Source organism: Mesorhizobium sp. M0048 (assembly GCF_040323405.1).
In the GTDB taxonomy this organism is placed as follows: Bacteria; Pseudomonadota; Alphaproteobacteria; order Rhizobiales; family Rhizobiaceae; genus Mesorhizobium.
In genome coordinates, this window is sequence record NZ_JAMYUV010000042.1 from 1 (window position 1) to 52,205 (window position 52,205).

General features: G+C 62.1%; 48 protein-coding genes, 1 tRNA gene and 1 riboswitch. Of the genes, 31 read left to right on the top strand and 18 right to left on the bottom strand.

All coding sequences use genetic code 11. The features are described 5' to 3' along the window. Nucleotides 1-47 precede the first annotated feature (47 nt). From gfa to NKJ84_RS25505, 5 genes are all read left to right on the top strand, one after another. The gene (gene gfa / locus NKJ84_RS25485) at nt 48-617 is read left to right on the top strand and encodes an S-(hydroxymethyl)glutathione synthase (RefSeq protein ID WP_352508734.1); all 570 of its coding nucleotides are present in this window, start codon (nt 48-50) and stop codon (nt 615-617) included. Between the two features lie 66 nt (nt 618-683). Then, entirely contained in the window at nt 684-1,151 is a 468-nt protein-coding gene (locus NKJ84_RS25490; RefSeq protein WP_352479738.1) for a YaiI/YqxD family protein, read from the top strand. 5 nt (nt 1,152-1,156) lie between these two features. Next, complete coding sequence (locus tag NKJ84_RS25495) at nt 1,157-1,834, top strand: DUF1345 domain-containing protein (RefSeq protein ID WP_352508735.1); 678 nt, start codon at nt 1,157-1,159, stop codon at nt 1,832-1,834. Nucleotides 1,835-1,938: 104 nt separating this feature from the next. Beyond that, nucleotides 1,939-2,820, top strand: coding sequence for a cytochrome b/b6 domain-containing protein (locus tag NKJ84_RS25500; protein ID WP_352508736.1), 882 nt, complete (start codon nt 1,939-1,941; stop codon nt 2,818-2,820). A gap of 1 nt (nt 2,821) precedes the next feature. Next, nucleotides 2,822-3,631: a molybdopterin-binding protein gene (locus tag NKJ84_RS25505; RefSeq protein WP_352508737.1), complete on the top strand. Its 810-nt coding sequence runs from the start codon at nt 2,822-2,824 to the stop codon at nt 3,629-3,631. A gap of 27 nt (nt 3,632-3,658) precedes the next feature. Here NKJ84_RS25505 and NKJ84_RS25510 read toward each other — a convergent pair whose 3' ends face one another. Continuing rightward, the gene (locus NKJ84_RS25510) at nt 3,659-4,249 is read right to left on the bottom strand and encodes a DUF3011 domain-containing protein (protein WP_352508738.1); all 591 of its coding nucleotides are present in this window, start codon (nt 4,247-4,249) and stop codon (nt 3,659-3,661) included. Between the two features lie 98 nt (nt 4,250-4,347). On the opposite strand from NKJ84_RS25510, the gene NKJ84_RS25515 reads away from it, so the two are divergent. The 4 genes from NKJ84_RS25515 to gcvP all read left to right on the top strand — a co-directional run bounded on the left by NKJ84_RS25515 (nt 4,348) and on the right by gcvP (nt 9,847). Further along, nucleotides 4,348-5,175, top strand: a complete 828-nt coding sequence (locus tag NKJ84_RS25515; protein ID WP_352508739.1) for a transporter substrate-binding domain-containing protein — start codon at nt 4,348-4,350, stop codon at nt 5,173-5,175. 117 nt (nt 5,176-5,292) lie between these two features. Further along, nucleotides 5,293-5,379, top strand: a riboswitch (glycine riboswitch). 148 nt (nt 5,380-5,527) lie between these two features. Continuing rightward, on the top strand, nt 5,528-6,646 hold the full coding sequence (gene gcvT, locus NKJ84_RS25520) for a glycine cleavage system aminomethyltransferase GcvT (RefSeq protein WP_352508740.1): 1,119 nt from the start codon (nt 5,528-5,530) through the stop codon (nt 6,644-6,646). Nucleotides 6,647-6,651: 5 nt separating this feature from the next. Then, complete coding sequence (gcvH, locus tag NKJ84_RS25525) at nt 6,652-7,020, top strand: glycine cleavage system protein GcvH (RefSeq protein ID WP_352508741.1); 369 nt, start codon at nt 6,652-6,654, stop codon at nt 7,018-7,020. A 16-nt stretch (nt 7,021-7,036) separates the two neighbouring features. Further along, entirely contained in the window at nt 7,037-9,847 is a 2,811-nt protein-coding gene (gcvP, locus tag NKJ84_RS25530; protein ID WP_352508742.1) for an aminomethyl-transferring glycine dehydrogenase, read from the top strand. A gap of 72 nt (nt 9,848-9,919) precedes the next feature. Here gcvP and NKJ84_RS25535 read toward each other — a convergent pair whose 3' ends face one another. Beyond that, entirely contained in the window at nt 9,920-11,089 is a 1,170-nt protein-coding gene (locus tag NKJ84_RS25535) for a GGDEF domain-containing protein (RefSeq protein WP_352508743.1), read from the bottom strand. Nucleotides 11,090-11,363: 274 nt separating this feature from the next. Here NKJ84_RS25535 and parE point away from each other — a divergent pair, with 274 nt between their 5' ends. Then, nucleotides 11,364-13,415, top strand: coding sequence for a DNA topoisomerase IV subunit B (gene parE, locus NKJ84_RS25540; protein WP_352508744.1), 2,052 nt, complete (start codon nt 11,364-11,366; stop codon nt 13,413-13,415). Nucleotides 13,416-13,566: 151 nt separating this feature from the next. On the opposite strand, the gene NKJ84_RS25545 is transcribed toward parE, so the two are convergent. Continuing rightward, nucleotides 13,567-14,688, bottom strand: a complete 1,122-nt coding sequence (locus NKJ84_RS25545) for a DUF2336 domain-containing protein (RefSeq protein WP_352508745.1) — start codon at nt 14,686-14,688, stop codon at nt 13,567-13,569. 152 nt (nt 14,689-14,840) lie between these two features. Here NKJ84_RS25545 and NKJ84_RS25550 point away from each other — a divergent pair, with 152 nt between their 5' ends. Together NKJ84_RS25550 and NKJ84_RS25555 are read left to right on the top strand one after the other, a co-directional pair. After that, a complete protein-coding gene (locus NKJ84_RS25550; RefSeq protein ID WP_352508746.1) occupies nt 14,841-15,290 on the top strand; it encodes a MaoC family dehydratase in 450 nt (149 codons plus the stop codon). Between the two features lie 3 nt (nt 15,291-15,293). Further along, on the top strand, nt 15,294-16,175 hold the full coding sequence (locus NKJ84_RS25555; RefSeq protein ID WP_352508747.1) for an HpcH/HpaI aldolase/citrate lyase family protein: 882 nt from the start codon (nt 15,294-15,296) through the stop codon (nt 16,173-16,175). Nucleotides 16,176-16,193: 18 nt separating this feature from the next. Here NKJ84_RS25555 and NKJ84_RS25560 read toward each other — a convergent pair whose 3' ends face one another. Continuing rightward, a complete protein-coding gene (locus tag NKJ84_RS25560; RefSeq protein WP_352508748.1) occupies nt 16,194-16,778 on the bottom strand; it encodes a nitroreductase family protein in 585 nt (194 codons plus the stop codon). Nucleotides 16,779-16,934: 156 nt separating this feature from the next. On the opposite strand from NKJ84_RS25560, the gene NKJ84_RS25565 reads away from it, so the two are divergent. Beyond that, nucleotides 16,935-17,900, top strand: a complete 966-nt coding sequence (locus NKJ84_RS25565) for an RgsD C-terminal domain-containing protein (RefSeq protein ID WP_352508766.1) — start codon at nt 16,935-16,937, stop codon at nt 17,898-17,900. 122 nt (nt 17,901-18,022) lie between these two features. On the opposite strand, the gene thrS is transcribed toward NKJ84_RS25565, so the two are convergent. The 3 genes from thrS to yidD form a co-directional block, all read right to left on the bottom strand. Further along, the gene (thrS, locus tag NKJ84_RS25570; RefSeq protein ID WP_352508749.1) at nt 18,023-19,996 is read right to left on the bottom strand and encodes a threonine--tRNA ligase; all 1,974 of its coding nucleotides are present in this window, start codon (nt 19,994-19,996) and stop codon (nt 18,023-18,025) included. A gap of 168 nt (nt 19,997-20,164) precedes the next feature. Continuing rightward, nucleotides 20,165-20,977 (bottom strand): class D beta-lactamase, encoded by an 813-nt coding sequence (blaOXA, locus tag NKJ84_RS25575; protein ID WP_352508750.1) that lies wholly within the window; start codon nt 20,975-20,977, stop codon nt 20,165-20,167. 145 nt (nt 20,978-21,122) lie between these two features. Then, on the bottom strand, nt 21,123-21,497 hold the full coding sequence (yidD, locus tag NKJ84_RS25580) for a membrane protein insertion efficiency factor YidD (protein ID WP_352508767.1): 375 nt from the start codon (nt 21,495-21,497) through the stop codon (nt 21,123-21,125). Between the two features lie 338 nt (nt 21,498-21,835). On the opposite strand from yidD, the gene NKJ84_RS25585 reads away from it, so the two are divergent. Next, nucleotides 21,836-22,750 carry a LysR substrate-binding domain-containing protein gene (locus NKJ84_RS25585; protein WP_352508751.1) on the top strand — a complete coding sequence of 305 codons (915 nt, stop codon included), beginning with the start codon at nt 21,836-21,838 and terminating at the stop codon, nt 22,748-22,750. Here the strand turns inward: NKJ84_RS25585 and NKJ84_RS25590 are convergent. Next, entirely contained in the window at nt 22,747-23,193 is a 447-nt protein-coding gene (locus tag NKJ84_RS25590; RefSeq protein ID WP_352508752.1) for an iron-sulfur cluster assembly scaffold protein, read from the bottom strand. The genes NKJ84_RS25585 and NKJ84_RS25590 overlap by 4 nt on opposite strands. A gap of 240 nt (nt 23,194-23,433) precedes the next feature. On the opposite strand from NKJ84_RS25590, the gene folE reads away from it, so the two are divergent. From folE to NKJ84_RS25605, 3 genes are all read left to right on the top strand, one after another. After that, nucleotides 23,434-24,096, top strand: coding sequence for a GTP cyclohydrolase I FolE (folE, locus tag NKJ84_RS25595; RefSeq protein WP_352508753.1), 663 nt, complete (start codon nt 23,434-23,436; stop codon nt 24,094-24,096). Nucleotides 24,097-24,106: 10 nt separating this feature from the next. Further along, nucleotides 24,107-24,577, top strand: coding sequence for a phosphoribosyl-AMP cyclohydrolase (gene hisI, locus NKJ84_RS25600; protein WP_352508754.1), 471 nt, complete (start codon nt 24,107-24,109; stop codon nt 24,575-24,577). An 84-nt stretch (nt 24,578-24,661) separates the two neighbouring features. Then, on the top strand, nt 24,662-25,633 hold the full coding sequence (locus NKJ84_RS25605) for a patatin family protein (protein ID WP_023678882.1): 972 nt from the start codon (nt 24,662-24,664) through the stop codon (nt 25,631-25,633). A gap of 21 nt (nt 25,634-25,654) precedes the next feature. On the opposite strand, the gene recJ is transcribed toward NKJ84_RS25605, so the two are convergent. From recJ to NKJ84_RS25630, 5 genes are all read right to left on the bottom strand, one after another. After that, the gene (recJ, locus tag NKJ84_RS25610) at nt 25,655-27,439 is read right to left on the bottom strand and encodes a single-stranded-DNA-specific exonuclease RecJ (protein ID WP_352508755.1); all 1,785 of its coding nucleotides are present in this window, start codon (nt 27,437-27,439) and stop codon (nt 25,655-25,657) included. A 60-nt stretch (nt 27,440-27,499) separates the two neighbouring features. Then, a complete protein-coding gene (glpX, locus tag NKJ84_RS25615) occupies nt 27,500-28,483 on the bottom strand; it encodes a class II fructose-bisphosphatase (RefSeq protein WP_352508756.1) in 984 nt (327 codons plus the stop codon). 200 nt (nt 28,484-28,683) lie between these two features. Beyond that, nucleotides 28,684-29,997, bottom strand: a complete 1,314-nt coding sequence (locus tag NKJ84_RS25620) for a homoserine dehydrogenase (protein WP_352508757.1) — start codon at nt 29,995-29,997, stop codon at nt 28,684-28,686. A gap of 42 nt (nt 29,998-30,039) precedes the next feature. Continuing rightward, nucleotides 30,040-31,257 carry an LL-diaminopimelate aminotransferase gene (locus NKJ84_RS25625; RefSeq protein ID WP_254818358.1) on the bottom strand — a complete coding sequence of 406 codons (1,218 nt, stop codon included), beginning with the start codon at nt 31,255-31,257 and terminating at the stop codon, nt 30,040-30,042. Nucleotides 31,258-31,297: 40 nt separating this feature from the next. Then, the gene (locus tag NKJ84_RS25630) at nt 31,298-31,684 is read right to left on the bottom strand and encodes a hypothetical protein (RefSeq protein WP_254818357.1); all 387 of its coding nucleotides are present in this window, start codon (nt 31,682-31,684) and stop codon (nt 31,298-31,300) included. Nucleotides 31,685-31,781: 97 nt separating this feature from the next. Here NKJ84_RS25630 and phaC point away from each other — a divergent pair, with 97 nt between their 5' ends. The 3 genes from phaC (at nt 31,782) to NKJ84_RS25645 (ending at nt 35,296) form a co-directional block, all read left to right on the top strand. Further along, on the top strand, nt 31,782-33,608 hold the full coding sequence (gene phaC, locus NKJ84_RS25635; RefSeq protein WP_352508758.1) for a class I poly(R)-hydroxyalkanoic acid synthase: 1,827 nt from the start codon (nt 31,782-31,784) through the stop codon (nt 33,606-33,608). A gap of 327 nt (nt 33,609-33,935) precedes the next feature. Continuing rightward, the gene (locus NKJ84_RS25640; protein WP_352508768.1) at nt 33,936-35,048 is read left to right on the top strand and encodes a YcbK family protein; all 1,113 of its coding nucleotides are present in this window, start codon (nt 33,936-33,938) and stop codon (nt 35,046-35,048) included. 173 nt (nt 35,049-35,221) lie between these two features. Next, nucleotides 35,222-35,296, top strand: a tRNA-Glu gene (locus NKJ84_RS25645). A 124-nt stretch (nt 35,297-35,420) separates the two neighbouring features. Here the strand turns inward: NKJ84_RS25645 and NKJ84_RS25650 are convergent. Further along, entirely contained in the window at nt 35,421-35,720 is a 300-nt protein-coding gene (locus NKJ84_RS25650) for a DUF982 domain-containing protein (RefSeq protein WP_254818355.1), read from the bottom strand. A 302-nt stretch (nt 35,721-36,022) separates the two neighbouring features. Between NKJ84_RS25650 and map the strand changes: the two genes are divergently transcribed. Further along, a complete protein-coding gene (gene map / locus NKJ84_RS25655) occupies nt 36,023-36,850 on the top strand; it encodes a type I methionyl aminopeptidase (RefSeq protein ID WP_254818354.1) in 828 nt (275 codons plus the stop codon). Nucleotides 36,851-36,901: 51 nt separating this feature from the next. Next, complete coding sequence (radC, locus tag NKJ84_RS25660) at nt 36,902-37,648, top strand: RadC family protein (protein ID WP_254818353.1); 747 nt, start codon at nt 36,902-36,904, stop codon at nt 37,646-37,648. An 88-nt stretch (nt 37,649-37,736) separates the two neighbouring features. Here the strand turns inward: radC and NKJ84_RS25665 are convergent, their stop codons facing one another. The 3 genes from NKJ84_RS25665 to NKJ84_RS25675 form a co-directional block, all read right to left on the bottom strand. Continuing rightward, nucleotides 37,737-40,316, bottom strand: a complete 2,580-nt coding sequence (locus tag NKJ84_RS25665; RefSeq protein WP_352508769.1) for a bifunctional diguanylate cyclase/phosphodiesterase — start codon at nt 40,314-40,316, stop codon at nt 37,737-37,739. 359 nt (nt 40,317-40,675) lie between these two features. Next, nucleotides 40,676-41,449: a class I SAM-dependent methyltransferase gene (locus tag NKJ84_RS25670; protein ID WP_352508759.1), complete on the bottom strand. Its 774-nt coding sequence runs from the start codon at nt 41,447-41,449 to the stop codon at nt 40,676-40,678. Between the two features lie 328 nt (nt 41,450-41,777). After that, on the bottom strand, nt 41,778-42,872 hold the full coding sequence (locus tag NKJ84_RS25675; RefSeq protein WP_352508760.1) for a glycosyltransferase family 4 protein: 1,095 nt from the start codon (nt 42,870-42,872) through the stop codon (nt 41,778-41,780). A 494-nt stretch (nt 42,873-43,366) separates the two neighbouring features. Between NKJ84_RS25675 and NKJ84_RS25680 the strand changes: the two genes are divergently transcribed. From NKJ84_RS25680 to NKJ84_RS25720, 9 genes are all read left to right on the top strand, one after another. Continuing rightward, nucleotides 43,367-43,723 (top strand): SPW repeat protein, encoded by a 357-nt coding sequence (locus tag NKJ84_RS25680; RefSeq protein WP_254818350.1) that lies wholly within the window; start codon nt 43,367-43,369, stop codon nt 43,721-43,723. A gap of 128 nt (nt 43,724-43,851) precedes the next feature. After that, nucleotides 43,852-44,301 carry a DUF2231 domain-containing protein gene (locus NKJ84_RS25685; RefSeq protein WP_352508761.1) on the top strand — a complete coding sequence of 150 codons (450 nt, stop codon included), beginning with the start codon at nt 43,852-43,854 and terminating at the stop codon, nt 44,299-44,301. Next, nucleotides 44,301-45,647: a PQQ-dependent sugar dehydrogenase gene (locus NKJ84_RS25690; protein WP_352508762.1), complete on the top strand. Its 1,347-nt coding sequence runs from the start codon at nt 44,301-44,303 to the stop codon at nt 45,645-45,647. The genes NKJ84_RS25685 and NKJ84_RS25690 overlap by 1 nt, the downstream gene beginning before the upstream one ends. A 268-nt stretch (nt 45,648-45,915) precedes the next feature. Continuing rightward, nucleotides 45,916-46,731 (top strand): cytochrome c oxidase subunit II, encoded by an 816-nt coding sequence (gene coxB / locus NKJ84_RS25695; RefSeq protein WP_254818347.1) that lies wholly within the window; start codon nt 45,916-45,918, stop codon nt 46,729-46,731. 91 nt (nt 46,732-46,822) lie between these two features. Further along, the gene (gene ctaD / locus NKJ84_RS25700) at nt 46,823-48,592 is read left to right on the top strand and encodes a cytochrome c oxidase subunit I (protein WP_352508763.1); all 1,770 of its coding nucleotides are present in this window, start codon (nt 46,823-46,825) and stop codon (nt 48,590-48,592) included. Continuing rightward, complete coding sequence (locus NKJ84_RS25705) at nt 48,589-49,293, top strand: cytochrome c oxidase subunit 3 (RefSeq protein WP_352508764.1); 705 nt, start codon at nt 48,589-48,591, stop codon at nt 49,291-49,293. The genes ctaD and NKJ84_RS25705 overlap by 4 nt, the downstream gene beginning before the upstream one ends. 13 nt (nt 49,294-49,306) lie before the next feature. Further along, the gene (locus NKJ84_RS25710; RefSeq protein ID WP_254818344.1) at nt 49,307-50,029 is read left to right on the top strand and encodes a heme-copper oxidase subunit III family protein; all 723 of its coding nucleotides are present in this window, start codon (nt 49,307-49,309) and stop codon (nt 50,027-50,029) included. Nucleotides 50,030-50,039: 10 nt separating this feature from the next. Next, a complete protein-coding gene (locus NKJ84_RS25715) occupies nt 50,040-50,444 on the top strand; it encodes a cytochrome C oxidase subunit IV family protein (RefSeq protein ID WP_352508765.1) in 405 nt (134 codons plus the stop codon). Nucleotides 50,445-50,582: 138 nt separating this feature from the next. Continuing rightward, nucleotides 50,583-51,056: an aminoacyl-tRNA deacylase gene (locus tag NKJ84_RS25720; protein WP_254818342.1), complete on the top strand. Its 474-nt coding sequence runs from the start codon at nt 50,583-50,585 to the stop codon at nt 51,054-51,056. 65 nt (nt 51,057-51,121) lie between these two features. On the opposite strand, the gene NKJ84_RS25725 is transcribed toward NKJ84_RS25720, so the two are convergent. After that, complete coding sequence (locus NKJ84_RS25725) at nt 51,122-51,934, bottom strand: DUF2189 domain-containing protein (RefSeq protein ID WP_254818341.1); 813 nt, start codon at nt 51,932-51,934, stop codon at nt 51,122-51,124. Between the last annotated feature and the right edge of the window lie 271 nt (nt 51,935-52,205).

Genomic DNA, 52,205 nt, shown 5'->3' on the forward strand with positions numbered 1-52,205 from the left:
CAGCCAGCGGCCGAAAATGCACATGTTCAACACGGGAGGAGACAAAAATGCCGGAAAAACTGCACCCTAAAATCGACAATGGATTGCCCCGGGAAAAGCCCGACTTTGCCGGCGGCACGCTGGTCTGCGCCTGCACCAGCAACCCGGTCAAGGTGAAGGTCAAGGGCCAGATCGCCCATAACCATGCCTGCGGCTGCACCAAATGCTGGAAGCCGGAAGGCGCGCTGTTCTCGGTCGTGGCGGTTGCCGGTACAAACGACGTGACGGTGACCGAAAACGGCGACAAGCTGAAGGTGGTCGATCCGGGCGCGCTGATCCTGCGCCATGCCTGCACCGGCTGCGGCGTCCACATGCACGGCCCGGTCGAGCGCGACCACGCTTTCAAGGGGCTGTCCTTCATCCATCCGGAGCGCTTCCAGGAGGACGGCTGGTCGCCGCCGGGCTTCACCGCCTTTGTCTCGTCGATCATTGAATCCGGTGTCGATCCGAGCCGCATGGACGGCATAAGGTCACAGCTGAAGTCGATCGGGCTCGAACCTTATGATTGCCTCAATCCTGGCCTGATGGACTATATCGCCACCTGGACGGCCAAGAGATCCGGCGCGTTGCCGGCCTAGTAGCCGCTCGACTACCATCGATCGAGCCGGGCGACATCGCCCGGCTCTTTCACATTTGGAACAACGATGCCCGCACCTGCTATTCTCGTCGACGCCGACGCTTGCCCGGTGAAGGCCGAGGTCGAAAAAGTCGCCGAGCGGCACGGCATCGTCGTCACCTTCGTCTCCAATGGCGGCTTGCGTCCGTCGCGCGATCCGATGATCCGCAATGTCGTCGTCCCCAAGGGCGCCGATGCCGCCGACGACTGGATCGTCGAAAATGCCCGGTCCAACGACATTGTGGTGACCGCCGATATCCCGCTTGCCGCGCGCGCGGTGGCGCTTGGCGCCCACGTACTTGGTCCGACCGGACGCCCGTTTACGCCCGAAACGATCGGCATGGCGGTGGCGATGCGCGACCTCAAGCAGCACCTGCGCGAAACCGGCGAGAGCAAGGGCTACAATTCGAGCTTCGCGCCGCAGGATCGCTCGCGGTTCCTAGGCGAGCTTGACCGCATCCTACGGCGAGCGCTGAAATCCGCGCCAGCGGACTGAAAACCATGGCGACCGGTACCACGACCAAGATGCCCATGCGACGCCACACGCTGTTCGCGGTGTCGGCCTGCATCGGCGTGGCAGCCTTTGGCGCAGCGCTGATCTGGCGTGCGCCGCTCGCCTATTCGATCGGCGCCAACGTGTTCTTTGCCGCCTATCTCGTTCTTGTCATCGCCCACATGCCACGGCTTACCGGCAGCTATCTGCGCAAGAATGCAGGCGACACGGACCTGCCGGTACTGGCGATCTTCGCGGTCACTCTGGTTGTGGTCGCTATTGCCATCATTTCGTTGTTTCAATTGATCAACAGGGAGAAGAGCGCGGACGCCGTCGAGCTTACGGTGGCGCTGCTGTCCATCCCGCTTGGCTGGTTGACCATCCATGCCATGGCCGCACTTCACTACGCGCATCTCTACTGGATGGACGGCGACGCGATGGATGGCGACACCAAAAAGAGGATTCCGGTCGGCGGCCTCGACTTCCCCGGAGGCAAACGGCCGGAAGGCTCGGATTTCCTCTATTTCGCCACGGTGATCGGAATGACGGCGCAAACCGCCGACACCAACATCACGACCTCGCAAATGCGCCGTGTCGTGCTTGTGCATTCGATCCTGTCGTTCTTCTTCAACACGGTCATCGTGGCAGCCGCGGTCAACCTCGCCGTCAGCCTTGGCAGTCCGTAATAAATCCGTGATCGGGTGAAACATCGCGTAGGCTGGCGACGTATTGGGAGGAGAAGAGATCTGACAGGCCATGTGGAACCGCTTGGCAGGGAGGCACGGAAGATATGGAATCAGTTGCCAGAGGCGAAGCCAGCACCGGAGCAGATAGCGCTGCTTCGACGGATGCGACACTGATCTATCGCCAGTCACGCTGGACGCGGCTGACGCATTGGCTATGGGCGATCGCGCTGTTCTTCATGCTGCTTTCCGGCCTGCAGATCTTCAACGCCCGCCCGCAGCTCTACATCGGCAAGGAGTCGGGCTTTGGCTACAACAACACCATCTTCGCCATCGGCGCCGAGAATACCGCGGCTGGCCCGCGCGGCTATACCGAAATCTTCGGCAAGCGCTTCGATACCACCGGCGTGCTCGGCTGGTCGGGTCCGGCCGGCCAGGAGACTTCCCGGGCTTTCCCGTCCTGGGCGACGATCCCTTCCTATTACGATCTCGGCACCGCGCGCGTCGTTCATTTCTTCTTTGCCTGGGTGCTGACCACCACCACGCTGGTCTGGCTGGTCGCCAGCCTCATCAACGGCCATTTGCGCCGCGATCTTGCCCCGCGCCTCGATGACATCAGGCGGCTGCCGCAAGACCTTGTCGACCACGCCAGGTTCAGGTTTCACCACAGGCGCGAATACAACACCTTGCAGAAGATGGCTTATGGCGGCGTGCTGTTCGTGCTGCTGCCGCTGATGATCATCACCGGCCTTGCCATGTCGCCGAGCATGGATTCGGTGCTGCCGTTCCTGAACGATTTGCTCGGAGGCCGACAGACGGCGCGCACCATTCATTTCACGGTGATGCTGCTGCTCGTCGCCTTCTTCATTATCCACATCCTGATGATCCTGGCCGCCGGTCCGATTAACGAGCTGCGCTCAATCATCACCGGCTGGTATCGAACCGACCCGCCGGCGCATGCCGACAATGCGCCAGAGAGGAGTGCCTGACATGGCGAAATTCGAGATCAGCCCCAAGCTACAGATAAGCCGAAGAAAGTTCCTGACCTCGGCCAGCCTCGGCCTTTCCGGCATCATGCTGTCGGGCTGCGACGCCTTCGACAGCCAGCTTGGCGTCGGCGACAGCCTGCGCAGCTTCCTCGAAAGCGCCAATGGCCTGACCTGGTGGGCGCAGCGACTGCTTGCCGGCGCTGATGCGCTGGCGCCGGAATTCACCGAGGCCGACATTCGCCAGCCGCAGCGGCCGAACGGCGTCACCGCACCCGACGACGATTTCTACAAGGGCCTGCTCGCCAGCGATTTCGCCGACTGGCGGCTGGAGGTTTCCGGCCTTGTCGAAAAGCCGCTGTCGCTGACCCGCGAGCAGCTGATGAACATGCCGAGCCGCACCCAGATCACCCGCCACGACTGCGTCGAAGGCTGGAGCTGCATTGCCAAATGGACCGGCACGCCGCTGTCGCTGGTGCTCGACCAGGCCGTGGTCAAGCCGCAGGCGCGCTATGTCATGTTCCACTGCCTCGATACGATCGACCGCAGCCTTGCCGGCGATATCAAATATTACGGCTCGATCGACCTGATCGATGCCCGTCATCCGCAGACGATCCTTGCCTATGGCCTCAACGGCAAGCCGCTGCCGGTCGAGAACGGCGCGCCGCTGCGCGTCCGCGTCGAGCGCCAGCTCGGCTACAAGATGCCGAAATACCTCTACAAGATCGAGCTGGTCGACGGCTTCGCCAATATCGGCGGCGGCAGAGGCGGCTATTGGGAGGACAATGGCTACGACTGGTACGGCGGCATCTGACTGAAACTGATCTCAGTTTCACCTAAACTAACTGTCATCGTCGCTGTCGTCGCCGTCGCTGCGCAGGGCCGGATTCAGGTCGGGATTATCGTCCGGGGTGACGAGCTTCCCAAGCCCGTGCGGTCCTTGGTAGTTGCCGTGGGTATCGAAGTTGGGATTGCCCTGATTGTCGAATTGCGGCGTCGGATCAATCGATTGGTCGTAACGGCGCGGGCGCGGCTTCGGATAGTAATTATCGGAATGATGGCGATGCGAATTGCTGTTGTCGAGAATGGCGCCTACCACGCCGCCGACGATAATGGCTGCGGCGAGGTCGCCAGCAGAGGGGTTACGGTTGGGGCCGGCGACTGCGAATTCGGCCGAGCAACCATTGTCGACCCAGATGCCGCCGCCGTCATAGCCCCAGCTTCTACCGTATACGCAACGCGCCTTCGATAGACGGGAGGTCAACTGCACGCCACGTCGCGTATCGACCCCGCAATAGGAATAACGGTAATCGGCGCTGGAGCAGACCACGCGTTTTGCCCCCGCAGCCTGCGCTGCCGCCGGCAGCAACGAAAGCTTCGCCGGGTTGCCCAGGATGCAACCCAGGAACATCATCGAACCGGTAACCGCCATCCGTGCCGACATTGCAACTCTCCATCAGGGTCCGCTATCGACAGAATGGCACCTCTGTGTAAGTCTGACAACCGGACGGGCTCAGTGAGGTTATATTAATGCGCGCTAAGATTATCGCCACTATTATACTTGCCCTTTCTGCATGGTTGGCTTTGTCGCTGCTGCCAGCCCGGGCGGACGACAGCCTCAAGCGCATCATCGATCAGAAGACACTGACGGTCGGCGTCGCGCTCAACCCGCCATGGATCCTCAAGAAGGCCGACGGGAAGTTCGCCGGCTATGATGTCGACCTGACCAGTGCGCTGGCGTCCGATCTCGGCGTCGACCTGAAGCTGGTCGAGGTGCCATGGAACGACCTCAAGACGCGATTGCTCAAGGGTGATTTCGACATGATCGCGGCGGGCTACGCCAGCACGCCGGAACGCGCACGCGAGGTGGTGTTCTCCGACCAGACCGGTACCGCCGATATCCGAATGGTGGCGACGATCGCCAGTCTTGGGAAAAGGCCGGGCAAGGCACTGGCGGCGCCGGGCTACAAGATCGCCGTGCTCTCCAACTCGACGGACGAAGCCGCCGCGAGGGAAGCATTCCCGAAAGCGGCCATCGTGTCATTCGACAATGCGGCCGATGTTTTCGCCGCCGTCATCAGCGGGCAAGCACAGGCGATGGTGGCGACATCGCCGACGACGCAAATGGCCGCCAGGCTTTATGACGCCAAGCTCAAGCTGGTGGGCGGCCCGCTGTTGCGGACGCCGGAAGCGTTTGCCATGCGGCCGGACGATGTCCGCCTCATCCAATACGTCAACAACTGGATCGGCGCGCGCACCGCCGACGGCACCATAGGCGGCGTTCGCCGCTACTGGTTCGGCAGCTTCAAATGGATGTCGCGCTTCGAGACAGCCAAGCCCGAGCCCGCAAAACAATAGGGTCGCGACCTTTTCGCGACGAGGCAGCGAAGACTTGCCAGTAAAAATGTCGCTGGCAGGTGACAAGGTGTCGTCCACGGGCTATGGATGACGAGTCGAGGGCTCCTGACCGAGTCCTACCTGTTTGCGGGAGAGAGCAGCGAGAGCTGCCGCCGAAGGGGAAATCGCCCGAAATCTCTCAGGCAAAAGAACCGTAGACGGGAAAGACACTCTGGAAAGTCGGGGCTTGCCCCCGCGCCGAAGGTGTAAGCGCTGCCGACAGAGTTACGGGGCGCGAGTCTCTCAGGCTTCAGACAGAGGGGCACGGACTGGTCGCCATTCGCGGCCGCTTGCGTGCGACTCTGGAGATGACATGACGGGCGACGACACCAAACACCTTCCCCTCGAAGATCTGCATGTGGCAGCCGGTGCGCGCTTTGGCGCCTTCGCCGGCTGGTCGATGCCGCTGACCTATCCGGCCGGTGTGATGAAAGAGCATCTGCACAGCCGCGAGCATGCCGGCCTGTTCGACATCTCGCACATGAAGCTGTTCGAAATCAGCGGTTCGGGGGCAGCAGCGCTTCTGAACCGCGCCTGCCCGTTCGATGCCGGCGCGCTTGAGGTTTCCCTGTCCAAATATACGTTCTTCCTCAACGAGGCCGCCGGCATTCTGGACGATCTGATCGTCACCAGGCTTGGCGCCGAGCGCTTCATGATGGTCGCCAATGCCGGCAATGCCGCCGCCGACGAAAAGCATCTGCGCGCATTGGCCAAAAATTTCGAAGCAGAGGGCGATTTCGACGTGAAGGTGGACGCACTCGACCGCGTCTTCCTTGCCATCCAGGGCCCCGAAGCATGGGCTGCCCTTTCCCGCGCCGGCATCGAGACGGGTTCGCTGGTGTTCATGCACGGTATCGAGCCGCGCGAAAAATGGTTCATGAGCCGGTCCGGCTATACCGGCGAAGACGGCTTCGAGATCGGCCTGCCGGAAGCGGATGCAAGAAACCTCGTCGCCAGGCTGCTCGAGGACGAGCGGGTGATGTGGGTCGGCCTTGCCGCCCGCGACAGCCTGCGGCTTGAAGCCGGACTGTGCCTGCACGGGCTGGACATCACGCCGGAGATCGATCCGGCCAGCGCCGGGCTGATGTGGGCCATCCCCAAGGAGGTTCGCGCCTCGGGCGCCTTCATCGGCGCCGATGCGCTGCGTGCCATCCTGGAGCGTGGTCCAGCGCAAAAACGCGTCGGCCTGAAGCCGGAAGGCCGCCAGCCGGTGCGCGCCGGTGCTGCCCTTTTCGATGCCGACGGCAACCCTGCCGGCCATGTCACCTCTGGCGGCTTCGGCCCCTCGGCCGGTCATCCGGTCGCCATGGGCTACGTCCAGACGCCGCTTGCCAAATCCGGCGCAAAACTGTTCGCCGATGTCCGCGGGACGAAAATCCCGGTCGACATCCACCCCTTGCCCTTCACGCCCCATCGCTACCGCAAAGGATGATTTCAATGGCAAAGACCTATTTCACCGAAGATCACGAATGGCTTCGCGTCGAGGGCGGCGTCGCCACGGTCGGCATCACCGACTACGCACAGCAGCAGCTCGGCGACCTCGTCTTTGTCGAGCTGCCGGAATTGGGCAGAAAGCTAGCCAAGGGCGACACCGCCGTGGTGGTCGAATCGGTCAAGGCCGCATCGGATGTCTACGCGCCGGTCGACGGCGAGATCACCGAGGCCAATACCGCGCTGTCGGCCGATCCTTCGCTCGTCAATTCGGCGGCAACCGGCGACGGCTGGCTGTGGAAGATGAAGCTGGCCAATGAGAGCCAGCTCGATGGGCTCCTCGATGAAGCCGCTTACAAAGCCCATATTGGTTGATAGCAGGACCAGGAAGATGACCGCAGCACCCTACCCCTTCTCGGCTCGCCATATCGGCCCGGGCCTCCATGACGTCAGAGCCATGCTGGCGACGATCGGCGTCCCGTCGGTCGAGACCCTGATCAGTCAGGCAGTGCCGAAGTCGATCCGGCTCGACCGGCCGCTGGCCCTGCCCGCCCCCGCAAGCGAAGCGGAAGCGCTGGCCGAGCTCGCGGCGACGATGGCAAAGAACACGGTGCTGAAGAGCTTTATCGGTGCCGGCTATCATGGCGTCCATGTGCCGCCGGTGATCCAGCGCAACCTGTTCGAGAACCCGGCCTGGTATACCGCCTACACGCCTTACCAGGCCGAGATCAGCCAGGGCCGGCTGGAAATGCTGTTCAACTTCCAGACGCTGGTGACAGAATTGACCGGCCTGCCGGTGGCATCGGCCTCGCTGCTCGACGAGGCGACGGCGGTGGCCGAAGCGGTCGGCATTGCGCTGCGCCATCATCGCGACAAGCGCACCAAGGTGGCACTGGCCGGCACGCCGCACCCGCAGACGCTGGACGTCGTGCGCACCCGCGCCGAGCCCCTCGGCATCGAGGTGGACGGCGAGGTGATCGACGACAACACCGCCGCCCTGCTGGTCTCCTGGCCCGATACATTCGGCGTCTACGGCAATCACAAGGCAGCGATCGACAAGGCCCGTGCCGCCGGCGCGCTGGTCGTCTTCATCGCCGACCCGCTTGGCTTGACGCTGACCGATGCGCCGGCCAGGCTTGGCGCCGACATCGCCGTCGGCCCGATGCAGCGTTTTGGCGTGCCGATGGGCTTTGGCGGGCCGCACGCCGCCTATTGCGCCGTCTCCGACAGGCTGACGCGGCTGATGCCCGGCCGGCTTGTTGGCCAGTCGACGGATAGCAAGGGCCGTCCCGGTTATCGCCTGGCTTTGCAGACACGCGAACAGCATATCCGCCGCGACAAGGCGACCTCCAACATCTGCACCGCACAGGCGTTGCTCGCCAATATGGCGACGGCCTACGCGATCTGGCATGGCCCTGCCGGGCTGCAGGCGATTGCCGGCCGCGTCCACACGCTGGCCAACTGCCTGGCCGTCGGCCTCAAGGCAGCGGGCGTTTCGGTGATCGGCGAAAGCCGCTTCGACACGGTGACTGCGGAAGTGAAGGGCAGAGCCGGCGCGATTGCCGCCGCCGCAGAAAAGACGGGCCGCCTGCTGCGCGTCATCGACGCCGACCATGTCGGCATCAGCTTCGACGAGACCTCCACCGAAGCCGATCTGGAGGCGATCGCAGCACTTTTCGGCGCTAAGGCCGGCGTTGCCGCCGGCAGTTCCACGCCCGGAAAACCGCGCGGCAAGGAGTTCCTCACCCAGCCCGTCTTCCGCGAAAACCACTCGGAAACCGACATGATGCGCTTCCTGCGCCGGCTGGCCGACAAGGACCTGGCGCTTGACCGCGCCATGATCCCGCTCGGCTCCTGCACCATGAAGCTCAACGCCGCCGCCGAAATGATGCCGGTGAGCTGGCCTGATGTCGCCAACCTGCATCCCTTCGCCCCGGCAAACCATTCGATAGGCTATCGCGCCATGATCGACGAGCTGGAAGGCTGGCTGGCGGAGATCACCGGCTTCGACGCGGTGACCCTGCAGCCCAATGCTGGCAGCCAGGGCGAATATGCCGGGCTGCTCGCCGTTCGCCGCTATCATCTGTCACGCGGCGAAGGCCATCGCACCGTCTGCCTGATCCCCTCCTCGGCGCATGGCACCAATCCGGCAAGTGCGGCCATGGCCGGCATGAGCGTCGTCGTCGTGCGCTGCACCGAGGACGGCAATATCGACATGGACGACCTGCAGGCCAAGGCGGCCGAGCATGCGCATAATCTCGCGGCGCTGATGTTCACCTATCCCTCGACGCATGGCGTCTTCGAGGAAGGCGCGCGCGACCTTTGCGCCCTCGTCCACAGCCATGGCGGCCAGGTCTATTTCGACGGCGCCAACCTCAACGCGCTGGTCGGCCTCGCCCGTCCCGGCGATATCGGCGCCGACGTCTGCCACATGAACCTGCACAAGACCTTCTGCATCCCGCATGGCGGCGGCGGCCCCGGCGTCGGCCCGATCGGCGTCAAGGCGCATCTGAAGCCGCATCTGCCCGGCCACGTCACCGAAGGCTCGGTCCATGCCGTGGCGGCGGCACCGTTCGGCAGCGCCTCGATCCTGCCGATCACCTGGATGTATATTCGCATGATGGGCGCTTCCGGCCTGAAGCAGGCGACCGAGACGGCGATCATCTCCGCCAACTATGTGTCGACGCGGCTTGGCGAGCATTTCCCCCTGCTTTACAAGGGGCGCAACGGACGCGTCGCGCATGAATGCATCCTCGACACCCGCGTGCTCAAGGACAGCGCCGGCATCAGCGTCGACGATATCGCCAAGCGGCTGATCGACTATGGCTTCCACGCGCCGACCATGTCGTTCCCGGTCGCTGGCACGCTGATGGTGGAGCCGACCGAATCCGAGCCCAAGCGCGAGTTGGATCGTTTCTGCGAAGCGATGATCGCCATAGCCGGCGAGGCAGCCAAGGTGGCGAAGGGCGAATGGCCGTTGGCCGACAATCCTCTGGTCAACGCTCCGCACACCGCCGCCGAGGCATTGGCCGGCCAGTGGACACATCCCTATTCGCGTCTGGAGGCGGCCTACCCCGCCGGCGATGCCGATACGGCAGCAAAATACTGGCCGCCGGTGTCACGCATCGACAATGTCGCCGGCGACCGCAACCTTGTCTGCTCCTGCCCGCCGCTGTCGGAATATCTGGGTGCGGCGGAATAGATCATGATTCCGAAAAGTGGAATCCGGTTTTCCGACAAGATCATGGGTCTAACAAGAAGATAGAAACCCCAATCAGGCAGAACGCAAGGCCGGCCCGTCGGCCTTGCTCGCCCGGTCCCGAACGACGACGCGATTTCGCCCGGCGCGCTTTGCCGCATAGAGTGCTGCGTCGGCTTCGGCCAGCACATCGTCGAGACCGGTGCCGTTTGTTCCGCCAAAGCCGATGCCGCCGCTGACTGTGCTTCGCAACGGACCAAGTTGTGTGGCCACGACTTCTGTGCCGAAGGCGACGCTGATCTTGCTCGCAATGTCATAGGCCTTCTCTTCCGTCATCCGCGACATGACGAGCACGAACTCCTCGCCGCCCAACCGGAACGCGTCGACGCCGGTCCTGGCGTATTTCCTGATGACAGCGGCAAAGCGGCGCAGAACCTGGTCGCCGACCGGATGACCGAAAACGTCGTTCGTTCTCTTGAAATGGTCGAGGTCGAACATGGCGACGGACATGAACGGGCCGAAGACCCGCTCGCCGTAGAGTGCCGTCAACGCCCGCCGGTTCATCAGCCCGGTCAATGGATCGGTCATCGTCTCGGCCTTCAATTCGATCTGCGCCTGCAAATGGTGCAGGGAGAGCGTCAATGCGCCGAGCCCGGTCATGCAGGCGACGGCTACGACGGAATTCACCCGCTCGGCCCAATTGTCGGGCGCAACACCCAGCACCCATTGCCCCTTGACCAGCAGGACCGCGCCGCAAAGTCCGAACGACAGCGCACAGACGCCGCTCAGGAACGAGACGACCAGCAATATCCGGCGATCGTGACCACCCTCAATCCAGAACATCACCCCGATGAGCGAGAGCAGCGCCGTTACCGTCGCGTAGGTGACGATGAAGCCGACACCATCAAACCCGAGATACGTCGCGCCCGCGCAAACAGCCGTCGCAACCAAGGTCGGCAAGATGGCGCGCCTGTAATCGCCTATGCCGAGATATTGCATGGCCGACAGGCAGATAATCAGGAAACCGAGGCTGAGAAGCGCAAGCACGATCTGGCAGAGCCAGGCGCTTGGATCCCTGGTGTAATGCCAGAACAGCACCACATGTGCGACGAGCACGAGAATGCCGCACGCCACCGTCAGCACAAAGCGTGCCTGTGGCGCGGTGAACCAGATCGCAAACATTGTGATGCTAAGGCACGTGCCCGACAGCGCCGCCGCGAGCAGGAGCGAACTGTAATCCAACATGCGTAAGCGACAGCCTCGTGAGCGTTCCGCTGCATTCTAGGTCAGCGACAGTCCGCAAATACCGTTTTTTCAGCCAGTCTTCCGGCGTAACCTTCGGACAAGGTTTACAAAGCGTCGATGCTCCAAGCTTCGACCCCATTTCCGCCGCTTGGCTGTCGAATGGTTTTGCAGTAAGAGGCTCTATCCTCGAACGTAACAGGAACCTCCGTCGCCTGCCCGCGAAAAGCGTGGCAGTATCGGGTGGTGATTCGCAGCATCGGAATCCAGGACCGGCATGGACGACAACAACGATCTTTTCGCCAAATTGGACAAGCAGCCTCAGCCTGCTCGCGCCGCCGCGCGCCCGGCCGATCCGCTGGTGCAGGCGGCGAAGCGGCCGGCGCCCCGCGACGCCAGCGAGAGTTACAGTGCCGCCGACATCGAGGTGCTGGAGGGGCTGGAGCCGGTGCGCCGCCGCCCGGGCATGTACATTGGCGGCACCGACGACAAGGCGATGCACCATCTGTTTGCCGAGGTCATCGACAATTCGATGGACGAGGCGGTCGCCGGCCATGCGACCTTCATCGATGTCGAGCTTTCCGCCGACGGATACCTGTCAGTCACCGACAACGGCCGCGGCATTCCGGTCGATCCGCACCCGAAATTCAAGAAGCCGGCGCTCGAACTCATCATGACGACGCTGCATTCAGGCGGCAAGTTCGACAGTAAGGTTTACGAGACGTCCGGCGGCCTGCACGGTGTCGGCGTTTCCGTCGTCAACGCGCTGTCCGACCATCTCGAGGTCGAGGTCGCGATTGGGCGCAAGCTCTATCGCCAGCGCTTCTCACGAGGCGTTCCGGTGACCGGCCTTGAGCAGCTCGGCGACGTGCATAACCGGCGCGGCACGAAGATCCGCTTCCATCCAGACGAGCAGATTTTCGGCAAGGGTGCTGCTTTCGAGCCGGCGCGGCTCTACCGCATGGCGCGGTCAAAGGCCTATCTGTTCGGCGGCGTCGAAATCCGCTGGACCTGCGATCCCTCGCTGATCAAGGAAAAGGACACGACGCCGGCCAAGGCAGAATTCCATTTTCCGGGCGGCCTCAAGGACTATCTGAAAGCCTCGCTCGGCGACGAATTCCAGGTGACCCGTGAAATGTTCGCCGGCAAGAGCGAGAAGCAGGGCGGTCACGGCTCGCTCGAATGGGCCGTGACCTGGTTCGGCGGCGACGGTTTTATCAATTCCTATTGCAACACCATTCCGACCGCCGAAGGCGGCACGCATGAGGCCGGCTTCCGCAACGTGCTGACGCGCGGCTTGCGCGCCTACGCCGATCTGGTCGGCAACAAGCGCGCCTCGATCGTCACTTCCGAGGATGTGATGATCTCGGCGGCGGGCATGCTGTCGGTGTTCATCCGCGAACCGGAATTCGTCGGCCAGACCAAGGACAGGCTGGCGACGATCGAGGCGATCCGCATCGTCGAAACCGCCATCCGCGACCCGTTCGACCACTGGCTGGCGGACAATCCGCAGGAGGCCTCGAAACTGCTCGAATGGGTGATCGCGCGCGCCGACGAACGGGTGCGCCGCCGCCAGGAAAAGGAAGTGTCGCGCAAGAGTGCGGTGCGCAAGCTGCGCCTGCCCGGCAAGCTCGCCGACTGCACACAGAATGCCGCCGCCGGCGCCGAGCTCTTCATCGTCGAGGGCGATTCGGCCGGCGGTTCGGCAAAGCAGGCGCGCGACCGCGCCAGCCAGGCGGTGCTGCCGCTGCGCGGCAAGATCCTCAACGTCGCCAGTGCCGGCAGCGACAAGCTTGCCGGCAACCAGCAGATATCCGACCTGATCCAGGCCTTGGGCTGTGGCACGCGCTCGAAATACCGCGACGAGGACCTGCGTTACGACCGGGTCATCATCATGACCGATGCCGATGTCGACGGCGCCCATATCGCCTCGCTGCTGATCACCTTTTTCTACCAGGAGATGCCAAACCTGGTCCGCGGCGGCCATCTCTACCTGGCGGTGCCGCCGCTTTATTCGATCCGCCAAGGCGGCAAGGTCGGCTATGCCCGCAACGACGCGCATAAGGACGAACTCCTGCGCACCGAATTCACCGGGCGCGGCAAGGTCGAAATCGGCCGCTTCAAGGGGCTGGGCGAAATGATGGCCGCCCAGCTCAAGGAAACCACCATGGACCCGAGAAAGCGCACGCTGCTCAGGGTCGATGTGATCGACGCCGAGGCGGCGACCAAGGATGCTGTCGACGCACTGATGGGCACCAAGCCCGAGGCCCGTTTCCGCTTCATCCAGGAACGCGCGGAATTCGCCGAGACGGAAGTGCTGGATATCTGAGCGTCTTCTGCCAGGTGAGCCACAGACGGCGGTTGTTGCTACCCGGATATTTTCGCGAAGGACGAGGCCTGGAACGGTTCAGCGTTCACGGAAACGCCGAACCGCTCTTTCCTTTGTTCTAAAGCAATTCCGGAGGGAAAACCGCTTCACTTTAGGCAGCCGCGATCGCCAGCGCGTGCCCGCGCGCGTTCTCGCGCAACGCGTCGAGATGGATCGACTTGATCAGCCCGGCGAGATCGCCCGCGGCGGACTGCCCGCCCAATTCCTTCAGCATCAACCAGCTGACTTCCTGCACGCCGGCGAGGCGTTTGCCATTGGCGACCTCGCGCCAGACCTTCAGCGCGCGCAGGATGATGGCGTGGGTGGCGGCGGCAAGCCCGGCGCTGCGGAACAGTGCCTGCAGCGCCACGTCATGGCCGCCGGCCAGCAGTGCTCTCACCCGTTGTTCGGATTGCTGGCTGAGCGCGACCAGGGCCGAACCAAAGAAATCGACCTTGCCGTGCGCGATGGTGCGGATGACGAAGCTTGCGGTCAGGTCGCCGCGCAGACGCAGATGTTCGACAAGCGCTGTATGTTCCTCGGCACGCGTGCCTTCGATCAATGTCACGGAAGCTTTGACGCAGGCATCGCGCGTGACGCGCTCGGCTCTTGCGGCGCCCATCAGCGCCAGCACCAGCGGCGAGCCCTTGAGCGTCTCGCCCACTTTGACCAGCAGCAAATGCCGACAATCGGCGGGCAGGCGCGCATCGGCAATCAGCGCCTCGCGCACCAGAGGCAGATGGCCATGCCGCTCGGCCATGCGCCGAAAGCTGATCGATGCGATGTCGGCGCCGCTGTTGGCGAGCAGCGTGATGCAGGCCTCCGGCTCGCCGATCTCGGCGATTGCCGCCGCAACCGACATCGACACGCGCGGCCGGTCGGCGATCACCCTCTGCGTCGCTTTCTGGCCGCCGGCAACCCGATCGATCAGGTCGGCATCAGTAAGCAGCGGCGACCGCGCCAGCACCAGGGCTGCGACTTCCGGCTGGTCCGACGCCAGCGCGCTGACGATCTGCGGCGGCGCATGATGGCTCATGGAAAGCGCGTCGGCGATCGCCAGTCGCACCTTCGAGGATGCGTCATCGAGCAGCAATGTCAGCGCCGCCTCAGCAGCGCAGCGGTCCTCGAAAGGCAGGTCCGAATCGACATAGGCGCGAGCAAGTGCGCTTGCCGCTGCAACGCGCTCCGACACCTTCGCCGTGTGGATCCATTTCAGGAAATGCGAAACGACCATGTCGCCTGCTTACGCCCTTTGCCAGAACGCTTCTGGCCCCTGTCGCGACCGTAGGCACAAATGGTTTACGAACGGTTCACCATGTTCGTTAACTGGCTTGCGAGCCCGGTACGCAACGCCTATCAACCCTTAAGCAGCAGAGGAGATCGACCATGGCCGGGCTTTATCTTGAGGAGTTCGCTGTCGGCCATGTGTTCAAGCACACGCTGCGCAAGACCGTGACCGAAAGCGACAATATGCTGTTTTCGGTGATGACGCTGAACCCGCAGCCGCTGCACATCGATTTCGACTTCGCGGCGAAGAGCGAATGGGGCAAGCCGCTGGTCAATTCGCTGTTCACGCTTGGCCTGATGATCGGCATCTCGGTCAACGACATCACCGTCGGCACCACCATCGCCAATCTCGGCATGAAGGAGACAGTGTTTCCGCACCCCGTCTTCCACGGCGACACCATTCGCGTCGAGACCACGGTGGTTTCGGTGCGCGACTCCAGGTCCAAACCGGACCGCGGTATCGTCGAGTTCGAGCATCGCGCCTATAACCAGAACGACATGCTGGTTGCCAAATGCACGAGGCAAGCCATGATGATGAAAAAGGCGTAGCCGATGCGTTCTCTGCTCTTCGTCCCCGGCGACTCGGAAAAAAAGCTGGAGAAGGGCTTTGGCGTGGGCGCCGACATGGTCATCGTCGACCTCGAGGATTCGATTGCCGCGCAGAACAAGGATCTGGCGCGCGACACAGCGGCGCGTTTCATCGCCGGGCACAGGCACCGAACCAGCTCCGTGATCTATGTGCGCGTCAACGATCTTTCGACCGGACTGACCGACGACGATCTGGCGGCGCTCGTGCCGGCAAAACCAGACGGCATCATGCTGCCTAAGTCGAACAGCGGACTGGATGTCCAGCATCTCTCGGCCAAGCTCAGGGTGCACGAAGCTGAAAGCGGCCTGCCGGATGGAGCTATAAAGATCCTGCCGATCATCACAGAAACGGCCGCAGGCGTCTTGGCCGCAGCGACCTACGCCCGTGCAAGCGCGCGGCTTGTCGGCGTCACCTGGGGGGCGGAAGATTTGTCGGCGGCGATCGGCGCGCGCGCGACGCGCGACGCGAATGGCCGCTACACGGATGTGTTCCGCCTCGCCCGCACCATGACCATGCTTACCGCAAGTGCCGCGGAAGTCGCGGCAATCGACACCGTCTTTCCGGACTTTCGCGACATGGCGGGCTTCGAGGCCGAATGCGCCGAGGCCGAGCGCGACGGTTTCACCGGCAAGATGGCGATCCATCCGGCGCAGGTGCCGGTCATCAACGCCGCCTTCACGCCTTCGGCGCAAGCGGTGAAAAGCGCCCTGGCGATCGTCGAGGCATTTAAGGCGGCGGGAAACCCCGGCGTCGTCGGAATCGACGGCAAGATGTACGATCGGCCGCATCTAAAACTGGCCGAGCGGCTCCTGGCGCGGGCCAGGGTAGCTGGGCTTGGCGCTTAGGTCTGTTCCGCGCCGAAATTATCCCAGCCACGGCCCTGAATAATCGGCAGAGAGCTTTGCGGGATCGGGCCGTGGCCGCTCCGGTGCCGGCCCCTGGTAGGAGCCGATATGGACAAAACCGACGACCCGTTCATGCGGCGCCAGGCCAAGGATCGCCCTGCCCTCGGGCACGTCGGAATACCAGTTACTGATCATGTTGGTGCCGTAGCCCAGCGCATTGGCGGCAAGCATCAGGTTCATCGCCGCCATGCCGCCGGACAGGAACATCTCCCATTGCGGGATCTTTGGATTTTCCCTGGGGATCGAGATCACGCCGATAACCAGCGGCGCCCGCGAAAAGCGCGCCAATTCCTGGTTGCGGCGGCCTTCCGGCAGCGGTCCTTCACGCTGCTCGGCAAGTGCCGCCAGCTTCTTGCCGATCTCGATGCGAGACTCGCCGCGATAGAGGATGAAACGCCAGGGCTCCAGCCGGCCGTGGTCCGGCACCCGCGAGGCGGCGGCGATCATCGTCGCGATCTCCGTATCGCCCGGTGCCGGCTCTTTCAAATCTGGGATCGGCGCGGAATTTCGGGTCAGCAGAAAATCGATGATCGGCGACGCCATGGGCGCAAGTCTCCTGGAATTTGAGCTGAAGCGCACCATCGGGACATCGGGCGGCTTGGGCATTGGCGCAGCGCGCCGGACAAAGAGCCCTGTAGCAGAAGCCGACCGGACTCTTAAGCCTTGAAATTGCCACCGCCTTGGGCTTCAACGCAAGGCATGTTTGAGGGGACATTGCGTCTTTTCCTGATATGGCTCGCTGCCGCACTGTTGATGGTGCCGGTTTCGCTCGCCGTCGCCCAGGATGTGGACGGCCTCGGCGAACTGGAACTTCCCGGAATTTCGGGCTATGCGCCTCCGAAAAGCGAGACATCGCTGGTGTTGGGGAGCAGCGGGGCAATCACGCTGTCGGCGCAATTGACAGACAAGGGCGCCGACATCACGCGCGGCATCGTCTGGCGCGTCTTCAAGCCCGAATCGGCCAGCGACGGCAAGTTGCCGATGGTCGCCTCCGCTCATGGCGGTACCGCCGTATTCCAGCTCGAGCCGGGTTCCTATCTGGTCCACGCCTCCTACGGGCGGGCCGGCGCCACCAAGCGCATCACCGTCGGCAAGGAAGCCAAGCGCGAGAGCCTCGTGCTCGATGCCGGCGGCCTCAAGCTCGATGCCGTGCTGTCCGGTGGGGTGCGCATACCGCCGAAGAAGCTGCGCTTCTCGATCTATGAGAGCCACGCCGCGGCCGACGGCGATCGCGCCCTGATCATACCCGATGTCGAGCCGAACAGCGTCGTGCGGCTCAATGCCGGCACCTACCACGTTGTTTCGACCTATGGCGCTGTGAACGCGGTCATCCGCTCCGACATCCGCGTCGAGGCCGGCAAGCTGACTGAAGCGACCGTCGAGCACCGTGCCGCCGAGATGACCATGAAGCTGGTGCGCGAACCGGGCGGCGAGGCGATCGCCGACACCTCCTGGTCGCTGCTGAACGAATCCGGCGATCCGATCAAGGAAACCGTCGGTGCCTTTGCCTCGATGGTGCTGGCCGAGGGCGACTATACCATCATCGCCAAGAACCGCGACCGCATCTACCAGAAGGACTTTACGGTGGTGGCGGGGCACAATCAGGATATCGAGGTTCTGGCCACAGAGGCTTCGGCCATCGATTCCGAGGAAGGCGCCGACTAAGCCGCGCCCCTCTAAGCTGCCTTGCGCATGCGCACACGTCGATCGATTTGCCGGATAGGCGCGCGGCGCAACAGTTATAGGCGGTGGATCGCTCCACCGCCATTCATTGCAGGTCGGCTGGTTCAGGCCGCGCGGCGCTTGCGGTCGGGTGTCACCGCCTCGTCGGCAAGCAGCTTCACGGCAGCTGCGAGACCAAGCGATTCCTGGTCGCGCGAACCGAGACGGCGGATATTGACCGTTTCTTCCTCGGCCTCGCGCTTGCCACAGACGAGGATGACCGGGACCTTGGCCAGCGAATGCTCCCGGACCTTGTAGTTGATCTTCTCGTTGCGCAGGTCGGCTTCGGCAATCAGCCCGGCCGCCTTCAGCTGCGCGACGACCTTTCGCGCGTAATCGTCGGCATCGGAAGTGATCGTCGCCACCACCACCTGCAGCGGTGCGAACCAGAGCGGGAAATGGCCCGAATAATTCTCGATCAAGATGCCTAGAAACCGCTCCATGGAACCGCAGATGGCACGATGCACCATCACCGGCTGCTTCTTTTCCGAATCGGAGCCGATGTAGAAGGCGCCAAAACGCTCCGGCAGGTTGAAGTCGACCTGTGTGGTGCCGCACTGCCATTCGCGGCCGATGGCGTCCTTCAGCACATATTCGAACTTCGGCCCGTAAAACGTGCCCTCACCCGGATTGACGCCCGTCTTGATCCGGTTGCCCGACCGCGCCGCGATCTTGTCGAGCACGTCCTGCAGCACGCCCTCAGCATGATCCCACATCGCGTCGGTGCCGACCCGTTTTTCGGGGCGGGTCGCCAGCTTGACGGTGATTTCGTCGAAGCCGAAATCCGCATAGGTCGAGAGGATCAGATCGTTGATCTTGATGCACTCGTCGGCGAGTTGTTCCTCGGTGCAGAAGATGTGGGCATCGTCCTGGGTAAAGCCGCGCACGCGCATCAGCCCGTGCAGCGCGCCGGACGGCTCATAGCGATGCACATTGCCGAATTCCGCAAGTTTTACCGGCAGATCGCGGTAGGACTTCAGCCCGTGCTTGAAGATTTGGACGTGGCCGGGGCAGTTCATCGGCTTCAGCGCAAACACCCGGTCGTCGTCGGTGTCGTCGCCAGCAACCGTCACCTTGAACATGTTGTCCCGGTACCAGCCCCAGTGGCCTGATGTCTCCCACAGGCTCTTGTCGAGCACCTGCGGCGCGTTGACTTCCTGATAGCCCTGCTCGTCGAGGCGGCGACGCATGTAATTGACCAGGTTCTGGAACATCCTCCAGCCTTTGGCGTGCCAGAACACGACGCCCGGCCCCTCCTCCTGGAAATGGAACAGGTCCATCTCACGGCCGAGTTTCCTGTGGTCGCGCTTCTCGGCCTCCTCCAGCATCGTCTGGTAGGCTTCGAGCTGCGCCTGGTCGGCCCAGGCCGTGCCGTAGATGCGCGTCAGCATCGGGTTGTTCGAATCGCCGCGCCAATAGGCGCCGGCGACCTTCATCAGCTTGAAGGCGCTGCCGATCTGGCCGGTCGAGGCCATATGCGGGCCGCGGCAAAGGTCGAACCAGTCGCCCTGCGCATAGATCTTGAGATCCTGATCCTCGGGAATGGCGTCGATCAGCTCCAGTTTGTAGCGCTCGCCCTTGTCGGCAAAGATCCTTTTCGCCTTTTCCCGCGACCATACCTCTTTGGTGAACGGCTTGTTGCGCGCAATGATCTCGCGCATTTTCTTCTCGATCACCGGGAAATCGTCGGGCGTGAACGGCTCGTTGCGGGCAAAATCGTAGTAGAATCCGTTTTCGATCACCGGCCCGATAGTCACCTGCGTACCCGGCCAAAGTTCCTGCACGGCCTCGGCCAGCACATGGGCTGCATCGTGACGGATGAGCTCCAGCGCGCGCGGGTCCTCGCGAGTGATGATCTCGACCTTGCCCGGCTTGCCGATCGGGTCGGAAAGATCGCGCAGCGTGCCGTCGATCGAATAGGCAACGGCCTTCTTGGCCAGCGACTTCGAGATCGATTCCGCCAGGCCGGCGCCGGTTATCGCCGCGTCGTAGTCGCGGACGGAGCCATCGGGAAATGTCAGGGAAACGGAATTCAGCATGAGATTCTCCTATCCAGTCCCGCAAACGAGCGCGGGTGGTAAAAATGCACGTCGCCCAAAACTGCCTAGCTGTTTTGGGGTTACGACATACATCAAGTAAGAGCCGGATGCGTCCGGCGGCGAGCGGTCTTTTATGGACAGTTTTCGGCGCCGTAAAGCCGGATATGGTCATCTGACGAGATTCGGCAGCTCTTTCAGGAACATCGCCCGCGTCTTGGGTCCCTTGGGCGTGTCGGAACGTTCCGTATCGATTACCAGGCGGGCAAAGACGATCTTGCGAGCATCCTTCTGCGCCCAGCCGACAAACCAGCCAAGCGAGCGCTTGTCGACGTCGCCGAGCCCGGTCGTCCCGGTCTTGCCCTGCACCGTCCAATCGCCTGCTCGAAACGTCGGTATGATCGCACCGGTCATGGCGTGGGCCTTGTTCGAAACCGGAAGTTTTCGCGCCAGCAGCCTGCGCAGGAAATCGACCTGCTCGACGGGCGATATCTCGAGCGAAGAATTCACCCAGGAATGGGTGAGTCCATCATTCTTGCCGGGAGTTCCGGAAACGTCCGTGTTGCCATACTCGAGTTTCGACACGTAGCCGGCAAATTGTTTGCTGCCGAGCCGGCGCGTAATCTCGCGTGAGAACCATATGACCGAATCCCTTTCCCAGATCGTCGGGTCGACGGTCTTGCGGTCCCGTTTCGGCGCATTGAACTCTGCCTTGTACTCCCAGCTTGGCGTGTGCTCGTCGCTCAGGATTCCAGCATCGTAGCCGATCAGCGCCAGCGGAACCTTGAACGTGGAGGCGGGGCTAACGCGCTGATCGCAGGTTCCTTCGCGATACAGCGTCTCGCCGCTTGCGGCGTCGACGATCAGCGTGCATTCGACCTCCCCGAGCGGCGCCGATTGCGCACGGATCGGAAAACCCAACAGCCACGCCAGGACATAGAGAACCACGGCGAAAACGAAGGGAAGACGATCTATCCGGCGCATTTGGCAATCTCTCCTGAAGGGTGTCAGGAGCGGCTTAGCGAGGCGTCTTGTCTCGATTTTGTCTTAAATGCGCTATGTCCGCGCAAGCTGCGGTTAACCCTACCAGATCGTAAAAGCGGTCCGGTTGTGCACCGAAGAGTTGCGGTCAACTGTCCAGGTCGCCAGGTTTTTTCCCGATCCGCCAGTACCGCCATGGCGTGAACCAACGGTAACGATCAGCCAGGATCTCCGGCACACGGTCGATGCCGTGCGTTCCGAACGGTCCGCAGCACAGCACCCGGAAAAACCCCATCCAGCCGCCGGCCCACAGCCCGTGGCGGGCGATCGCTTCGTGCGCGTATTCGGAACAGGTCGGCAAATGCCGGCAGGAATTGCCGACGAAGCCAGACAGCGTCAGCTGGTAGAAGCGGACGAGCGCCGTACCGAAGAGGCGGCCCGGCGTCTTGCGCCACGGGCCGGGCCAGTTGCGTCCTTGTCGAATCGGCCTGGCACCGTGCGCATGCCGATGTTGGCCAACCACCGCAGTCTCCACATCACGTTTTCCAACACGATAGATGTGCGCATCGGGCCAGGAACGCAATGCCGTTCCGGCAACCCCGTCATGGCCTGGCGCGGCGAGCCGGGTAGCGGTCGGGCGTCGGCTTCCGGCATACGGCGACGCTGGTCGGCGGCCTCTCCTCGCACCCATCCCTATGCGGTTTCTCGTCGTATCATTGAAACGTCGCGATCCGCACGACATCGCCTAGAATGTTGAGAAACTGGATCATGGCGGCACTCCTTGAGCACCGATTAGAGCGCCGCTGGCCTTGCTCTTCAAACGAGTATAACGTCCACGTCAGATAACTCTGAGTTATGCGAATGAAGCGCGGACACCTCCCCCTGACGGCACTCAGAAGCCTCGAAGCAGCCGGTCGCCACCTGAGCTTCAGCCGTGCGGCCGAGGAGCTTTATGTCTCGCAGGCAGCGATCAGCCGCCAGATCCGCGAGCTCGAAGCCTTCCTGCGCCAACCTCTGTTCTTCCGCCATCATCGCCGCGTCGAGTTGACCGACACCGGCCAGCGGCTGCTCGACCAGTTGGTCAGAAGTTTCGAGGGCATCGACAGGCTGCTTTCGGAATTGACGGCGGCCCCGACGCAGTCCGTGGTACGTGTCAGCGTCGAGCCATCGCTTGCATCCGTATGGCTGGTGCCGCGGCTCAACCGGTTTCGCGAGTTGCGACCCGACATCGACGTTTCCCTTGAGGTCGACCCGAGGTTGATAGAGTTTCGCAGCGATCAGCCCGAACTTGCCCTACGTTTCAGTGCGCACGCCACCTCATGGCCACGCAGCGAAGCCGAACAGCTTGCCGCGGTCGTCGATTCCCCAGTTCTGTCGCCGGCACTTCTTGCATCCGGTCCAGCTCTGGAAAAGCCGATCGACCTTGGTCGCTATACATTGCTGCACGAAGAAAACCGTCAGGCTTGGGCGCGCTGGTTCGAAGCGGCGGGCGTGACGGCTGATGCCGTGCCTGCGCGCGGCCCGATGCTGGCCGATGCTTCGCTTTCGAAGCAGGCAGCCTTGCTTGGACATGGTGTCGCGCTGGGCGATCTTTTGCAGATCGGCGAAGAACTTGCGTCCGGCGCGCTGATCAAGCCTTTCGACATCGACGTCGCGTCGGGCGCCTATTGGCTAGTGGCCAGAAGGCTGAATTACCTTTCCGAGCCAGCCAGGGCTTTTGCCGACTGGGTCCGGGCGGAATTCGCCGAAAGCCGGCGTTTTCTCGCCAAGGTTTAAGCTGCCTCTTCCGCCCGCTTCTTTTCGATCTGGCCGATCGCGTCGACCACTGCGTCGAAGGTCAGCATGGTCGAGGCGTGGCGCGCCTTATAGTCGCGCACCGGCTCCAGGTATTTCAGGTCGGCGAAGCGGCCTTCGGGCGGCGGGCCATTTTCCGTCAGCATCTTCAGCATCGTCTCGCGCACGCTGCGCAATTCTTCGGCGCTGGCGCCGACGACATGCTGCGCCATGATCGACGACGACGCCTGGCCAAGCGCACAGGCCTTCACGTCATGCGCGAAATCGCTGACGACGCCATCATCCATCTTCAGATCGACGGTCACCGTCGAGCCGCACAGCTTGGAATGTGCTCGTGCGGTTGCGTCGGGCCGGTCGAGCCGGCCGATCCGTGCGATGTTTCCGGCAAAACCCAGAATTTTCGCATTGTAGACATCGTCGATCATATTTTTCCAATCCGTCGCCGCCCAGCGAACAGCGATTGCCGCTCTGGCGTCTTCCTTTCGCTCGGCACGAACATATATAATGGCGGTAGTCGGGTATCGACAAGGCGACCACAAACCTCGTCATGCCCAATTCTGTTCACGCCACTTACGGGCTGGAAACCGGGCGAGTTTCTGACACCCGAAAGGTCGTGGTCCGTTCAAGTCGTTCCTCCTGAGAGAGGAACTACGGGAGACGCCTTTATGGACGCCGTTATCAAGAAACTCATGCCGCAGTCGGCCTATATGGAAAAGCCGGTCACCGACCGGCCAAGCGAGGCCGAAGTCGAAGCCGCGGTGCGCACCTTGCTGCGCTGGACCGGCGACAACCCTGACCGCGAGGGTCTGATCGACACACCGAAGCGCGTCACCAAGGCGTTCCGCGAAATGTTCAACGGTTATGATATGTGCCCAGCCGAGGAACTTGGCCGCACCTTCGAGGAAGTCGCCGGCTATGACGACCTCGTGATCGTCAAGGACATCACGTTCCACTCGCATTGCGAGCACCACATGGTGCCGATCATCGGCAAGGCGCATGTCGGCTATCTGCCGGACGGCAAGGTCGTCGGCCTGTCCAAGATCGCCCGCGTCGTCGACATCTTCGCCCACCGCCTGCAGACCCAGGAAGCGATGACGGCCCAGATTGCCGGCGTCATCCAGGACGTCCTCAATCCGCGCGGCGTCGCCGTCATGCTCGAGGCCGAGCATATGTGCATGGCCATGCGCGGTATCCGCAAACAGGGCTCCACCACGCTGACCTCGACCTTCACCGGCGCCTTCAAGGATACACCCGAAGAGCAGGTCCGCTTCGTCACCATGGTGCGCGGCGGCGGAACTGATCAGACCCGCCCCACCTTCGTTAAATAAGGACCGGCGAATGTCGGCATTGGAATTCCCGAAAGCTCCCTCAGACAAGAAGGCGCTTGAGGAAGGCACGGTCCTTTCCCCGCGCTTCGATGCCGGCGGCCTCGTCACCGCCGTGGTCACCGATGCCGAAGACGGCATGCTGCTAATGGTCGCGCATATGAATGCCGCGGCGCTGGCGCTGACGCTCGAGACCGGCATCGCGCACTACTGGTCGCGTTCGCGCAACGCGCTGTGGAAGAAGGGCGAAACCTCGGGCAATGTCCAGCAGGTCGTCGAGATGCTCACGGATTGTGACCAGGACGCGATATGGTTGCGCGTCAAAGTGCTGGGTTATGAAGCAACTTGTCACACCGGCCGACGTTCATGCTTTTATCGGACGGTGGGGCTGAGCGATGGCAAAGGGACGCTTGCCAGCGACGGCAGCAAGCCGCTGTTCGATGCGGAAAAAACGTATCGAAAGCCCAATACACCATCAATATGAACCATTCGCAGCACTTCAGCCACGTATATTCATGATTTCGATACGGCCCGCCTATAGGATGACCGTGGGACAAGGGAGATTGTGATGCTCGACTGGGCGTCATTGCGCAACAGACCTGACGTTCGGGAGGCCAATGGCCTCTCTTCGGCCGCGGGCGCATCCGAAACCAAATCTCCGGGCAAAACAGGGATTTCGCTGGCATTGGGCGGCGGCTGTGCGCGCGGCTGGGCGCATATCGGCGTGCTGCGCGCGCTTGACGAAGCCGGCATCGAAGTGTCGATGATCGCCGGCACCTCGATCGGCGCGCTGGTCGGCGGCTGCTATGTTGCCGGCAAGCTCGACGAGCTGGAAGAATTCGCGCGCAGCCTGACCAGGCGGCGCATTTTTGGCCTTCTCGACCTCAATCTACGCGGCAGCGGCCTGTTCGGTGGCATGAAGCTCGATGCGCGGCTACGCGAGCACATAGCCGGCATCCGCTTCGAGGACCTGCCAAAACCATTCGTCTGCGTCGCTTCGGAAATCCGCACCGGCCATGAGATCTGGCTGTCGAGCGGCTCGTTGAGCACCGCAATGCGCGCCTCCTACGCGCTGCCCGGCGTGTTCGAGCCGGTCGCCTGCAATGGGCGTGTGCTGGTTGACGGCGCCCTGGTCAATCCGGTGCCGGTCTCGGTTTGCCGTGCCTACGAGCAGCCGCTCGTGGTCGCGGTGAACCTTCACTACGATCTGTTCGGCCGCGCCGCGGTGATCAAGCACAATGCCGGCGAGTTGGTCATCGAGAAAGACGCGCCGCGGGCCGGCCACGCCGATCCCGAACGCCAGTCGCGCGAGACGCGGCTCGGCATTACCGGCGTCATGGTCGAGGCCTTCAACATCATTCAGGATCGCATTTCGCGCGCCAGGCTGGCCGGCGACCCGCCGGACATATCGCTGCAGCCGAAGCTCAGCCATATCGGCCTGACCGAATTCCACCGCGCCGACGAAGCAATCCGTATCGGCTACCAGGCAACGATGGCGCAGATCGGCGACCTGACCCGGCTGCAGACCGTCCTCGCTTAGGCAGAGCGGACGGCGAGCTTCTCAGGCAAGCGCCGCGTCGACGATACGAAATTGCACCGTGCGGTTGCCGTTCCAGTGGTTGCCCGACAGCGAGCCGGCTACATGCACCGGCTTACCCCTGTTCTTGAACAGGAATTCGCCGAGCGCGGTATCGACGGCGCGAAAGGCGATCGCCTGGATGCGGCCGCCGCTTTCCGACTGCAGGTCGGCGCGGATGTGGTTGGTGCCGACCGCCCGCGCATCGGCAAGCCGGTGGCGCGGCAGCGCGAACACCGGCGCGACATGCCCTGCGCCGAACGGCCCTGCCCTCTCAAGTGCATCGAGCAGCGCGAGCGTCGCGCCCTCGGCGGCAAGCGCACCGTCGATCGCCAGGCTCTCCTGCCCTTGCAGGCGGAACACGTCCACCGCCGCGCGCTCTTCGAAGAAAGCCCTGAGTTCGCCGAGCTTCGCCCGCTCGACAGTGATGCCGGCCGCCATTCCGTGGCCGCCGCCCTTGACGATAAGTCCGGCATCGGCAGCCTCGCGCACCAGCCGGCCGAGGTCGAAGCCAGACACTGAACGGCCTGAACCCGTACCGACACCGTTGGCGTTGAAGGCAATGGCAAATGCGGGCCGGCGCGCATGGTCCTTGAGCCGCGAGGCAAGCAGGCCGACAATGCCCGGGTGCCAGTTGCTGCTGGCTGTGACCACGATGGCCGGACCATTGCCGCCGGCAAGCTCGGCGTCGGTCTCTGAGCGCGCCGCGGCCAGCATCTCCTGCTCCATCGACTGCCGCTCCTGGTTGAGCCGATCCAGCGTCTCGGCGATGGTGCGGGCTTCGACCGGGTCGTCGGTTGCAAGCAGGCGGCTGCCAAGTGCTGCGTCGCCGATGCGCCCGCCGGCGTTGATGCGCGGACCGATCAGAAAGGCCAGATGGAACGTGCTGATCGGCTCGCCTATACGCGAGACCCGCGCCAACGCCGCCAGCCCTTCGTTTCTCTGCTGCCGCGCCACCTGCAGCCCCTTGATCACGAAGGCGCGGTTGACGCCGGTGAGCGGCACCACGTCGCAGACTGTGCCCAGCGCCACCAGGTCGAGCAGGGCAAGCAGGTCCGGCGGTGCGGCATCCGGCAAGCGGCCGCGCAGGATCTTCGCGGTCTGCACCAGGCAAAGGAAGACGACGCCGGCGGCACAAAGATGACCTTGGCCGGAAAGGTCGTCCTCGCGATTTGGGTTAACGACCGCAGCCGCCGCCGGCAACGGCCCGCCGACCTGATGGTGATCGAGCACCACGACGTCGGCGCCGGCGGCCTTCGCCGCATCGATGGAAGCAGCACTATTGGTGCCGCAATCGACGGTGACGATCAGCGTCGCGCCGCGCGAGACGAGTTCGCGCATCGCTTCCGGATTGGGGCCGTAACCCTCGAAGATGCGGTCCGGTATGTAGATCTCCGACGGCACCGAGAAATGCGCGAGAAAGCGCTTGAGCAGCGCCGACGAGGCGGCGCCGTCGACATCGTAATCGCCAAAGATCGCTACCTTTTCCCTGGCCGTCACCGCCTGGGCGATACGAGAGGCGGCCTTGTCCATGTCGGTCAGCGATGCCGGGTCGGGCAGCAGGTTGCGGATGGTCGGATCGAGAAACCGCTCGGTCTGCTCGGCGGTGACGCCGCGCCCGGCCAGCACGCGCGCCACGATGTCGGGCACGCCATAACCTTGCGCGATGGCGAGCGCGGCCATGTCCTGGCGCTCGGTCAGCCGGTGTTCCCAGGAAACGCCGGTGGCCGATTGCCTGACATCGAGGAAAAAGCGTCTTTCCCCCGTCACGTGATGCGCCGTCTGCAATTTGTCATTGCGCACAATATGCAACGGCTAACTGAGTCGAAATCAAAACTTTTCCAGATCCTGGTGCCTGGCCTTGATCTCGCGCACGGTCCGCGATGACGAGCGCAGCACGATCGTGTGCGTGGTGATGAAATTGTGGCCGAACTTGACGCCGGCCAGCATATTGCCGTCGGTGACGCCGGTCGCGGCAAACAGCACGTCGCCGCGTGCCATGTCTTGCGTGTGGTAGATCCGTTTGGGGTCGGAGATGCCCATCTTGGCGGCGCGCGCCAGCTTTTCCGGCGTATCGAGGATCAACCTGCCCTGCATCTGGCCACCGGTGCAGCGCAAGGCGGCAGCTGCAAGCACGCCTTCCGGCGCGCCTCCGGTGCCGAGATAAATGTCGATACCGGTCTCGTCCGGATCGGTGGTGTGGATGACCCCGGCGACATCACCGTCGCCGATCAGACGGATCGCGGCGCCGGTCGCCCGCACGGCTTCGATCAACGCGCCATGGCGTGGCCGGTCGAGAATACAGGCGGTGATCTCCGCCACCGGCACGCCCTTGGCCCTGGCGAGGCTGGCGATGTTTTCGGCCGGCGAGGCATCGATGTCGATGATGCCGTCGGCATAGCCCGGGCCGATCGCGATCTTGTCCATATAGACATCCGGCGCGAACAAAAGGCTGCCTTTTTCGGCAATGGCGATAACGGCCAATGCGTTGGGCAGGTTCTTGGCGCAGATCGTCGCGCCTTCGAGCGGATCGAGCGCGATGTCGACAGCCGGGCCTTTGCCGGTACCGACTTCCTCGCCGATATAAAGCATCGGCGCCTCGTCGCGCTCGCCCTCGCCGATCACTACCGTGCCGTTGATGGCAAGACGGTTGAGTTCCTGCCGCATGGCATCGACCGCAACCTGGTCGGCGGCTTTCTCGTCGCCGCGTCCGCGCAATCTGGCGGCCGCGACCGCGGCGCGTTCGGTGACGCGCACCAATTCCATGGTCAGTATCCGGTCGAGGCCGGCGACAATGTTCTGGGCCACATTCATCGATGGACAATCCTCGTTGGCACTTTGTTTTTATGCATGTCGTCGTCCCAAAAACCGCCGCACACGTTTGGGCGACATGCATTAGCCTCCCGCCAGAGACGCGCTCCTTGTGTCAAAGCCCCGTGACAACAGCAAGACCTGCGCTGGACCTTTTTGAAAGCGCAGCAATATCAATCGATTAAACGCAAAATGTGAGACTGCTATCCGGCCCGCTCGATGCGGATGACTTGCGGCTTGTCGGTCAGAAGGCTGTCCCTGGTGATGCCGTCGACGGCCTTACGCACCGCCGCCTCGGTCGTCTCGTGGGTCACCAGGATGACGGTCTTCTGTGCCTCGGTTTCCGGACCGGCGGCATGCTGGACGATCGATTCCAGCGAAATGTCGTTGTCAGCCATGCGCTTGGCTATTGCCGCGAAGACGCCGAGGCGGTCGTGCACGGTCAGCCGGATGAAATAACCCCCGGCATGGCTGCGCATCTGCGCCTTCTTGTAGGGCTTGAGCTCCTTCGCCGGCCGGCCGAAGACCGGACCATGCTGGAACCCAGGCCGGCTCTTAGCGATGTCGGCAATGTCGCCGATCACCGCCGATGCGGTGGCGTTGCCGCCGGCACCGGGGCCGGAGAGCAGCAATTCGCCGAGGATGTCGGTCTCGATGGCCACCGCATTGGTGACGCCGTGCACCTGCGCGATGACCGAGGCCGTCGGCACCATGGTCGGATGCACGCGCTGCTCGATGCCGCTTTCGGTGCGTTGGGCGACGCCAAGCAGCTTGATCCGGTAGCCGAGATCGCCGGCCGCGCGGATGTCGGCCTGGCTGATGTTGGAGATGCCTTCCATGTAGATATCGTTGGCGGCGATCTTCGTGCCGAAGGCAAGGCTGGTCAGGATCGACAGCTTGTGTGCGGTGTCGTGGCCCTCGATGTCGAAGGTCGGGTCGGCTTCGGCATAGCCCAACCGTTGCGCATCCTTCAGGCAGGCATCAAAGGACAGGCCCTCGGCTTCCATGCGCGTCAAAATATAATTGCAGGTACCGTTGAGAATGCCGAAAACGCGGGTCACCGAATTGCCGGCCATCGCCTCGCGCATCGTCTTGATGACCGGAATGCCGCCTGCCACCGCCGCTTCGTAGTTGAGCAGCACACCCCTCTTTTCTGCGATCTCGGCCAGTGAGACGCCGTGCTTGGCAAGCAATGCCTTGTTTGCGGTAACGACATGTCGGCCGGCCTCGAGCGCCGCTTTGACGGACGAGCGCGACGGGCCTTCGTCGCCGCCGATCAACTCGACGAAGACATCTATCTCGGCGATCTGCGCCATCTTGACGGCATCGTCGAACCACTGTGCCGTACCAAGATCGACGCCGCGGTCGCGTTTGGGATCGCGGGCCGAAACCGCCGACACCACGATGTCGCGTCCGCACTGCCGCGTCAGTTCGGCCGCCTTGTCGCGCAGCACACGGGCCACAGACGCACCGACGGTGCCGAGGCCGGCAATTCCAACACGCAACGCTTCAGCCATGTCCGGCGACGCCCCTCAACAATTCGGTCGATGTGTATAAGATCAGCGATGCGCGGCGAGCGGTACGACATTATTCGGCTGCTTGGCGCTGGATGCGAGGAAGCGCTTAATGTTGCGCGCCGCTTGCCGGATCCGATGCTCGTTTTCGACCAGCGCGATGCGCACGTGATCGTCGCCATGCTCGCCGAAGCCGACGCCCGGCGCCACCGCGACGTCGGCGTGCTCGATCAGGAGCTTGGAGAACTCAAGCGAGCCAAGGTGCTTGAACGGCTCCGGGATCGGCGCCCAGGCGAACATCGATGCCGCCGGTGCGGGAATGGTCCAGCCGGCACGGCTGAAGGAGTCGACCATGACATCGCGGCGTTTGCGGTAGACGTCGCGCACTTCGGCGATGTCGGCGCCGTCGCCGTTAAGCGCATGCGCCGCCGCCACCTGGATCGGCGTGAAGGCGCCGTAGTCGAGATAGGATTTCACCCGCGTCAGCGCCGAGATCAGCCGTTCATTGCCGACCGCAAAACCCATGCGCCAGCCCGGCATCGAAAAGGTCTTCGACATCGAGGTGAACTCGACGGCGACGTCTATGGCGCCCGGCACCTGCAGCACCGAAGGCGGCGGATTGCCGTCGAAATAGATTTCCGAATAGGCAAGGTCCGACAGGATGATGATGTCGTTCTTCCTGGCGAAGGCCACCACCTCCTTGTAGAAATCGAGCGAAGCGACCAGTGCCGTCGGGTTGGACGGATAATTGAGGATTAGTGCCAGCGGCTTCGGGATCGAATGGCGGATGCCGCGCTCCAGGGCCGGGATAAAGCCGTCGTCCGGCTCGACCTGCAGCGAGCGGATGACGCCGCCCGACATAATGAAGCCGAAGGCGTGGATCGGATAGGTCGGATTGGGGCACAGGATCACGTCGCCGGGGGCGGTGATCGCCTGCGCCATATTGGCGAAGCCCTCCTTCGAGCCGAGCGTCGCCACCACCTGGCTGTCCGGGTCGAGCTTCACGCCGAAGCGGCGGGCATAGTAGTTGGCCTGTGCACGGCGCAGACCCGGAATGCCGCGCGACGACGAATATCGGTGCGTGCGCGGATCGCGCACCACCTCGCATAATTTGTCGACGATGGCCTTGGGCGTCGGCAGGTCCGGATTGCCCATGCCAAGATCGATGATGTCGGCGCCGCGCGAACGGGCGCTGGCCTTCAGCCGGTTGACCTGTTCGAAGACATAGGGCGGAAGCCGGCGGACCTTGTGAAATTCTTCCATGGCAGTTCCAGACAGTGAGGTTGCGGTCGCGCGTATAAGCTTATTTGCAACTAGGGTCGAGAGCGGGGTCGCATTTGCCTTCGATCTGCTTCAGCGCCTCGGCGCCGTGTTTTTTTGCCAGCTGGTCCAGCGCTGCCTGGTCCGCAACCTTGACGCCGCCGCCCTTGGCGGCCTGGCTCTGCTTCTCGGCCTTCAGTTGGGCGAGCTTGGCGTTCTTTTCCTCGTCGGTGAATTGCTCGGCCGCCACCTGCGGCCGGATGTTCAGGTTCGGATAGGAACCGGTGTCCTTCGCGCCGACAAGGCCGGTGGCGGGCGCCGCACCTTCCATGTTGCTGCTCGTGCAACCGGCCATCGTCAACATGACGAGCGCCATGCGGCAAAAACGACCAGTGCCGGAAAAAACGTTCTTGCCAATATTAATCGTCATATTGTTTTCCTGGCGGCCGGGTTAGAGCACATTGGACCCTGTTCGATATCCCATGGTAATATGTCAACAAAACGCTTCGGGAGGAACCCCGCGAACCATGGCCAAAACACCCGATTCGGGCAAAGCGGAAGATGACCAACCTTCGACCGTCGAGCAATATCTGGTGAAGGACCCGGAACGCTTCGCTCTGAACATGGCCCGCATGATCGAGCAGGCCGGCAAAGCCGCCTCGGCATGGGCCGAGCCGCGGGAAAAGGGCGAGGTACGCGATCACGTCGCCGAGCCGGTCGTCGACATGGTGAAGACGTTCTCCAAGCTCACCGAGTACTGGCTCTCCGACCCGCAGCGCGCGCTGGAGGCGCAAACGCGGCTGTTTTCCGGCTACATGACCGTCTGGGCCAATGCTGTCCAGCGCGTCGGCGCCGGCGCCGAGGACGCGGTCAAGCCCGAGCGCGGCGACAAGCGTTTCCAGGACCCGGAATGGGGCCGCAACGCCTTCTTCGATTTCCTCAAACAGGCGTATCTGGTCACCTCGCGCTGGGCGGCCGAACTGGTCGAGCACGCCGACGGCCTGGACGAGCATACCCGCCACAAGGCCGGCTTTTATGTCAAGCAGGTGTCCAATGCCATCTCGCCGTCGAATTTCATCCTGACCAATCCGGAATTGTTTCGCGAGACTGTCGCCTCGAACGGTGAAAACCTGGTGCGCGGCATGAAGATGCTCGCCGAGGACATCGCCGCGGGCAAGGGTGACCTGAAGCTGCGGCAGGCAGATTATTCGCCCTTCGAGATCGGCAAGAATCTCGCCGCCACGCCGGGTAAGGTGGTCGGCCGCAGCGACGTCGCCGAAATCCTGCAATACGAGCCGACTACCGACACCGTGCTCAAGCGGCCGCTGCTGATCTGCCCGCCATGGATCAACAAATACTACATCCTCGATCTCAACCCGCAAAAATCCTTCATTCGCTGGGCGGTCGAGCAAGGCCACACCGTGTTCGTAATCTCCTGGATCAACCCGGACGAGCGGCACGGCGCCAAGAGTTGGGAGGCCTATATCAGGGAGGGCCTGCAATACGGCCTCGACACGATCGAGAAGGCAACCGGCGAAAGGCAGGTCAACGCCATCGGCTATTGCGTCGGCGGCACGCTTCTGGCGGCGGCCCTGGCGCTGATGGCGCAGGAAGGCGACCACCGCATCAAATCCGCCACCTTCTTCACGACCCAGGTCGATTTCACCTATGCCGGCGATCTAAAAGTGTTCGTCGACGAGGAGCAGGTCGCGGCCGTCGAGAAGGCGATGAACGAGAAAGGCTATCTCGACGGCACCAAGATGGCGACCGCCTTCAACATGCTGCGCTCGGGCGACCTGATCTGGCCCTATGTCGTCAACAACTACATGCGCGGCAAGGATCCCCTGCCCTTCGACCTGCTCTACTGGAATGCCGATTCGACCCGCATGGGCGCTGCCAACCATTCCTTCTATTTGCGCAATTGCTATCTCGAGAACAGGCTCTCGCAAGGCATGATGGAACTGGCGGGCCGCACGGTTTCGCTGAAGGACGTTACCATTCCGGTCTACAACCTCGCCTCTAAGGAGGACCACATCGCGCCGGCGCTATCGGTATTCCTCGGCTCGAAATATTTCGGCGGCGAGGTCGACTACGTCATGGCCGGCTCCGGCCACATCGCCGGGGTCGTCAATCCGCCGGCGGCGCAGAAATATCAATACTGGACCGGCGGCAAGCCGGCCGGCGACTTTGACAAATGGCTCGCCGGGGCCACAGCCCACCCCGGTTCCTGGTGGCCGCACTGGCAACGCTGGATCGAAGCCAAGGACAATACCCGCGTTCCGGCCCGCAAACCGGGCGAGCACATGCAAGTTCTAGGCGAAGCCCCCGGCACCTATGTCAAGGTGCGCGTGTAACCATCTGTAATGTGTGGTGAGTTGACGCGCCGCCAAAAGCGGGCGAAATGGTGCCGTCAACCCTGAGCAGCCTTGATTCATCCTCTAGCCGCCAAATTACTTTGAGGCTTGCAGATTTGACACAGGTCTCGTTTCCGGTTCGGGGAACAAGGGTCATTTCGACGAGACGTTTCGGCGCCGCGCCAATGACGAACCGGTCGGATATCGAGGGGGAATTTTGTTTTGAGATCAGCAGGATCGCGCCTCGCGAAGGGAGAAAGCCGCGCCATTGTGGCGGCGCTTTTCTCGGTGCTCCTGGCGTCCTGCACCTCGGCCGGCGACCCGACCATGTCGGTCGGCATGCCAGGCTACAATACCTCGGCTACCGAAATCAGCACGGCCGCCGGTGCGCCCCAGGCCAGCACGGCCGCATTATCGTCGCAGATGACAACCGCACAAATGACGATGAATGCCGACGGTGACGCCAACCTTCCCGAGCAGGTCGCCTATGTGCCAATAGCCAAGCCAGGGGCCAAGCCCGATGCCGGCTTCCCGATCGCCGTTCCAACGGCAGCCGAGACGATCGCGGGACACACGCCGCAGCCGCTGCAACCAAACGCCCAGACGGCCGAACAGGCCGTGGCACAAAACAGTGCTGATGCATCGAAGCCCGACGCCAAGGCCGCCGCGCCGGCGATGAACAACCCGGTCTATGTAACCGCCGGCGAGATGCCGCAGCCACAGGCCTACGCACCGAAGAAAAACTTCCTAGCCTCGCTGTTCAGCGCCACCCCCGCTTCGGCAGCATCGCCGGCCAACAGCAGATCGGGCGGGCAGCCAACGGCCGTGCAGGCCAAGGCGACGCCTGCGGCGAAACCCACCGTTACCTTGGCCTCGGCCAATCCGGCTGAAAAGCCGGTGCAGTTGGTGTCGACCGGCGATACCAGCCATTTCACGGCCGATGCGCTGCCCGGAGTGCGCCAGACGGCGTTGTTCGAGATCAAGCGCAAATCCGGCCTCGACGATGAGAGCGACGTCGATCTCAACGAAGACGAAGGTTCGGGTGGTGCCTACCAGGTCGCCTCCGCCGCCGGCCTCGCCAGGCTCGCGCCCAACGGCCTCCTGAAACAGAACGAAAGCGTCGATGTCGCCTGCTTGAAGCCGTCGCTGGTTCGCGTGCTGAAGACGATCGAAGGCCATTACGGCCGCAAGATGACGGTCACCTCCGGCTATCGCGACCCGGCCCGCAACCGCCGCGCCAACGGCGCCAAGAATTCGCTGCACATGTACTGCGCCGCCGCCGACATCCAGGTCCCCGGCGTCTCGAAATGGGAACTGGCGAGCTATATCCGCACCATGCCGGGCCGCGGCGGCGTCGGCACCTACTGCCACACCGAATCCGTCCATGTCGATGTCGGCCCCGAGCGCGACTGGAACTGGCGTTGCCGCAGGCGCGGCTAGGGAGAGGTTCTTCGGCCACAGCGAAGTCCCCTCGGCGACGTTGCAGCATGCTGCAAAACCACCTTGGCTGTCGGAAAGACGCGGTTTGGAGCCAAAGGAAAAAAGTTGTCGCAGCCGGCGGCAGACGGGTTGCCGGTTTGCCGCGACGCAACTATAAGCGCTCACATCTGAGCGCGCCCATCGTCTAGCGGTCAGGACACCGCCCTTTCACGGCGGTAACAGGGGTTCGATTCCCCTTGGGCGTACCAGCAATTTCAACTCGGCATATGTCTATCGCCAGCGTGACGCTGGCAAACTTGGCCGGACCCCACCCACTCTGATGGGGGTGTCAGCAAAGGGCGAAGACAAACTGCGGATTGTGCCCAGGGCTCCCTACGCCCGCAGCCCCCTCGCCTCGCCGCCGCGCTTGCGCGGAGGAACCATCATGTCCCTGGCAAGCAGGCCGCTCACCCGGCAAAAGGCCATGAAGGCCCGCCATGCGTCTTCGGTCTCGACGATGTCCACCGTGGCGCCAAAACAGGCATTGAACGCAGCCTGGTAGGTTGGCCCCTTCCGGCGAACCGGCCACGTTTGCAGGAAATCGAGCGCCTGCTCGACACTGTAGATTTCCTCGACCGGCTGGCTGGGCACAGGCGCGATACGCACCGGCACCGCAAATTGCAGTCTGTCCATTCGACCTCTCCCGAACCGACACCCCCGCAGCAACATCGTTCGGCATAAAAAGTTGCCGTGGCGGCTTCATGCTTGGGCCGACTTCTCGCCTAGAAATGTGTCGTCACTGCGGTAGCCAAATGAACCGGTCGGGAGCATGGGCAGCTACAGGCAAGGAGAGTGCCCCAAAGACCTGAATATCGCCGGTCTTCGGTCGTCGCCGGCAGTTCGTCCTTGAACCTTGCGCCTTCCAGTGCCAAATCTGGGGAGATTTCTCTGGCGGGGGCTCATCCAGCCCTCGGATCCCTGCAAGACGGACAAAAATGGTCACCTATCTCGACGCCGCCACGGCACCGCTCAGAAACACCGGCCAGATCCGTCTTTACGACGAGGAAGGCTTTATCGGCATGCGCAAGGCTTGCGATCTCACCGCGCGCTGCCTCGACGAACTGGTATCGATGGTGGCGCCCGGCGTCACCACCGAAGCGATCGATCGCTTCGTCTTCGAGTTCGGCATGGACCATGGCGCGCTTCCGGCGACACTCAACTACCGCGGCTACACGAAATCATCCTGCACCTCGATCAACCACGTCGTCTGTCACGGCATACCCGACAGCAAGCCGTTGAAGGATGGCGATATCGTCAATATCGACGTCACCTATATACTCGACGGCTGGCATGGCGACTCCTCACGCATGTATCCGGTGGGCACGATCAAGCGTGCCGCGGAGCGGCTGCTCGAAGTCACGTATGAGTGCCTGATGCGCGGCATCGCGGCAATCAAGCCGGGCGCCCGCACCGGCGCCATCGGCGCCGCCATCCAGACCTACGCCGAAGCCGAGCGTTGCTCGGTGGTGCGCGATTTCTGCGGCCACGGCGTCGGCCGGCTGTTTCACGACGCGCCGAACATCCTGCATTACGGCAGCGCCAGCGAAGGCGTCGAGATGCGGCCGGGCATGATCTTCACCGTCGAGCCGATGATCAATCTCGGCCGGCCGCATGTGAAAGTGCTGTCGGACGGCTGGACCGCGGTGACGCGTGACCGTTCGCTTTCGGCGCAGTACGAACACACGATCGGCGTCACCGAAACCGGCTGCGAGATCTTCACGCTGTCGCCAAAAAACCTCGACCGCCCCGGCCTGCGGGCCTAGTGTCTGGCAGATCGGGCGTTACCTTGCCCGGCAAATGCTGGGTGGGCAGCCATGAACGGTGACGACGACGAGCGGGCCTTCTTTCCCGAAAGGCCGGTGCGGTCGCCTGCGAAGGCGGTGGCCGCCGACAAGCCGCATTATCTCGGCCATCGCGACCGCTTGCGCGAGCGCTTCGCCGCCAGTCCTAACACCCTCCCCGACTACGAACTGCTCGAGCTTCTATTGTTCCGGCTGATCCCGCGCGCCGACACCAAGCCGGTCGCCAAGGCCTTGCTGGCACGCTTCGGTACATTGGCCGAGGTCCTCGGCGCGCCCGTCGAGCGCCTGCAGGAAGTGAAGGGCATCGGCCCGATGGTGGCGCTCGACCTCAAGGTGGTTGCGGCAACGGCGCAACGCATGGCGCGCGGCGAGATCGCCGGCCGCGAGCTGTTGTCGACCTGGACGCAGGTTCTCGAATACTGTCGGTCGGTGATGGCCTTCGAGGAGCGCGAGCAGTTCCGCATCCTGTTCCTCGACAAGAAAAACGCGCTGATCGCCGACGAAGTGCAGCAGGTCGGCACCGTCGACCACACACCGGTCTATCCGCGCGAGGTGGTCAGGCGCGCCCTGGAGCTCTCTGCCACGGCGATCATTCTGGCGCATAATCATCCGTCGGGAGACCCGACGCCGTCGCGCGCCGACATCGAGATGACCAAGCTGATCATAGAGACGGCCAAACCGCTTGGCATTGCCGTTCACGACCACATCATCATCGGCAGGAAAGGCCACTCCAGCATGAAGGGCCTGCTGCTGATCTGAGGTTTGGCGTTGTTTTCAGCTTTGTCCGCTGTGCGCCTATGTACCGCAACCTCAAGGCGATCGGCTCGATAAATTCTGGCGCCGAGGCTCAGCTGGCCGTGCGCAGGCGCCGCGATCGGACAAATGTCTTAAGTCCCTCGGAGTCTAACGGGTGGCCGAAGGCATAACCCTGCAATATGTCGCAGCCCAGGCCCTTGAGTAGCCGTGCGTGCTGCATCGTCTCGACGCCTTCCGCCACGACCTCGATACCCAGCGATTTGCCGATTTCGATGATCGACGAGACAACCTGCCTTCTCTGCGGCGATTTGACGATTGGGGTGACCAGCTGCCGATCTATCTTCAGCCGGCGCGGCTGCAACTTCAGCAAACTGACCATCGAAGCGTAGCCGGTACCAAAATCGTCTATTTCGATGTCAATCCCCAGTTCTTTTATTTGCTCGATGTTCCACGTGACAAGATCGTCGTTCTCGTCCAGGAAAATCGACTCAACAAGCTCGAACGAAACTGTTCCTCTCTTGATATCTTGTTCTCGCAGGCTCTTGATAAGCTCCTCGTCTTGAAGGCGCCTCGCCGAGACATTGACCGACACCCGTGGAATGTTAAGTTTTGCAGCGGACCACTCTTCGAAATCCGAAAGCGATTGCTTCAATATGGCTTGGTCGATGATCGAGACGACGTTCAGTTCTTCCGCAATCCTCAGGAAGATGTCGGGCGCCAAAATACCCTTTACTGGATGTTGCCACCTCGCCAGCGCCTCAACCCCAACGATTTCGAGCGTCTTTGCGTCAAATTGGGGCTGGTAGAACGGGATGAACTCGTTGCGCTCGAGGCCGCCGAGAATTTCGTCGGCAATCCGTTTTGTATCGACGATTTCGCTTTGCATCGCGTCAGTGAAGAATTCGTATCGATTGCGCCCTCGGCTCTTTGCTCGGTAAAGCGCGATATCTGCGTTCACCAGCAGGTGTTTGGCTTCGACATCTTTTCCGTTGTCGACAGCTATACCCACGCTGACGCCAAAACGGCACCGGTGGCCCTGATAATAGACGGGCTCGCGCATCTGGCTGATGACCCGATCGGCAAGCAGCGCCAGTTGCTTGGTATCGTCGCGTACCACGCACAGAACGATGAATTCGTCTCCTCCAATGCGGGCGACGAATCCTTCGTCGCCGACCTTCGATCTGAGGACTGTCGACGCGTGAACCAGCATCGCGTCACCGGCGGCGTGGCCCAGCGTATCGTTGATGTGCTTGAACCGATCCAGATCGATGTGAAGCAGTGCCGCACGCCCGCCTGAGCGCCTGGCGTTTGCCGCGTAGTCTTCCAGTACCTGGTCGAGGTAACGCCGGTTGGGCAAGCCGGTCAGCGAGTCATGAAGCGCAATGTGCTCTATGCGCGCCTTGGCCGACTCGAGTTCTGCATTTTTCGACTCCGACAGCTGTTTTGCGCGAACCAGATCCTTGTTCAGCAGGACGTCGGCAGTCACGTCCCATTCCGCGCCGATCATTTTTGGGGTGTCGTTTGTGGCCCGGTAAAGGATCGCCTTGGACCGGACATGACGGACCTCGCCATTCGGGCGCACAATCCGGTACTCCGACAAATATGGTCGTCCGCTGGCCACCGCCGTATCGAAATCTGCGTTGGCGCCAGCCAGATCATCTGGATGGATCGCTCCCGCCCAGTCTGTGTAGCCCCGGTGCTCCCCCGCTGGTTTGCCATATATTTCATTGACGCGTTCATCCCATGTAAGCTCGTTGGTCGCGAGATCGTGTTCCCAAACCCCGATAGCCGAAGCTTCCAGAGCGAGTTCGAGGCGTCGTGACAATCGGCGCAATTCCGCATAATTGCGCTGTCTTTCGCCTATCAGACGACCAGTGACCAGGAAAGGGAACACAACCAAGGCCCCGGCCGTCGCCATGATCGCGCGCAACAACCATGCGTTACTTGGCGTCGAAGGCCAGCCGTTCTCGGGAATGGCAGCGAGCTGCCACGAGCCGGAAGGAAGCAAAACGTCAGCCGTCACCGGATCGCTTTTGCTGATCTCCTCATTGCCGTAGAATTGACCACCTCGGTGACCGAGGGCGTCCCTGCCGATCAGCGCTACGTCGATCCCGAGATCGTCGTCAAGCATGCCGCTCGCTTTGTAAAGGCGCTGCACGTCGACAACGGCTGAAATAATGCCCCAGAACCTTTCCGTGTTGCCCGCGCTGGGCACGAAAACCGGAAAGCGGCCGATGAAGCCTTGTCCCCCCTGCTTCAGCTCGACGGGACCGGCAAGCACCAGCTTGCGTTCATCTCGCGCCCTCAGCGCAGCCGCACGCTGCCGCTCGTTCTTGCGGTAGTCCAGGCCCATCGCCTGCTCATTACCCTCCATCGGGTACATCAGGGAAACGACCAGATCGGGCGCGCCGGCAATATTGTTCAATTGCGAGTCGGCGCCAAATAGATTGCTCGCCAGCGAGGCGAAGCGTTGCTGTCCCATATAAGGCTCGGTCACGACGGCGGCGACCAATCCACGCACGAGTTGAAGGTTTCCGTTGATATTGCCTTCGAGCTTGGCGCGGATGAGATTGACCTTGGTCAACACGTCCGCACGGACGGCCTGGTCCGAGACGACTTTGTTCTGGTGCTCCGCGAACGCGGCGCTGATAAGTATGACGACAAGCGCGATCGCCGCCGGAATATTTGCCGACGAAAAGACGACCTCCTTGATGCCGCCGAACTTAGCGCGGAAAAAAGCCAATAGGCGATTCCTCAAGTGCCATTTCAGGTTCCCGGGTCGACCCGATGAGGAAACATTAGCTTTCAATGTTTAATGTCACCTTCACGCTCCTTAGAGCTTTGCGCTTTCCGACCCGTTGCTGATGCTGCAGGCCCGAGCGGTTGGAGCCAGCTGCCGACTTCCACTGACATGGTCCCACTGATTGAGTTGAGATGCGCTGGCGCCGGCGATCCTTCGGAAGATCGAGGAGCGCGAGCGATTGCAAACTTCGACGCTCCGACCCGAGTACTCAGGAGCGTCGACCTGGACTAGTGCCCCTCGATCGCCTTGGGAGACACAAGGTATGGTATCTTGCCGATGCTGCGCTTCGTCGCGCCAATGGAATAGGCCATCGGTATCTTGGGAGAGTTCTCTGGCAGGCCGTACATATCCTTGCCGGCCCGCACGGCAAATGAAAAGTGCTGCCACGAAACAGTGTCATGCTCATTGAGAAAATCGAGCGTCAGACCAGCTGAAATCAGCGCATTCACCACGTCACTGATCGGGTGGATCCATTCATAATAGCGAGGATGCTTCAAGATGCGGTCATCGCCGGTGTAGGTCAGTTCCTCGTTCCAGGCGAGCGGTCGAGCTATCGGCGTTCGCCAGTCGTGCTTCAATTCCAGGGCCGCGGCCTTTCGATCGCACTGAAACATCAATGGATGGCCCTCGGCCATGTAGAGACGGCCGCCGGGTCTCAGGAGGTCGGCAACCACCCGCGCCCAACGGAAAACGTCGTCCAGCCAGTTTACCGAGCCCCATGTAACGTAAGCGATGTCAAAGGTCCGACCGAGCGCTTCCACCGCTTCGAACAGTGGCGCTTCCACGAAGCGCACGTCGGTGCCTGCCTTCGCAGCAAAATCCCGCGCCGCCGCGATCGCCGCCGGTGAAAAGTCGAGCCCCGTCACACTGCCTGCGCCGAGATTCTTCAGGCTGATCGTGTCGAGGCCGATGTGACACTGCAGGTGGACGATATCCTTGCCGGCAATATCGCCGACCTCGCGCGTTTCCAGCTCGTAGAGATTGGATCCGCCGGCCAGCACATTCTCGATGTGGTAGCTGCCCGTTGTGTCGGTCGAGTGCAGTTCGGCCCGATCATCCCAATTAAGGCGGTTCGCACCCAAAAACCGTTCCAAATTCCCCCCACCCCTGACTGACGCATGGTAAACAAGTCGTTAAACTACCTTTGCAGCGAAAGTATCGCGCGTCAATCCGGACCGGGCGGCAGTTTGCCACCATTCGCGGACACCATAGCTTCTGGAACGCTTGCCGCAGATCAAAGGCTTCTGGCGCAGTCGCCGCGCTTGGCAATAAGACCCTGCAGGCGCACCTGACGCCATCCTCGTGGTCTGCATGTGGATTGTCGGTTCCTCAGCCCGGCACAGCCACCATCGCGACATTTCGGGAGAGTTCGTTTGTGGGGGCACCTGCGCCCGCCGTGCCGTTCGTGAGTGCTCGGTAGAGTGCCACATAATCGCTGCACATGCGCTCGACCGTGAACCGCTTCTCGAACGTCTGCCGCACTCGTGCGCGATCGAGGCAGTCTATGCGCCGGAGCGCGCCCACAGCTTCCTCCACCGTATCCACGATCCATCCGGACACACCGTCATCGATGATCTCCGGGACGGCGCCACGCCGGAACGCAATCACCGGCGTACCGCAGGCCATTGCTTCGATCGTCACGAGCCCGAAGGGTTCCGGCCAGTCGATCGGGAACAAAAGCGCTTTCGCATTGCCCAGAAAATCCGCCTTTTGCCGCTCATCGATTTCGCCAATGAACTCCACGTTCGAATGCCGCAGCACTTGCGGCTCGACCCTTTCCTTCCAGAACGACTGGTCCACCTTGTCGATCTTGGCGGCGATCTTCAGGGGAAACCCCGCCCGCACTGCTATTTCTATGGCCGCTTCCGGCCCCTTTTCCGGCGAGATGCGACCGAGAAACGCAAGATAGCCAGAGGTGTTCGGGTGGAATGGCAGAAGATCGCGTGGCAGGCCATGATGCACGGTTCCAATCCAATTGACTGGCGGCACGGGCCGGCGCTGGTCGAAGGAGATCGAGACCAGGGGAACATCGTCGAACATAGCATAAAGTTGCGCCAGATCGGGCAGGTCGAGCCTGCCGTGAAGCGTGGTAACCGTTCGTCTGGCAAAATCCCGAATGATGGGGAAGTGCAGAACATCGACGTGGAAATGCAAAACGTCGAATTCATCGGCTCGCCGGCGCACCCGTTCAAGCATCATGACGTGGTGCGGACCACCGTCCTGGACCCTGGGATTCAGGCGCAGCGCGACGTCGCAACACGGCACCAGCTCGGCTGAGGTACGAGAATCGGCGCTGGCGAACAACGTCACCTCGTGGCCCTGTCGGACAAGTTCTTCGGTCAGATACGAAACAATTCGCTCCGTTCCACCGTAGGTTCGGGGCGGCACGGATTCGGTTAGTGGCGCGATCTGGGCTATTTTCATTTAGAAAATCTTTTCGGCGGCGACCGCCGTCTTTCAAACAAGCTTCGGCGGCAACCAAGACAAGCGAGAGCTTCTCGTTGCGAAGTATTCTATGCAGAGCGTATTTATAGTTGTGCCTTCCGTGCTCCTCCCGTGCAAGCAGGTTGCCCTTATTCAACTCCTCTGGATCCAAGAACTGCGATCCATAAGAAATGTTTCACCGGCTCGATAAAAAGACAGAATGAGCTACGCGCCGCCGCCCCGCCGCCCCCTGACAGGCAGCTGTGGATCGCTCGATCACCACCAAGTGATCCAGGCGTGCCGGTGCCGAATGGAACATAAAGCCCGGAATTCAGTTAGATAGCCGGATTTGGCTGGAGTACCGCCAGATGCGGAATTCCAGCTGGGCAGGGCACTACCGTGACACGGAGTGAGCGGCTTCGGGCGCATCTCGCCGAACTCAGGCACCACCTTGCCGAACTCGGGAGCCATAAACGCTCCCCATGGAGGATGCCATGAACCAGTGGACAAACGCCAGGCTCTGTGACGTAGCCAACCTGATCCTTGGGGCAATTCTGTTCTTCTCTCCCTGGATCTTCACGTTTGCGGCAGGCCCGCAGACGCAGAACGCCCTCGGCAGCGGAATCTTGATCGTCGTGCTGTCGGTTGCCGCCCTCGCAGCATTTGCCGTGTGGGAAGAGTGGGTGAACCTGGTCGTCGGACTGTGGGTTCTCGTATCGCCCTGGGTGCTTGGATTCCAAGCGACAACGGCGATGACCGTGCATGTCGTGATCGGCATTCTGGTCGCCGTGCTTGCGGCGATCGAGCTCTGGATGATGTATCAGAACCCGCCGACCCAGTCGGCCGCCTAGCACGCGCAGCCAGCCAGCGCCCTTTTTGGGCCTGACAGATCGATCGGTCGTCTGCCGGCCTCTCGGCAACAGCCGCCGGAGGCCGGGTAGGCGGTTGTCTGGACGAGAACCAAGAAGGATGGCGCATCATGGTCGGTGACAATCCGCGTTCGACGGCCAGGATTGCAGGACATCCTATTCATCCGATGCTGGTGCCGTTTCCGATCGCCTGCTTCGTCGGCACCCTGCTGACGGATCTGGCCTACTGGCGAACAGCGGAGATGATGTGGGCTGACTTCTCCGCTTGGCTGGTTACCGTCGGCGTGATCATGGGCTGCCTTGCAGCGATCGCGGGGCTGATCGATTTCCTGGCCAATCCGCTGGTAAGAGCACAGCCCCCCGCCTTGCCGCACGTGCTAGGCAATCTGCTGGCGCTGGCGTTGTCCATCATCAACATGCTCGTGCACACCCGCGATGCATGGACCTCCATCGTTCCTACCGGCTTGATCCTCTCGGCGGTTGTCGTGCTCATCCTCATCTTCACCGGTTGGCTGGGCTGGTCCATGGTTTACCGGCATCACGTCGGAGTGGCGGATTGATGCGCGTAGAAAGCTCCATCAGACAAGCCGGGCGCATCGCGGCGTCCATCTTTACTTGCACTGCGGCGATCGCTCTTGCAGCGTGCAGTGGCAACGACCCGGATCCCAGCAGTCAGATAGGGCCGAATCCAAACCTGCCCGAGCCGATCCAATATTTCTTCCCGCCCATGCATCTCGCTTCCGTGGTCGGGTGGAAGAACGACGAAAAGCCGACCGTCGCGCAGGGGCTCCAGATCCAGGCCTTTGCCAACGGCTTGCAGCATCCGCGGTCGCTTTATGTGCTGCCCAATGGCGATGTCCTGGTGGTCGAGTCCAAGGCGCCGGGCGGCGAACCGATCAAACGGCCCAAGGATTTGGTGATGGGCTGGATCGAGTCCTGGGTCACCTCGGGCGGCGACAGCGGCCCGAGCAACCGCGTTACGCTGCTGCGCGACGCCGACGGCGATGGCAAGCCGGAGCTGACCAGCGTCTTCCTCGACCACCTGAGCTCCCCCTTCGGCGTGGCGCTGGTGGGAAGCGATCTCTACGTCGCCAATACCGATTCCATCGTCCGCTATCCCTACAACACCGGTGAAACCAAGATCACCGCGCCCGGAACGCCGCTAACCGCCCTGCCCGGCGGCCCGATCGACCACCATTGGACGAAGAGCCTGGTGGCAAGCCCCGACGGCTCGCTGCTCTATGTCGGCATCGGCTCGAACAGCAACGTCGCCGAAAACGGCATCGAGGCCGAGAAGAACCGCGCCGCCATCTGGCAGGTGGACAGGGCCACCGGCCAGTCGCGCATTTTCGCCAGCGGTTTGCGCAATCCAAACGGCCTGAGCTGGGAGCCGCAGACCGGGGCGCTCTGGGCCGTGATCAATGAGCGCGACGAGCTCGGCCCCAATCTCGTGCCGGATTATCTGACCTCGGTAAAGGATGGCGGCTTCTACGGATGGCCCTACAGCTATTATGGCCAGCATCTCGATCCCCGCGTCATGCCCCAGCGTCCGGACCTGGTCGCGAAAGCGATCGTTCCGGATTATGCGCTGAGTTCCCACGTCGCCCCTCTGGGACTGGCCTTCTATACGGCAAACAGCCTCCCCGAGGCATATCGCGGCGGCGCTTTCGTTGGCGAACACGGCAGCTGGAACCGCACGCGCTTCAATGGCTACAAGGTGGTGTTCGTACCATTCAGCGGCGGCCATCCTAGCGGCGTCGCTACCGACGTGGTGACCGACTTCCTGGACAAGGACAACAAGGCGCGCGGCCGGCCTGTCGGCCTGGCTGTCGACAAAACCGGGGCCCTGCTCATAGCCGACGATGTCGGCAACACAGTTTGGCGGATGACATCTGCCGGCCAATAAAGTGGCCCGCTCCCTTCGTCGAGCTGTCGGTCGAGCAGGTGGAAGGGATCCCCGACGATCGCCGTTCCGTGGTTCTGCCAGGCGCATTCGGTGTGCTCGCCCTTGCCTGCCGCTGTCACCGCCGACCGAAGGACCGCCAGCGCCGCGAAATGGTATTTTTGCCCTTCCCACAGCCGGCTCTAGAATTTTCATCGCAAATCAAGTTATGATGCACTTGGTATTTCCCGGGACGGCTTGCGCCGCTTGGAATACCGGGAGGAACCGGGACATGGCCGTTGCGCTTGTACTCGTTCTGATAGTCGTGGGCTCGGTGTTGTTCCACTTCCTGAGCCCATGGTGGTGGACGCCGATTGCCTCGAACTGGGACTATATCGACAACACCATCATCATAACTTTCTGGATCACCGGCGTCGTCTTCGCCGCCGTGGTTCTTTTCATGGCCTATTGCGTCTTCCGCTTCCGTCATCGGGAAGGCAATCAGGCGGCATATGAACCTGAGAACAGGCGGCTCGAATCCTGGCTGACGGTCGTCACCGCGGTTGGCGTCACGGCATTGCTCGTTCCTGGCCTGTTCGTCTGGAGCCGGTTCGTTAACGTTCCAAGCGACGCAACAGAGGTCGAAGTCGTCGGCCAGCAGTGGCAATGGAGTTTCCGCCTGCCCGGCAAGGACGGCAAGCTCGGCACATCCGACACTCGCGACGTCAACGCTGAAAATCCACTCGGCGTCATCGCCACCGATGCCAACGGCCAGGACGATGTCGTAGTGGAAGCGGCCGACCTGCACCTCCCGGTTGGCAAACCGGTCAAGATGCTGCTCCGCTCGATCGATGTGCTGCACGATTTCTACGTGCCGGAATTCCGCGCCAAGATGGACATGATCCCGGGCTCGGTCACCTATTTCTGGTTCACTCCGACCAAGACCGGAACCTTCCAGGTCCTGTGTGCCGAACTCTGCGGCCAGGGACATCCGATGATGCATGGCGTGGTCATGGTCGATACGCAGGAAGACTATCTGGCGTGGCTTGGCCAGCAGCAGACTTTTGCGCAGCTGTCCGCGCCCCAACAGATGGGCTCGGCAGAGTAGGAAACCGAAACGACGGTGCGCCGTCGGGATTGAAAATAGTGCGGCAAGCCCGAACTGTCGGGCTGGCCGAAGAGGGCACGGAGGTGTTCCTATGGTCGATATCACACCTGCAGATGCGGTACCGCCGGCCGAAGTCGCAGAAATGGAACTCTACCATCCGCACAGCTGGTGGACGAAATACGTTTTCTCGCAGGACGCCAAGGTCATTGCCATCCAGTATTCGGCGACGGCGACAGCGATCGGCATGGTCGCGCTGGTGCTTTCCTGGCTGATGCGGCTGCAACTCGGCTTCCCCGGCACATTCGACTTCATCACCCCGGAAGCCTACTACCAGTTCATCACCGTGCACGGCATGATCATGGTGATCTACCTGCTCACCGCACTCTTCCTGGGCGGCTTCGGCAACTATCTGATCCCGCTGATGGTTGGCGCTCGCGACATGGTCTTTCCCTATGTCAACATGCTGAGCTACTGGATCTATCTGCTGGCCGTGCTGGTTCTGGTGTCGAGCTTTTTCGCGCCCGGCGGACCGACGGGTGCCGGCTGGACGCTCTATCCGCCGCAGGCGATCATGACCGGTACGCCCGGCGGCCAGGACTGGGGCATCATCCTGATGCTCGTCTCGCTGATCCTGTTCATCATCGGCTTTACCATGGGCGGCCTGAACTATGTCGTGACGGTGCTACAGGGCCGCACGCGCGGCATGACGCTGATGCGCCTTCCGCTCACTGTCTGGGGTATTTTCACCGCCACCGTCATGGCGCTGCTCGCCTTCCCGGCGCTGTTCGTCGCCTGCGTGATGATGCTTCTCGACCGGGCGCTCGGCACCAGCTTCTTCATGCCGGCGATCGTTGAGATGGGCGAACAGTTGCAGCACGGCGGCGGCAGCCCGATCCTGTTCCAGCATCTGTTCTGGTTCTTCGGCCACCCGGAGGTCTACATCGTTGCGCTTCCGGCCTTCGGCATCGTGTCCGACCTGATCAGCACCCATGCGCGCAAGAACATATTCGGCTACCGCATGATGGTCTGGGCCATCGTCGGCATCGGCGCGTTGAGCTTCGTAGTCTGGGCGCACCATATGTATGTCAGCGGCATGCATCCCTATTTCGGCTTCTTCTTCGCCACCACGACACTGATCATCGCCGTTCCGACCGCCATCAAGGTCTACAATTGGGTGCTGACGCTGTGGCGCGGCGATATCCACCTCACCATTCCAATGCTTTTCGCCCTCGCCTTCATCGTCACCTTCGTCAATGGCGGGTTGACCGGCTTGTTTCTCGGCAATGTCGTTGTCGACGTTCCGCTGTCGGACACCATGTTCGTCGTTGCCCATTTCCATATGGTCATGGGGGTCGCGCCGATCCTCGTGATTTTCGGGGCGATCTACCACTGGTACCCAAAGGTCACCGGCCGGATGCTGAACGAGACACTGGGCCGGTTCCACTTCTGGATCACCTTCCTCGGCGCCTATCTGATTTTCTTTCCCATGCACTATCTCGGCTTGATGGGCGTGCCGCGGCGCTACAACGAATTGACCGACATGACGATCATGACGGAATCGGCCCACCACCTGAACTCGTTTATCAGCATCATGGCTTTTATGGTCGGTTTTGCCCAGATTGTGTTTCTGTTCAATCTCATCTGGAGCATCCGCCATGGCCGTGAGGCTGGCGGCAATCCGTGGCGGGCAACGACGCTCGAGTGGCAGACGCCGCAAACACCGCCCGCCCACGGCAATTTCGGCAAGGATCTGCCGATCGTCTATCGCTGGGCCTATGACTACAGCGTACCGGGAGCCAAGGAGGACTTCATACCACAAAACGTTCCGGGCTCCTTCGCGCCCTCCAGGGAGCCGGCATGAGCGTAATCCTGGTCTTCCTGCTCGTGATCGCCGGTATTGCTGGGTGGTGGCTTTCCCATCAGCGGCTAATGACGAAGCCGTGGCTCGAGCAAAGCATGGCCGGGGATTTTGTCGCTCTGGACCGATCGGCGCTGCCGACCGCAAAGATCGGTCTCGGCGTCTTCCTTGCCGTCGTCGGCTGCCTGTTCGCGCTGTTCACCAGTGCTTACTTCATGCGCATGGCGCTGTCGGATTGGCGGCCTCTGCCCATCCCGCCCCTGCTCTGGCTTAACACCGGCGTACTGGTCTTGAGCAGCATTGCGATACAGTGCGCTTCGCTCGCGGCGCGCAAGGGTCAAGTGGACATGGTCAGGCTCGGCCTCGCCACAGCTGGACTCACGGCGCTCGTCTTCCTGATTGGACAGCTTGTGGCATGGCGGGAACTGAGTGCGGACGGCTATTTTCTGGCATCCAATCCGGCCAACAGCTTCTTCTACCTGCTAACGGGAATGCACGGCCTGCATATACTGGGAGGACTGGTCGGGCTGGGCAGAACGAGCGTCGGCGCCTGGAACGGAGCGCAGCCGCAGCGGCTTCGCCTCAGTGTCGAGCTGTGCGCGATGTACTGGCATTTCCTGCTTTTCGTCTGGCTCGCCATCTTTGCGCTTCTGGCCGGCTGGGCTTCGACTTTAATCGACATTTGCCGAGGGTTGCTGACCTAGGAGGAACGGGCGGATGGCAGAGACGACACTGGCCCACATCGGCCGAACAGAGCCGCGACCCGCAGGCTGGCAAGGCATCGCCGCCGACTGGTCCTCGGATCAGCGGGCGTTCAAAAACGTGTCCTGGGGCAAGGCCATGATGTGGATCTTCCTGCTCAGCGACACGTTCATCTTCGGCTGCTTCCTGCTCTCCTACATGACCGCGCGTATCTCAACACGCGTGCCGTGGCCCAATCCGAGCGAGGTTTTCGCCCTGCGCATCGGCGGCTCCGACATTCCACTGATCCTTATCGCCATCATGACCTTCGTGCTGATCTCTAGCAGCGGAACGATGGCCATGGCGGTCAATTTCGGCTACCGCCGCGACCGCCGCAAGACGGCAGTCCTGATGCTCTTGACCGCAGCACTCGGCGCGACCTTCGTCGGCATGCAGGCCTTCGAATGGACCAAGCTGATCACCGAGGGCGTGCGGCCTTGGGGCAATCCCTGGGGCGCTGCACAGTTCGGCGCATCCTTTTTTATGATTACCGGCTTTCACGGCACGCATGTGACGATCGGGGTGATCTTCCTGATCATCGTGGCGCGAAAGGTCTGGCGCGGGGATTTCGATGTCGGACGGCCCGGCTTCTTCACCAGCCGGAGGGGGCGCTACGAGAACGTCGAAATCATGGGGCTCTACTGGCATTTCGTCGACCTGGTCTGGGTGTTCATTTTCGCATTTTTCTATCTTTGGTGAGAGGCAGGACATGGCTGAAGCAACCGCAAACGGCCTGGGACAACACGCACTGGACAGCGCCCATAGGCATGATGCGACGACGACCGGCGTTACCCCGGCGGAGGTTCATCAGGAGCACCCGATCAAGCTCTATCTGGTGGTGTGGGCGTGGCTGTTCATCCTCAGCACCTGCTCCTATCTGGTCGACTATTTCGGTCTCCATGGCTATCCCAGATGGTCGCTGATCCTGATCTTCATGATGCTCAAGGCCGGACTGATCGTCGCCATCTTCATGCACATGGCCTGGGAACGGCTGGCGCTGACATATGCGATCATCCTGCCGCCGGTGCTGGTGCTGGTGTTCGTGACGATGATGGTCTTCGAAGCGGACTACACGCTTCTCACCCGAATGGCGTTTTTCGGGGCCGGGCCCTGACATGCAATCCGGATCCACGCGGTCCGGTCCTGGAGCCTTGAAACAATCCACGGCTGGTCCATTTCTGTTGGTACTGGAGACGACAGGCGATGCCGGCGTTTCCACATGCGTCGCGAACACCAGCAAGGGGCGCCCAAGATGACCATCGCAAACAGATTGAAGGACTTCATCGATAGGAAAGGAATTTCCTACGACACCGTCGAGCATCACCGCACCGCGACAAGCAGACAATCCGCCATTGCGGCACATGTGCCCGGCAGCATAATGGCCAAATCGGTGGTCGTTCACCACGACCGTGGCTACGCGCTCGCCGTGGTTCCAAGCACGCACAGGATAGAACTCGCGACATTGCAGGATGTCATGGAGAAGCCTCTTGGGCTGGCGTCCGAAGACGAGGTGGTCTCGTTATTCGGCGATTGCGACGTCGGCGCTGTGCCGCCGATCGGCGCTGCCTATGATGTGCCGGTGGTTCTCGATGAAAGCCTCGGCGACGCTCCCGAAATCTATTTCGAGGGCGGCGACCACAAGACGCTTGTGCATGTGAGCGGCAAAGATTTCCGCGACCTGACAAAGGACGCGCGCCAGGCCCGTTTCAGCCACCCCGCCTATTGAAAGCTCTGCCTCACCCTGCCCGCACCGGCACTTTCGCCGGTGCGGGCAGAGTGCATTTTTTCAGCTCACGGTCTGGTCGCCGGCGGCGATTCCACAACTTTCCGGTAAACATGCCAGGTGGCATGGCCAAGGATCGGCAGCACGACTGCCAACCCGGCGAACACTGGCAGCGATCCGATGATCAGGGCGACGGCGACAATAAGGCCCCACACCGCCATCACGATCGGGTTGGCCAGGACAACGCGCACCGAGGTGTGGATGGCTTCGTAGGCGCCGACATCGCGGTCGAGCAACAACGGGAATGCGACGACCGTGGTGCACAACACAACCGCGGCGAACACGAAGCCGATGGCGTGACCCAGGATGATGAGCGTCCAGCCGCGTCCCGTGGCGAATATTTCACTGATGAAGCTGGACAGCGATTGCGGCGGCGCCGGGCCGAACAGGGTCTGGTAAAATATCTGGGCCGTCAAAAGCCAGGCGATGAAGATGGCAAGCAGCATGACGCCGACCGCTGCAATAGCCGGCAGCGCTGGAGAACTCCTGACCTCAAAGGCGTGTCTCCATGAGGCGTCGAGCCCGGCTTCCCGCCGCCGGCTGATCTCATAAAGGCCGATCGCCGCGAACGGACCAATCAGCGCAAAGCCGGACACAAGCGGAAACAGCAACGGCAGCGTGTTGTTGCCTGATGTCCAGACAGCAAGCACGACTCCGGCAATCGGATAGATCAGGCAGAGAAATACGATGTGCGACGGCTTGACCATGAAATCATCGACGCCACGCCTGAGCGCATCAAAAAGATCGGAGACGCCGATTTTTCGAATTCTCGTATGTTCCAGCGTCTCGCTGGCGCCTGCTATCACGTGAAAGCTTGCCATGACCATTCCTCCAGACCAGGTCCGGTAAGGTCGCGTTTTACGGTGCTGCCGTTCTGCATGATTGGCCCACGCAAACCGCGACCTGCACCATGATCAATATACTCTCATGCGGGGGACTTGTCGCGCTTTGTAGGAAGACCCGGGAGTAGGAGGTCCCGGGTAGCCCGACTAGGGTCAGGACCCATTAATTTGTTGAGTTGATCTCTGTTGGGTGATTCAAGGTGGCAGGAGGTGCCGCCTTGAGTGATTTGCTGATGTTGACGCCGGAGCA

Excerpts from the sequence above, each read along its gene's own strand:
- gfa (WP_352508734.1), top strand. The coding sequence starts at position 48 with ATGCCGGAAAAACTGCACCCTAAAATCGACAATGGATTGCCCCGGGAA.
- NKJ84_RS25490 (WP_352479738.1), top strand. The coding sequence starts at position 684 with ATGCCCGCACCTGCTATTCTCGTCGACGCCGACGCTTGCCCGGTGAAG.
- NKJ84_RS25495 (WP_352508735.1), top strand. The coding sequence starts at position 1,157 with ATGGCGACCGGTACCACGACCAAGATGCCCATGCGACGCCACACGCTG.
- NKJ84_RS25500 (WP_352508736.1), top strand. The coding sequence starts at position 1,939 with ATGGAATCAGTTGCCAGAGGCGAAGCCAGCACCGGAGCAGATAGCGCT.
- NKJ84_RS25505 (WP_352508737.1), top strand. The coding sequence starts at position 2,822 with ATGGCGAAATTCGAGATCAGCCCCAAGCTACAGATAAGCCGAAGAAAG.
- NKJ84_RS25510 (WP_352508738.1), bottom strand. The coding sequence starts at position 4,249 with ATGGCGGTTACCGGTTCGATGATGTTCCTGGGTTGCATCCTGGGCAAC.
- NKJ84_RS25515 (WP_352508739.1), top strand. The coding sequence starts at position 4,348 with ATGCGCGCTAAGATTATCGCCACTATTATACTTGCCCTTTCTGCATGG.
- gcvT (WP_352508740.1), top strand. The coding sequence starts at position 5,528 with ATGACGGGCGACGACACCAAACACCTTCCCCTCGAAGATCTGCATGTG.
- gcvH (WP_352508741.1), top strand. The coding sequence starts at position 6,652 with ATGGCAAAGACCTATTTCACCGAAGATCACGAATGGCTTCGCGTCGAG.
- gcvP (WP_352508742.1), top strand. The coding sequence starts at position 7,037 with ATGACCGCAGCACCCTACCCCTTCTCGGCTCGCCATATCGGCCCGGGC.
- NKJ84_RS25535 (WP_352508743.1), bottom strand. The coding sequence starts at position 11,089 with ATGTTGGATTACAGTTCGCTCCTGCTCGCGGCGGCGCTGTCGGGCACG.
- parE (WP_352508744.1), top strand. The coding sequence starts at position 11,364 with ATGGACGACAACAACGATCTTTTCGCCAAATTGGACAAGCAGCCTCAG.
- NKJ84_RS25545 (WP_352508745.1), bottom strand. The coding sequence starts at position 14,688 with ATGGTCGTTTCGCATTTCCTGAAATGGATCCACACGGCGAAGGTGTCG.
- NKJ84_RS25550 (WP_352508746.1), top strand. The coding sequence starts at position 14,841 with ATGGCCGGGCTTTATCTTGAGGAGTTCGCTGTCGGCCATGTGTTCAAG.
- NKJ84_RS25555 (WP_352508747.1), top strand. The coding sequence starts at position 15,294 with ATGCGTTCTCTGCTCTTCGTCCCCGGCGACTCGGAAAAAAAGCTGGAG.
- NKJ84_RS25560 (WP_352508748.1), bottom strand. The coding sequence starts at position 16,778 with ATGGCGTCGCCGATCATCGATTTTCTGCTGACCCGAAATTCCGCGCCG.
- NKJ84_RS25565 (WP_352508766.1), top strand. The coding sequence starts at position 16,935 with ATGTTTGAGGGGACATTGCGTCTTTTCCTGATATGGCTCGCTGCCGCA.
- thrS (WP_352508749.1), bottom strand. The coding sequence starts at position 19,996 with ATGCTGAATTCCGTTTCCCTGACATTTCCCGATGGCTCCGTCCGCGAC.
- blaOXA (WP_352508750.1), bottom strand. The coding sequence starts at position 20,977 with ATGCGCCGGATAGATCGTCTTCCCTTCGTTTTCGCCGTGGTTCTCTAT.
- NKJ84_RS25585 (WP_352508751.1), top strand. The coding sequence starts at position 21,836 with ATGAAGCGCGGACACCTCCCCCTGACGGCACTCAGAAGCCTCGAAGCA.
- NKJ84_RS25590 (WP_352508752.1), bottom strand. The coding sequence starts at position 23,193 with ATGATCGACGATGTCTACAATGCGAAAATTCTGGGTTTTGCCGGAAAC.
- folE (WP_352508753.1), top strand. The coding sequence starts at position 23,434 with ATGGACGCCGTTATCAAGAAACTCATGCCGCAGTCGGCCTATATGGAA.
- hisI (WP_352508754.1), top strand. The coding sequence starts at position 24,107 with ATGTCGGCATTGGAATTCCCGAAAGCTCCCTCAGACAAGAAGGCGCTT.
- NKJ84_RS25605 (WP_023678882.1), top strand. The coding sequence starts at position 24,662 with ATGCTCGACTGGGCGTCATTGCGCAACAGACCTGACGTTCGGGAGGCC.
- glpX (WP_352508756.1), bottom strand. The coding sequence starts at position 28,483 with ATGAATGTGGCCCAGAACATTGTCGCCGGCCTCGACCGGATACTGACC.
- NKJ84_RS25620 (WP_352508757.1), bottom strand. The coding sequence starts at position 29,997 with ATGGCTGAAGCGTTGCGTGTTGGAATTGCCGGCCTCGGCACCGTCGGT.
- NKJ84_RS25625 (WP_254818358.1), bottom strand. The coding sequence starts at position 31,257 with ATGGAAGAATTTCACAAGGTCCGCCGGCTTCCGCCCTATGTCTTCGAA.
- NKJ84_RS25630 (WP_254818357.1), bottom strand. The coding sequence starts at position 31,684 with ATGACGATTAATATTGGCAAGAACGTTTTTTCCGGCACTGGTCGTTTT.
- phaC (WP_352508758.1), top strand. The coding sequence starts at position 31,782 with ATGGCCAAAACACCCGATTCGGGCAAAGCGGAAGATGACCAACCTTCG.
- NKJ84_RS25640 (WP_352508768.1), top strand. The coding sequence starts at position 33,936 with ATGTCGGTCGGCATGCCAGGCTACAATACCTCGGCTACCGAAATCAGC.
- NKJ84_RS25650 (WP_254818355.1), bottom strand. The coding sequence starts at position 35,720 with ATGGACAGACTGCAATTTGCGGTGCCGGTGCGTATCGCGCCTGTGCCC.
- map (WP_254818354.1), top strand. The coding sequence starts at position 36,023 with ATGGTCACCTATCTCGACGCCGCCACGGCACCGCTCAGAAACACCGGC.
- radC (WP_254818353.1), top strand. The coding sequence starts at position 36,902 with ATGAACGGTGACGACGACGAGCGGGCCTTCTTTCCCGAAAGGCCGGTG.
- NKJ84_RS25675 (WP_352508760.1), bottom strand. The coding sequence starts at position 42,872 with ATGAAAATAGCCCAGATCGCGCCACTAACCGAATCCGTGCCGCCCCGA.
- NKJ84_RS25680 (WP_254818350.1), top strand. The coding sequence starts at position 43,367 with ATGAACCAGTGGACAAACGCCAGGCTCTGTGACGTAGCCAACCTGATC.
- NKJ84_RS25685 (WP_352508761.1), top strand. The coding sequence starts at position 43,852 with ATGGTCGGTGACAATCCGCGTTCGACGGCCAGGATTGCAGGACATCCT.
- NKJ84_RS25690 (WP_352508762.1), top strand. The coding sequence starts at position 44,301 with ATGCGCGTAGAAAGCTCCATCAGACAAGCCGGGCGCATCGCGGCGTCC.
- coxB (WP_254818347.1), top strand. The coding sequence starts at position 45,916 with ATGGCCGTTGCGCTTGTACTCGTTCTGATAGTCGTGGGCTCGGTGTTG.
- ctaD (WP_352508763.1), top strand. The coding sequence starts at position 46,823 with ATGGTCGATATCACACCTGCAGATGCGGTACCGCCGGCCGAAGTCGCA.
- NKJ84_RS25705 (WP_352508764.1), top strand. The coding sequence starts at position 48,589 with ATGAGCGTAATCCTGGTCTTCCTGCTCGTGATCGCCGGTATTGCTGGG.
- NKJ84_RS25710 (WP_254818344.1), top strand. The coding sequence starts at position 49,307 with ATGGCAGAGACGACACTGGCCCACATCGGCCGAACAGAGCCGCGACCC.
- NKJ84_RS25715 (WP_352508765.1), top strand. The coding sequence starts at position 50,040 with ATGGCTGAAGCAACCGCAAACGGCCTGGGACAACACGCACTGGACAGC.
- NKJ84_RS25720 (WP_254818342.1), top strand. The coding sequence starts at position 50,583 with ATGACCATCGCAAACAGATTGAAGGACTTCATCGATAGGAAAGGAATT.
- NKJ84_RS25725 (WP_254818341.1), bottom strand. The coding sequence starts at position 51,934 with ATGGCAAGCTTTCACGTGATAGCAGGCGCCAGCGAGACGCTGGAACAT.